The sequence below is a fragment of the Aquabacterium olei genome (genome assembly GCF_003100395.1).
GTDB classification, from domain to species: Bacteria; Pseudomonadota; Gammaproteobacteria; order Burkholderiales; family Burkholderiaceae_C; genus Aquabacterium; species Aquabacterium olei.
This window is the reverse complement of record NZ_CP029210.1, coordinates 2150783-2206400: the sequence shown is the minus strand read 5'-3', so window position 1 is coordinate 2206400 and position 55618 is coordinate 2150783. Positions and strand designations below refer to the sequence as shown.

The following is a 55618-nucleotide window of genomic DNA, read 5'->3' as shown; positions in this document are numbered from 1 at the left end:
GGGCGCACGGTGGATGTGGCTGTTTCGGTGGGACTGGCCGTGCTGTCCACCCCCGATGGCGCGGCCGAACCCGGGGGCGGCGCCCTGCATCTGGGGGCGGCCGATGCGCTGCTGCAGGCCTCGGCTGCACGACAGGCACCGGGGGGGCTGGAAACCGCCGTCCAGCATTACGAGCGGCTTGAGGCCGAACGCCGCCTGACGCGCGCCCTGCGCGAGGACATCGTGGCCGGCCGGCTGGAAGTGGTCTTTCAGCCCAAGGTGCGTCTGAACACCAGCGCGCCGGTGGGGCTCGAGGCCCTGTGCCGCTGGACGGGCCCGGATGGCAAGCCGGTGCCACCCAGCGTCTTCATTCCGCTGGCCGAGCGCCATGGGCTCATTGCCGAACTGGGTGACCGTGTGCTCGAGAGTGTGCTGCGCAGCCTGGCGCGCTGGAACGAGGGCCACCTGAACACCCTGCCGGTGGCCGTGAACTTCTCGGCTGCCCAGTTCAAGCGACCTGACGTGGTGGCTCGTGTGGAAGCGGCCCTGGCGCGGCACCGCGTGCCGGCGCACCTGGTCGAGCTGGAGCTGACGGAGTCCATCCTGCTGGAGGACTTCGATGCCGCCGTGACCACGCTGCAAGGGCTGCGCCACCTGGGGCTGACGCTGTCGATCGACGATTTCGGAACGGGCTACTCGTCGCTGGCCTACATGCGTCGACTGCCGGTGAGCTGCATCAAGATCGACCGCAGCTTCGTGGCCGACCTGTGCACCGACGACCGCACCCGCCATGTGGTGGCGACCGTGGTGAGCCTGGCTCATCGCTTCGGCATGCATTGCGTGGCGGAGGGCGTGGAGACCTTCGACCAGGTTCAGGTGCTGATGGAGCTGGGCTGCGATCAGGCGCAGGGCTACTTCTTCGCGAGGCCGCTGGACACCGAGGCGCTCGCGCCGATTCTGGCTGGCCGCACCCCCTGGGTCGAGGTCGTGATGGCGCCCTCACGGCCGATGGAATTCTGAGATGCACCCGACCCTGCTGATGCTGGTGTCCGATGCGGCGCGCCAGCACGACGTTGAGCAGTGCTGGCGCGCAGCCCAGCCGACAGGCCTGCTGGCCACGGCGTCCAGCCTTTCCGACGCTGCGTTGCTCGTGAACACGCTGCGCGTCGCCGTCATCGTGATGGACGGCGCATTTGCGGGCGCCTCGCCGGCGCTGCTCCGCCATTTTCGCCGCCAGTCGCCGCACTCGCGGATTCTGGTGTTTGGCGACGACGTCCACAGCGGCAATCCACCGGTCCGCGCCTGGGATGCGCTGCAGGACAGCCTGGAAGCCGTGCTGCCCATCGCACGCCACGGCTGACCCGAACTCACAGAACAAGGCAAGCCCATGCAAGCCCCTCGTGTTCCACTGGACGAAGAAGCCCGCCTGGCGGCGCTCGACTCGCTGAACATCCTCGATACCGACGCTGAAGAGGTTTTCGACCGCATCACGCGCCTGGCCAGCCGCCTGCTGGGCACACCCATGAGTGCGCTCTCGCTGGTCGACCGCGACCGCCAGTGGTTCAAGTCCCGTGTCGGGCTGGATGCCACCGAGACGCCTCGGGACTGGGCCTTCTGCGGCCATGCGATCCACGGGCAGCACGAGTTCGTGGTGCGCGACGCCTCCGCCGACCCGCGGTTCCACGACAACCCGCTGGTGACCGGTGCACCGCACATCCGCTTCTACGCCGGAGTGCCGGTGACCTCGTCGAGCGGGTTGGCGCTGGGATCACTGTGCGTGTTGGACACCGAACCCCGCGAGCTGACCGACGAGGACCGCGCCATGCTGCGCGACCTGGCCGCGCTGGTGAACCGGGAGCTCCACCTGCGCGAGACGCTCCACCATGCGCGACACAGCTCGCGTACGACACGGGCGGCGCTGGCCCGCACGGAGGCGCGTTTCCGGGGGGTGCTCGAGCAGGCCGCAGTGGGCATGGCCGTGGTGGCGCTGGACGGGCGCTGGCTGCAGGTCAACCAGGCCCTGGCCGACATTGTGGGCTACTCGGCATCGCAACTGCTGGAGATGACCTTTCAGGACATCACCGTGCCCGAAGACCTGGAGGCTGACCTGGCGCTGGCTGCTCGCGTCTGCAAGGGCGAACGGAGCACCTACTCGCTCGAGAAGCGCTACATGCACGCCGAGGGGCATGTGGTGTGGGTCCATCTGTCGGTGTCTGCGGCGTTGGACGACCAGGGGCGGCCCAGCCATTTCATCGCGGTCATCGAAGACATCCAGGCGCGCAAGGCCGCCGAACTCGCCCTGCAGGCGTTGCGACAGACGCTGGAAGACAAGGCGGCCGAGCGCACCCGCGCGCTGCACGCCCGTGAAAGTCAGATGCGCGCGGTGCTCGAGCATGCCAACGACGCCTACATCTGCATCGACGAACACGGTGTGATCTGCGAGTGGAACCGCAAGGCCGAGCAGTTGTTCGGGTGGCGCCGCGACGAGGCGCTGGGACTGCGCATCGACGAGACCATCGTGCCGCACGAACTCCGGTCTGCGCACCGGGGCAGCCCGGCGCACACCTCCCTGGGCACACCGGACAGCACCTGGGTCAACCGACGGGTCGAGCTCACGGCCCTGACGCGCGACGGCCGCACGCTGCCGGTCGAGGTCAGCCTGGGCGCGGTGCCGTGCGACGGGCGAACGCTGTACTGCGCCTTCCTGCACGACATCTCCGAGCGCAAGGCCATGCTGCGCACGCTGGAAGAGCAGGCGCGGCGAGATCCGCTCACCGGGCTGCCCAACCGACGCGAGCTGATCTCGGAGATGCCCAAGGCCATGGCCCGTGCCGACCGGTCCGAGCACCACATGGCGGTGATCTTTCTGGATCTCGATGGCTTCAAGCAGATCAACGACACGCTGGGTCACGAGGTGGGCGACCGGGTGCTGTGCACGTTTGCGAACCGCCTGCAGAGCAGCGTGCGCGACACCGACATGGTCGCTCGCCTGGCCGGCGACGAGTTCGTGGTGCTGTTCGAAGGCCTGTACACCCCGGTGATCGACGAAGAGCTGATCACCCTGCTGGACGAACGCCTGAGCGCCCCGCTGGAAATCGACGGGCACGACATCCCCGTGTCGGCCAGCATCGGGGTGCAGATCTACTCGCCCGGCGGCGCCAGCTCGGTCGAAGAGCTGCTGGACCGCGCAGACAAGGCCATGTACGAGGTCAAGCGCGCGGCCCGTGATGCGCTGCGCAAGCTCGCCGCGTGAGCCTGTGGTGCGTCGGGATCAGCTCAACAGGTGATCCACTGGCTCGACCACGGGCGGCAGGTCGCGCTCGCCAAGCAGTTCCAGCACCGAGGCCTCGATGCCCGATGACAGGGCGAGCAGGGGCAGGTCGTTGGGCTCCACGCCGAACGGGTCTTCGATCTCGTCGCTGAGGGCCTCGATGGCGAAGAAGGTGTAGGCCACGAAGGCGACCATCAACGGCGTCATGAAGCCGATGGCGTCCAGCAGGCCGAAGGGCAGCATCAGGCAGTACAGGTACACCGTGCGGTGCAGGATCACCGAGTAGGTGAAGGGCAGGGGGGTGAAGGCAATGCGCTCGCACCCGCCAAAGGCTTCGTTGAGGCCGCCCAGGCTGCGGTCCAGCTCCACCGCCTGCACGCTGTCGATGCGCCCTTGCGCCCGCAGGGCTGCCACGCGGGCCGCCAACCACGCCAGGATCTGCATGGGGGGCACGCGGCGGTCTGCGAGCATGGGCAGCACCTCGGGTGGCAGCAGCCGCTGCATTTCGGCCGTGGCGTCGGTGCGACGCAGGTGGTGGCGTGTGCCGTGCACGAAGGCGGCCACGGCGCGCGCCAGGGGCAGGGCGTCGGGCACGTTCGAGCTGATCAGTTGCCGCGTGAAGCCCCGGCTGTCGACCAGCAGCTTGCCCCACAGCTTGCGCGCCTCCCAGTAGCGGTCGTAGCTGGCGCTGTTGCGAAAGCCCAGAAAGATGGCCAGCGCCACGCCCACCAGCGAGAAGGGCACCGTGGTCAGCGTGACCTTCCAGTGCAGCAGTTCGCCGTGAAAGATCACGACGATGATCGAGATGGCGGTGACCACCATCAGCTGGGGCAGGATGCGCAGGATGATGGAGCCGCGCCAGACGAAAAGCATGCGCAGCCAGTTGGGGCGAGGGCGGACGATCAAGCGAAAACTCCGAGGGGACAGCAGGGGGATTGTCGCTCAGGCGTCCCTCGGGCCGGGGCCTATCATGTGCGCTTGTCCTGATCCCTTGCACCATGACCGTTGCCATCCCCAGCCCGTCGGGCGTCTCGCCGTTCTGGAGCGCGGGCGTTGCCGACCTCAGCCCTTACACCCCGGGCGAGCAGCCGCAGATCGCCGGCCTGATCAAGCTCAACACCAACGAGCACCCGTACGGGCCCTCGCCGGCCGTTCTTGAAGCCATTCGCCAGGCCACCGGCGATGCCCTGCGTCTCTACCCCGACCCGGATGCCACGGCGCTCAAGCAGGCGGTGGCCCGGCGGCATGGGCTGGATGCCGGCCAGGTGTTCGTGGGCAACGGATCGGACGAGGTGCTGGCCCACGTGTTCCGCGCGCTGTTGCGGCACGGCCGGCCGGTGCTCACGCCGGACATCGGCTACAGCTTCTACCCGGTGTACGCGCGGCTCTTCGACATCGCCTTGCAGCCCGTGCCGCTGCGGGCTGACTTCTCGGTGAACCCGGCAGATTACGGCGAGCCCAATGGCGGCATCGTGATCGCCAACCCCAACGCCCCCACCGGATGCGCACTGGAGCTGGCTGCGATCCGGGCCCTGCTCGAGGCCCACCCGACGTCGGTCGTGGTGGTCGACGAAGCCTACGTCGACTTCGGTGCCGAGTCGGCGGTGTCGCTCGTGCCGGTCTACCCGAACCTGCTGGTGGTGCAGACGCTGTCGAAGTCGCGCTCGCTGGCGGGGCTGCGCGTGGGCTTTGCCATCGGCCACCCGGCCTTGATCGAAGGGCTGGAGCGCATCAAAGGCTGTTTCAACTCTTACCCTCTCGACCGGCTGGCCCAGGCCGGTGCGGTGGCCGCACTGGAAGACGAGGCCTGGTTCGAGCAGACCCGGCGCCGCGTGATGGCGGCCCGCTCGGTGCTGAGCCAGGGGCTGGTGGACCTCGGGTTCGAGGTCTTGCCCTCGCAGGCGAACTTCGTCTTTGCGCGGCACCCCGGTCACGCGGGACCGGAACTGCTCGCTGCGCTGCGGCAGCGCCGCATTCTGGTGCGCCAGTTCGACAAGCCGCGCATTGCCGATTTCCTGCGCATCACGGTGGGCACGCCCGAGCAGGTGTCGGCCCTGCTTGATGCGTTGGCGGCCATTGTCGGCCGTGGATGACGTGCACCTGATCTGACCGGGCTCAAGGGCTGCCCGGCGGCGTCAAGCACGCTTCACCGGGTTCTGTTAACTTCGCGGGCCCGGATTCCACTGAGGAGAGCGCCCTTGTCCAGCCTGACGGACCGCCTGCACGACCTGACCGACGCCCAGCTGCGTGGCATGCGCCGTGGCGTCGAGAAAGAAGGCCTGCGTACCGACGCGCAGGGCAGGCTGGTGCACACGCCGCATCCGCAGGCGCTCGGCTCGGCGCTCACCCACCCGCACATCACCACGGATTTCAGCGAATCGCAGCTCGAGCTGGTGACCGGCGTGCATGACAGCGCGCAGGCCTGCGTCGACGAGCTCACCGAGGTGCATCGCTTCGTGCACCACGTGCTGCAACCCGCTGGCGAGCAGATGTGGTCGGCCAGCATGCCCGGCGAGCTGCCAGCCGACGCCGACATCCCCATCGGGCAGTACGGCAGCTCGAATGTGGGACGGGCCAAGACCGTGTACCGCCACGGTCTGGCGCACCGCTATGGCCCGCGCATGCAGACGATTTCCGGCATCCACTACAACTGGTCCTTTCCGGGGCTGGACAGTGACGCCTACTTCGGCCTGATCCGCAACTTCCGCCGCCATGCCTTCGTGCTGCTGACGCTGTTCGGCGCGTCGCCCGCCGTGCCCGCCCACTTTGTGGACGGGCTGGAGCACGGTTTGCAGCCACTGGGCCGCGACACGCTGGGCCTGCCGCACGCCACCTCGCTGCGCATGGGGCGGCTGGGCTACCAGAGCGACGCGCAGAGCGCGCTGTGCGTGAGCTACAACGGACTGGACGGCTATGCGGCCTCGCTGCACGACGCGCTGGTGAGGCCCTACCCGGCCTACGAAGCCATCGGCATCCAGGACGGGCAGGGCGGCTATCGCCAGCTCAGCACCTCGCTGCTGCAGATCGAGAACGAGTTCTACAGCGCCATTCGTCCGAAGCGGGTGATCTTTCCAGGCGAGCGGCCCTTGCACGCCTTGCGCGAGCGGGGCGTCGAGTACGTCGAAGTCCGCTGCATGGACTTGCAGCCCTTCCTGCCGGTGGGCATCGACGCCGACACCATGCGGATGCTCGACATGTTCCTGCTGCACTGCCTGCTGAGCGACAGCCCGCCCGACACGCCGCAGGAGATCGCTGCACTGGCACGCAACCAGCAGCTGACTGCATCGCGCGGCCGCGAGCCGGGCCTGTGCCTGACCCGGCGGGGCGAGCCGGTTGTGCTGTTGGATTGGGCGGCCGAGGTGCTGCGTGGCTGCGAGCCGATCGCCCGCCGCCTCGACGCCTTGAACGGCGGCGACGACCATGCCCGTGTGCTGGCGGGCGCGCTGGCCCAGCTGGCAGCGCCCGACACCCTGCCTTCCGCCCGCGTGCTGCAGGCCATGGCCGATGTGCCGGAGGGAGGCCATGTCGCGCTGGTGCAGGCGCTGTCTGCCCAGGCCCAGGCCGCCTTGCTGGCTCATCCCTTGAGCCAGAGCCGCCTGCGCGAGCTGTCTGCCGAAGCCGAGGCTTCGCACGCCGAACAGGCCCGGATCGAGGCCGCCGACTCCATGCCGTTCGAGGTCTATCGGCAGGCCTATCTGTCGCCCGATCGGCTGGGCCTGGGCGTGAAGCCCGGCCGCTGAAGCTGGCCGACCAGGCTCAATCGGTCAGCAGGCGGGGTTGGGCCACTGTGCCTGGATCTGCTCGATCCCGGCCAGCACCTCGGGCGAGAGCACCAGGTCGATGCTGGCGATGTTGGTCTGCAGTTGCGCCATCGTCGTCGCCCCGATGATGTTGGCGGTGACGAAAGCCCGGCTGTTGACGAAAGCCAGCGCAGCCTGGGCCGGGTCCAGCCCATGTTCGCGGAACAGCGCCACATACGCCGCGGTGGCCGCCGTGATGCCCGGCTCGTTGTAGCGCGAGAAGCGCTCGAACAACGTCAGGCGGGCGCCCTCGGGCCGGGCGCCGTTCAGGTACTTGCCGCTCAGCACGCCAAACGCCAGCGGCGAATAGGCCAGCAGCCCGCATTGCTCGCGCAGGGCGATCTCCGACAGCCCCAGTTCAAAATGCCGGTTGACCAGGCTGTAGGCGTTCTGGATGCTGGCCGCCCGCGGCAGGCCCTTGTAGTCGGCCAGGGTGAGGAAGCGGCTCAGGCCCCACGGTGCCTCGTTCGACACGCCGAAGTGCCGAATCTTGCCCGCCTGCACCAGGCCCTGCAGGGCGTCCAGCGTCTCTTCGATGGGCACGGTGTCTTCATCCGGCGCATGCACGTAACTGCGCTGGCCGAAGATCGGCGCCGTGCGGTCGGGCCAGTGCAGCTGGTACAGGTCGATGTGGTCCGTCTGCAGTCGCTGCAGGCTGGCGTTGACGGCCTCTTCCAGGTTGGCGCGGGTGAAGTTCAGGCGGCCACCGCGCACATGCGAAGGGCGGCCCGGCTGGCGTGAAGGGCCGGTGGCCTTGGTGGCCAGCACGATGTCCTCGCGCCGTCCGGTCTTTTTCAGCCAGGTGCCGATGTATTGCTCGGTGCGACCCTGGGTTTCGGCGCGGGGCGGCACCGGGTACATCTCGGCCGTGTCGATGAAGTTCACCCCGGCGTCGAGCGCGGCATCGAGCTGCGCGTGGGCGTCGGCTTCGGTGTTCTGTTCGCCCCAGGTCATGGTGCCCAGTGCGATGACGCTGACTTGGAGGCCGGTGCGGCCCAGCGGACGGTATTGCATGGTGGCTGTCGGTGCGTTGGCGGGGTCGCCCGCCAGGTTGCGGGCAACCGCAGAGTGTGACGCAAGCCTGCACACCGCGCCGCGCCGGCACGCAAAGCCCTGTGCGCACACCGGCCGGGCTCCGTGAAAGTACCGAGTTCGCCGGCGCGCAGCCGTCCTACATTGAAGCTGTCCTACGGTTTGCCTGGCGGGCGCCCGCTCACAAGGTGGTGTGCCCGTGAACGATCTTCCTGACCCGGGAGGCCCGAGATGAACGCACCGTTGCCGGCCGACGTGCGCCGCGCGCTATCCACCCTCACGCTGGACGACAAGTACACGCTCGAGCGCGGCCCCGCCTTCATGAGCGGCATTCAGGCGCTGGTGCGCCTGCCCCTGCTGCAGCACACGCGCGATGCCCAGGCCGGGCTGCGTACGGCCGGCTTCATCAGCGGCTACCGGGGCTCGCCCCTGGGTGGCTATGACCAGGCCCTCTGGCAGGCACGCGAGCATCTGAAGGCCCACCACATCGTCTTCCAGCCTGGCGTGAACGAGGAGCTGGCGGCCACGGCCGTGTGGGGATCCCAGCAGCTGCACCTGGGCCCCGGCCCGCACCACGTCGACGGCGTCTTCGGGATCTGGTACGGCAAGGGCCCCGGCGTGGACCGCAGCGTCGACGTCTTCAAGCACGCCAACATGGCGGGGACGGCGCCGCTGGGCGGGGTGGTGGCCGTGGCGGGCGACGACCATGTGGCCAAGAGTTCTTCGGTGGCGCACCAGAGCGACCACGTCTTCAAGGCCTGCGGCTTCCCCGTCTTTTTCCCCAGCAGCGTGCAGGAGATCCTGGACCTCGGGCTGCACGCCCTGGCCATGAGCCGCTACGCCGGCGTGTGGACGGCGCTCAAGACCATCCAGGAAGTGGTCGAATCGTCCACCACCGTGCAGGTCGACCCGGACCGCGTGCAGATCGCGCTGCCCGATGACTTTGCGATGCCCGAAGGGGGTGTCCACATCCGCTGGCCCGACACGCCCCTGGAGCAGGAAGCGCGGTTGATGGACCACAAGTGGTACGCGGCGCTGGCCTATGTGCGCGCCAACCGCCTGAACCACACGGTGATCGACAGCCCGAACGCCCGGCTGGGCCTGATTGCCAGCGGCAAGGCCTGGAACGACCTGCGTCAGGCGCTGTTCGACCTCGGGCTGGACGATGCCACCTGTGCGCGCATCGGGCTGCGCGTGCACAAGGTGGCCGTGGTGTGGCCGCTGGAGGCCAGCATCACCCGGGCCTTTGCCACGGGGCTGCAGGAGATCCTGGTGATCGAGGAAAAGCGCCAGGTCATCGAGTACCAGCTCAAGGAGCAGCTCTACAACTGGCGCGAAGACGTGCGGCCCAACGTGCTGGGCAAGTTCAGCGAGCCCGAGGGCGACTTCACCGGGGGCGAGTGGTCGGTGGCCAACCCGGCCTCGCGCTGGTTGCTGCGGGCCAAGGCCGACCTGAACCCGGCGCTCATTGCCCGGGCCGTGGCCCAGCGCATCGAGCGCCTGGGCCTGCTCGACGGGCACGACCCGGCGCTGCGCGCCCGCATGGCCGAGCGCCTGCGCGTGATCGATGCCAAGGAGCAGGCCCTGGCCGCCCAGGGCGCCTCGGCCGAACGCGCCCCGTGGTTCTGCAGCGGATGCCCGCACAACACCTCCACCCGTGTGCCGGAAGGCTCGCGTGCCATGGCGGGCATCGGCTGCCACTACATGGCGTTGTGGATGAACCGACAGACCAGCATGGTCACGCAGATGGGCGGCGAGGGCGTGGGCTGGGTGGGGCAGGCCCCGTTCACCGACGAGCCGCACGTGTTCGTCAACCTGGGTGATGGCACTTACTTCCACTCGGGGCTGCTGGCGATCCGGCAGTCGGTGGCGGCGCGGGTCAACGTCACGTACAAGATTCTGGTGAACGACGCGGTGGCGATGACGGGGGGCCAGCCGCTGGACGGCAACCTGAGTGTGGCCGCGATGACCCGCGAGCTGCAGGCCGAAGGTGTACGCCGCATCGTTGTGGTGAGCGACGCACCCGAGCGCCACGCCCGCACGCCGGACATGGCCCCCGGGGTCACCGTGCACCACCGTGACGAGCTGGAAGCCCTGCAGCGTAGCCTGCGCGACGAGCCCGGCTGCACCGCCATCGTCTACGAGCAGACCTGCGCCACCGAGAAGCGCCGCCGCCGCAAGCGCGGCAAGCTGCCTGCGCTGCAACGCCGGGTGGTGATCAACGAAGCCGTGTGCGAAGGCTGTGGCGACTGCGCGGTGCAGTCCAACTGCCTGAGCGTCGAGCCGGTGGAGACGCCGCTGGGCCGCAAGCGCCGCATCAACCAGAGCAGCTGCAACCAGGATTTTTCCTGTCTGAACGGGCTGTGCCCCAGCCTCGTCACGGTGGAGGGCGGGCGCTTGCGTGCGCCTTCTCCTCAGGCCGGCCTGCCGGATCTCGCGGCGCTGCCGCCGCTGCCCAAGCCCCAGGTGCCGGCCGCGCCACAGGCCTGGGGCATCGTGGTGGCGGGTATCGGTGGCACGGGCGTCATCACCATTGGGCAATTGCTCGGCATGGCGGCCCACATGGAGGGCAAGGGCGTCATCACCCAGGAGGCGGCCGGCCTGGCCCAGAAGGGCGGCGCCACCTGGAGCCATGTGCAGATTGCGGACGGCCCGGCCGGCATTCACACCACGCGGGTGGGCATGGCCGAGGCCGATCTGCTGATTGCCTGTGACCCCATCGTGGCCGCCCACGTGCAGACCCAGGCCGTGCTGTGCGAGGGGCGCACCCACGTGGCGCTCAACACGCACCACACTCCCACCGCAGCGCTGATGCAGGACGCGGGCTGGCAGTTCCCCGGCGCTGCCTGCGAAAGCCAGATCGAGGGGGCCGTGGGCCCGGGTCGCACCGTCAAGGTCGACGCGGTGCAACTCGCCGAGCGCATGCTGGGTGATGCCATCTACGCCAACCCGATGATGCTGGGCATGGCCTGGCAGCGCGGCTGGGTGCCGCTGCAGGGCGCCACGTTGCGGCGCGCCATCGAACTCAATGGCGTGCAGGTGGAGAAGAACCTGGCCGCCTTCGAATGGGGACGGCGGGTGGCGCACGACCCGGTGGGCGTGGCCCGCCTGTTGGCGCCCACACGCACGGTGCAGTGGGCAGCCGGTCGCCGGCCCGACAGCGAGCCGCTCGACACGGTGCTGAGCCGCCATGCCGCCTGGCTGCGCGAGTATCAGGACGAAGCCTATGCAGCACGCTACATCGCCCGCATCGAGCCGCTGCGGCAGGCCGAGGCCGCGCTGGGCAGCAACCGTGTGACCCGTGTGGCGGCGCGGCAGCTGGCCCGACTCATGGCCTACAAGGATGAGTACGAGGTGGCCCGGCTGCTGACTTCGCCGGCCTTCACGCGGCAGCTGGAAGCGCAGTTCGAAGGCGATTACCGCGTGGTCTGGCACCTGGCGCCGCCGGGGCTCGGACGGCTGGGTGGTGGGCGGATGGTGGCGGGCACGTGGCGGCCTGCCAAGCATGCGTTCGGTGCGGGCTGGCAGATGTTGATGGCGGGCTTGTCCCGGCTCAAGGGCCTGCGTCACCACTGGTATGACCCGTTCGGCTGGACGGCCGACCGCCGCGAAGACCGGGCGGTGCTGGCCCGCTACGAGCGGCTGGTCGACCAGTGCGCGGCCACGCTGACCCCGCAGACGCTGGATCAGGCCGTGAGCCTGTTGTCAGTGGCCGAGCGCATCAAGGGTTTCGGGGTGGTGCGCCATGCCCAGGTGCAATCGGCCATGACCGAGTGGGACCGGATGACGCAGCCCGCTGCAACGGACTGCGCGGTGGACAGCCGCGCCGCCAGCACATCGCGCTCCTGATCTGCGGCGGAGGGGACGGCAGATCGGCTAAGGTGCCGGGATGCACCCGCCTGCCCGATCCCTTCTCCCTTCCGACACCCGCCGCCTGCAAGGCCTGGCCTTCGCGCTGGCCGGGGCGGTGGCGTTCTCCGGAAAAGCCATCCTCGCCAAGCTCATGTACCGGACGGGCGCCGACGCCTTCGCGGTGATCGGCCTGCGCATGGCCATCGCGTTGCCGCTCTTCCTGATCATCGCGTGGTGGACGGGGCGTGCAGGGCAGGGCGCCGCCCCCCGCGTGCCCCTCAGCCGACGTGAGCGCTGGCAGATCGCGGGCCTGGGCTTCTGCGGCTACTACCTGGCCAGCACGTTCGACTTTCTCGGCCTGCAGTACATCAGCGCCGCGCTCGAGCGCGCCATCCTCTACCTCAACCCGGCCATCGTGCTGCTGCTGTCGGCGCTGTGGTTCCGTCAGCGGGTCAGCCTCGCCCAGGTGGTTGCCATGGCGCTTGCCTACGCAGGGGTGATGCTGGTGTGGGGACACGATCTGGATGTGGCCCACATGGCCGCGGCGTCGGCCGGTGGGGTGTCGCCCGGGCGTGCGGTCGCCATCGGCAGCGTGCTCGTGTTCCTCAGCGCCACGGCCTATGCGCTGTACCTGATCGGCAGTGGCCGGCTGGTCGCACGGGTCGGTTCCGCGCGCCTCATCGGCCTGGCGTCATCGATCGCCTGTGTGGTCACACTGGTGCAGTGGTCGGTGGTGTGGTTGGGCAGCGGCGGGACCATGGGCTCGCTGCAAGGCCTGCCGATCGAGGTCTACACCCTGTCACTGCTGAACGCCACCGCGTGCACCGTGTTGCCCATGTGGTTCGTGATGCGCGGGGTGGCGCTGCTGGGCGCGTCGACCGCGTCGCAGATCGGCATGGTGGGCCCGCTGTCGACCATCTGGATGGCGTCCATCTGGCTGGACGAGCCCATCTCGACACGGCTGCTGGCGGGGACGGCCGTGGTGGTCGTGGCTGTGCTGGTGCTGGGGCGACTGGGCGGCACGGCGCGCAAGGCCTGAGGGCTCGTTCAGCGTTCGGTCTGCCGGGCCAGAGCCGCCACCAGACAATCCACCTGCGCGGTGATGGCATCCGGCACGGCCACGCGGCCCGCCAGCATGGCCTCGATGTGGGCCGCGGTCACATCGGCGGCGTAGCCCTCGGGCAACTCGGGCAGGGCCGACAGCACGCCCTCCTGCGGCGAGCGGGACAGCGTTTCGTCACGCTCGCCCTGCAGGAACACGTCGAAGCGCGGCTGCCGGCGCGCATCGGCCACCGGTTCGCCTTCGGTGCCCCGCATCAGCAAGGCGTTGGCGCGAAGGCGCTGCAGGTAGCCCGTCAGCGAGTGCGCGTACTCCGGGTGCGTGTGATTGACCACCCGCATGGCCGGCCGGCCCGATGCCGCGAACGGATCCAGCAGCTTGGCCACGGTGTGGCCCGGGTTGCGCAGCCCGATGGTCCAGCGCACGGCCAGCAGCTTCGCAAGGGCAGGGCACAGCGTCTCGGTGTCGATGAAGGCGGGTCGCGCAGCCGCCCAGGCTGCCACCAGCGCGTCCTCGTCCTCCACCCTGGCCCACCTCAGCGTGCGCCAGACCTCGGCCGTGGTCACGCGTGTCGGGTCGGCCGTGGGGCCATGTACCAGCACGGCCACCCCCTGGCGCGCCAGCAGCGCGGCCAGCAACGGCGTGAAGTTCGGCAGCTTGCGCGCCCCGTTGTACGAGGGCAGCACCACCGTGCCCCGGCTGCCCGGCACGCGCGCCGAAGCCGCGGTCAGGGGCACGCATCGGCGCAGCGAGGCCTGCACGAAGCCGTCCAGCTCTTCGGGCGTTTCACCCTTGATGCGCATGGCGAGGCAGAAGGCGCCGATCTCCAGGTCGGTCACCTTGCCGTCCAGCACCTGGCTCAGCAGGTCGTCCGCCTGCTCGGCGCTCAGGGGACGGGCGCCGTCCTTGCCGCGGCCGATCACCTTGATGTAGGAGGCAATGCTCATGGGATCCGATCGTGAGGGGGCGGACCGATCCACCCGGGCCCGCATTATCGGGTGAGGGGATCGGGCCTGTTCAGCTCTGGGTCTCCGGCACCGGGTGGCGCTTCACCAGCTTGCGCAGTGCCGGGATGCACGAGCCACAGTTGGTGCCGCACTTCAGCTCGCCCTGCACCCGCGCCAGGCGTTCGTCGTCATTGCCCGGGCAGTGGCTCAGCGCCGTGGTGATGGCCGATTCGCTCACGTTGAAGCAGGTGCACACCTGCTTGCCTCGGGCCGCCATGGCCACCGGCGGTGTGGCGCCCGGCGCCAGCAGGAACCGGCCATACGCATCGGCCACCAGTCCGTCCTGCAGCAGCGGCCGCAGCCAGGCCTCCGAGCGGGTGTCGCCCGCCAGCAGGCAGCCGATCAGCCGCAGGCCGTCCGCCTCGCGGCGCAGGCGCATGGCGCGATGCTGCCCACCGTGGACGTCATCCAGTCGCATCACATCGTCACCGTCCAGTTTCAGCAGGGCGCGCAAGGCCGTCAGCATGGCCGCATCCACCGGCTGGGCGGCCGCAGCCCGGAACAGCACCCCCACCTCATGCGCTCCGTCCGCCCCCTCGCGCCCGAAGGGCACGCAGCTGCTGAACGCAAAGGCGCCCATCAGGGGCTTGAGCGCCTCGCGAACGGACAGCGCCTGCTCCGCGGGCAGCCAGGCGAGCCCCAGCAGCCGCCACGGCAGGGTGACGGGCGCCAAGTGCACGGCCGCGTGCTTCAGCTCGGGCTGGCGCGAGGTCGGGCACCCGGCGGGTTGGGTCAGGCTGTTCACGCCGGCCACCGGGTCGCCCGTTTCGGTCTGGCCGCCGAGGTACTCGGGGCCCCAGTGCATGGCGATGTAAGCCTGGCTCGGCGCCATCGCATCCGAAGCCTGGGCCGGGAGGACGAGGGCACCCCGCCGCGAGCGAACCTGAACCAGATCCCCCTCCGCCAGCCCCAGGCGCCGCATGTCGTCCGGGTGCAGTTCGACAGCCGGTTCGCTCACGTGGCCAAACAGGCGGCCGAGCGTGCCCGTGCGGCTCATGCCGTGCCACTGGTCGCGCAGCCGTCCGGTGTTCAGGCTGAAGGGGTAGTCGGCATCGCAGGGTTCGGCCACGGGCGCGTAGGCCACCGGGGCAAAGCGCGCGCGCCCGTTGGCCGTCGGGAACGCCCCGTCGGCATACAGCCGCGCGGTCCCTTGCGTCGCTCCGTCCGGCATCGGCCACTGCTGAGGGCCTCGTGTCTCCAGCAGGTGGTAACTCAGCCCGGTGATGTCCAGATCGCGACCCCGCGTAGAGGCCCGGTGCTCCATCCACACCGATTCGGGCGTGGTGTACGGAAAGAGAGTGCGCGTGCCGGGGCGGTAACGGGCGGTGCGCTCCGGCAGCCGTGCTTCCAGCCGGCGGCCGAAGTCCGTGAAGATGAACCAGTCGTGGCGCGCTTCCCCGGCCGGCGCAACGGCGGGCCGTACGCGGCTGATGCGGCGTTCACTGTTGGTCACCGTGCCGTCCTTTTCCCCCCAGGTGGTGGCCGGCAAGAGCAGGTCGGCGTGGGCGCAGGTGGCCGTGGTGGCAAAGGCTTCCTGCACCACCACGAAATCGACGCGTTCCAGCGCACGGCGCACCGTGGCCTGATCCGGCATCGACTGGGCCGGGTTCGTACAGGCAATCCACAGCGCCTTGATCTCGCCGCGTGCTGCGGCTTCGAACATGGCCACCGCCGTGAGGCCGGGCTGCTCCGGCACCGCATCCACCCCCCACAGCGCGGCCACCTCCTCGCGGTGGCTGGCGTTGGCCAGGTCGCGGTGAGCGCTCAGCAGGTTCGCCATGCCGCCCACTTCACGGCCACCCATGGCATTGGGCTGACCGGTCAGCGAGAAAGGCCCTGCGCCCGGCTTGCCGATCTGCCCGGTGGCCAGATGCAGGTTGATCAGGGCCGCGTTCTTGTCCGTTCCACGGGCGCTCTGGTTCAAGCCCTGGCAGTAGAGCGACAGCGTCGGCGTGTGACCGCCGAACCAGCGGGCCGCCTGCCGCAGATCGTCCAGCGGGATGCCGCACAGTGCCGCCGCTGCAGCGGGCGAGCACGCCTGTGCCGCCTCGCACAGCGCATCGAACCCGTCGGTGTGGGCGTCGATGAACGCCTTGTCGACCAGGCCTTCCTCCAGCAGCACGTTCAGCATGCCATGGAACAAGGCCACGTCCGTACCCGGCTGGATGGGCAGGAACAGGTCGGCCATCTCGGCGGTCTCGGTGCGGCGCGGGTCGGCCACGATCAGCTTCAACGCCGGGTTGGCCTTGCGCGCGTCTTCGATGCGCCGCAACAGAATGGGGTGCGCCCAGGCCGTGTTGGCCCCCACGATGAACAGTGTCTGTGCATGCTGGACGTCGTCATAGCAGGCGGGCGGCGCGTCCGCGCCCAGCGTGGCCTTGTAGCCGGCCACTGCGCTGCTCATGCACAGGCGCGAATTGGTGTCGAGGTTGTTGGTGCCGATCAGCCCCTTCACCAGCTTGTTGAGCACGTAGTAGTCCTCGGTCAGCAACTGGCCTGAGCCATAGAAGCCGACCGCCTGCGGGCCATGCTCGCGGATCACTTGCGCAAAGCGGTCTGCAGCCTGCTCCAGCGCCGCGTTCCAGCCGATGGGTTGCGGCACACCGCCGCGCTGCGCCCGTGCCATGGGCGTCAGCAGCCGCGCCTGACGGGTCACGTGATCGGCGGCAGTCAGATGCAGCGTGCTGCCCTTGGTGCACAGGCGGCCGGCGTTGGCCGGGTGCCGGGGGTCGCCCTGCACGTCGACGATGCGGCCCTGGCGGGTGGAGACGATCACCCCGCAGCCGGTGCCGCAGTAGGGGCAGGTGGTGCGGGTCAGGGTGTCGGGCTGGGCGGACAGGCTCATGGTGGATCGAGGGAAACCAGGTCTCAGCGGGCACCACCCTGCTTGGAGTGGCGTCGTGTCGGGGGCAATGCAGGCGAGGCCGCAGCGGGCGGCACGGGCCGGGGCGTTCAGGCAGCCAGGCGCTCGGGCGCGGCGGCCACGTCGTTCGGGGGCTCGCCCATGGCGTCGTCAGCCTGAGCAGGTTCGCCAAACATCAGCTGCCCGCGCAGGTGCGCCACCTTCGTGCCCTCGCGAATCAGCCGGAAGTACCAGCTGCCATCCGCGGTGTCGCCGTACAGGCACGCACCCACCAGCCGGTCGTTCTTGAGCACGAGCTTCTTGTAGACACCGCCGAACGGGTCGGTCAGCACGATTTCCTCCGTGCCGTCGCCGCCCATGAACTGCCCGGCCGAGAACAGGTCGATGCCCGTCACCTTGAGCTTGGTGGAGGTCTGCGAACCACCGTAGCGGCCAATGCCGAACTGCGCCAGATGCGTGGCACACACGCGCCCTTGCTCGAACAAGGGCGCCACCAGCCCGTATGCCACGCCCCGGTGCGAAGCACATTCGCCCACTGCATAGATGCGCGGGTCGGTCAGTGTCTGCATCGTGTCGCTCACCGAAATCCCGCCGCGTCCGTCGTGGTCGCACAGCAGGCCGATGCGTCGCGCCAGCTCCGTGTTCGGGCGGATGCCGGCCGCCATCACCACGAGATCTGCCTGCACTTCGGTGCCATCCTTGAAGCGCACGGCTTGCACGCCGCCGTCGTCGCCGCCCAGCAGCGCCTCGGTCTGCGCGCCGATGCGGAAGCGCAGGCCACGCGCCTCCAGCGAGCGCTGCAGCATCGTGGCCGCCACCTGGTCCAGTTGCCGCTCCATCAGCCACGGGGCAATGTGCACCACGGTGACCGTCATGCCGCGCAACATCAGGCCATTGGCGGCTTCCAGCCCCAGCAGGCCACCGCCGATCACCACGGCATGCCGATGTGTGCGGGCCGCCTCGATCATCCGGTTGGTGTCGGCGATGTCGCGGTAAGCGATCACGCCGTCCAGCTCCTTGCCGGGCACGGGCAGGATGAAGGGGCTCGAGCCGGTGGCCAGCAGAAGCCGGTCATACGGCGCTTCGGTGCCGTCGTCGGCCACCACCACCCTGCGCCGACGGTCGACCTCGACCACGCGGCGGTTCAGATGCAGGCGGATGCCGTGGTCGGCATACCAGCTCAGTGGGTTGAGGATGATTTCGTCGAGCGTCTGCTCGCCGGCCAGCACCGGCGACAGCAGGATGCGGTTGTAGTTGGGGTGGGGCTCTGCCCCGAACACCGTGATCTCGTACAGATCCGGCGCCACCTTCAGCAGTTCCTCAAGGGTTCGGACACCGGCCATGCCGTTGCCGACCATCACCAGTTTGAGCTTGGCCATGCGCGTGCTCCGTCAGCGGGATTTCAGAATCGTTATGCCCCGGGTGATGCAAGTACGGGGCCACCGGTTCTTGTCCGCCGTGCACCAGGCTGGTTCCTCTGCCAGCGGGTGGTGCGGCCGCGCGTGGAAGCGGCGCGCGCGCCAGCACCATCCGGGTGCTGCCTGTCCCGGCACAACGCCGACCCGCACAGCATCTCCAGGCCGCGCGATCGGAGACAATCACGCCTGTCAGAACAGGAGCATTGCATCCATGAGCATCAAGTCAGACCGCTGGATCCGCCGCATGGCTGAAGAGCACGGCATGATCGAGCCCTTCGAGCCAGGGCAGATCCGCCAGTCGGCCACGGGTCAGAAGATCGTCAGCTACGGCACGTCGAGCTACGGCTACGACATCCGCTGTGCGCCCGAGTTCAAGGTCTTCACCAACATCCACTCCACGGTGGTCGACCCGAAGAACTTCGATGAGAAAAGCTTCGTCGACATCAACAGCGACGTCTGCATCATCCCGCCCAACAGCTTCGCGCTGGCCCGCACGGTCGAATACTTCCGCATTCCGCGCAACGTGCTGACCATCTGCCTGGGCAAGAGCACCTATGCCCGCTGCGGCATCATTGTCAACGTCACGCCGTTCGAGCCCGAGTGGGAAGGCTACGTCACGCTCGAATTCAGCAACACCACGCCGCTGCCGGCCAAGATCTACGCGGGCGAGGGCTGTGCTCAGGTCCTCTTTTTCGAGAGCGACGAGGTCTGCGAGACAAGTTACCGTGACCGAGGTGGCAAGTACCAGGGGCAACGTGGGGTGACCCTGCCTAAGACCTGAACCGGCGGCGCCGATAAAGATGGGTGGATCCACCCGTCCGGGCGTTGAGTGTTCTTAACGGAACGTTACAATCTCGGGCCGACCTGGGCTGACACCGAGACGTACCAGGTCGCAACCGGGACTGCGTTGTTGACCGCGTCGGCAGACAAGAACAGGCAGTGGGTGGTCCCGGGTCCATGTGCCCGCACGGGAAGCGTCCGCGCTTCAGGGAGCCGGCGGTCGCGTGGTGACGTTCCTGCAGTACCACTCTTCCTGGGTCTTTCCCCCATGCGCCGACCGCTTCAGTCTCCTGCGTTGATCAACGCGTTCTACGACAGCCTGCGCCCTGAGCAGCGCGACACCGCCCAGGCCATGCACAAGGCCATCGTGTCGGCCGCCCCGCTGCTGCGTCCGGAAGTGAAGTGGGGCAACCTGTGCTTCATGAACGATGGCGACAACGTGATGGCCATCGTGCTCTACAAGATGCACGCCCACCTGCAGATCTTCAACGGCGTCCAACTCGTCAGCGAGTTCCCTGAACTGGATGGCGCCGGCAAGGGCATGCGCCACATCAAGATCCGCTACCGCCAGCCCGTGAACGACCAGCTGGTGCGCGAGTTGACGCTCGCCTGCCTGCAGGCCTGGGGCCGGTCGTCTCCGCGTTGGGGTTAATCGCGCGCGGCGGCAGGGCGGTGCGCCCATGCTTGCTACGATGTGATCAAGATGTCCGCCTTGCACCTCATGAACGCCGATCTGCACTGTCACTCCAATGTGTCCGACGGCACGCTGTCGCCTGAGGCGGTGGCCGAGCGCGCGCACCGCAACGGCGTCGAGCTCTGGTCCCTGACGGACCACGACGAGGTGGGGGGGCAGCACCGCGCACGTGATGCCGCTCACGCCCTGGGCATGGACTACCTGCCGGGCACCGAGATCTCGGTGACCTTTGCCGACAAGACGGTGCACATCGTCGGACTGGGCTTCGATCCCGACCATCCGACGCTGGTGGCCGGTCTGGCCGCCACACGGGGGGGGCGCGAACGCCGGGCCCGCGACATGGCAGACGACCTCGCCCGTGTCGGCATCCCGAACGCCTTCGAAGGGGCGCTCAAGTACGTCGGCAACCCCGATCTGATCAGCCGCACCCACTTTGCCCGCTACCTCGTCGAGATCGGCATCTGCGCCGACCCGCACGAGGTCTTCCGACGGTATCTGACGGAGGGCAAACCCGGCTTCGTGCCCCATCGGTGGGCAAAGCTGGGCGATGCCGTCCGCTGGATCGTGGAGGCCGGCGGTGCCGCCGTGGTGGCGCACCCCGCGCGCTATGACTTCACGCCCAACGAAGAGTACGCGCTCTTCGTCGAATTCAAGTCGCACGGCGGCATCGGTGTGGAGGTTGTCACCGGCAGCCACACGCCGGCGGAGTACCAGCGGTACGCCGAGGCCGCCCGCGAATTCGCCCTGCTCGCGTCGCGCGGCTCCGACTTCCACGACCCCACCGAAAGCCACACCGATCTGGGCACCTTGCCTGCGCTGCCCGGCTCCGTCACGCCGATCTGGGAAGCGCTCTCGCACCGTATCCTGCGCGCCTGACAGGGTGCCGCCGCCGCAAAGGCCCAAACGCGGTAGGCTATCGGGCTCATGGCCCAATACTTCGAAGTTCATCCGGAACACCCGCAAGCCCGTCTGCTCAAGCAGGCGGCCGACATCCTGCACAAGGGCGGTGTCGTCGCGCTGCCCACCGACTCCAGCTACGCGCTGGTCTGTCACCTGGATGACAAGTCCGCGGTCGACCAGCTGCGGCGCATCCGGGGCGTGGACGAGCGGCATCACCTGACGCTGCTGTGCCGCGACCTCTCCGAGCTGGCCAGCTATGCCCGGGTCGACAACACCCAGTATCGCCTGCTCAAACTCGGCACCCCTGGCCCCTACACCTTCATCCTGGAGGCCACCAAGGAAGTGCCCCGTCGGGTCTCGCACCCCTCCCGGCGCACCATCGGCCTGCGCGTGCCCGAGCACGCCACCACCCAGGCGCTGCTGGAAATCCTCGGTCAGCCGCTGCTTGCCACCACGCTGATCCTGCCGGATCACGAAGACGCGTTGAACGACGCGCAGGAGATTCGTGCGGCACTGGAAAAGCGGATTCAGGCAGTGGTGGATGCGGGGGCGTGTCCGTTGGCCCCCACCACCGTCATCGACCTCACCAGTGGCACACCCGAAGTGCTGCGCGAGGGCCGAGGCGATCTGGCCCGTCTGGGTCTGGCCTGACTGCCCGCGTCAGCGAGCGGCAGATGCCGTGGAGGCGGACGGTCGCGGTGTGGCGGAGAGGGTGCGCGCCAGCCGGCTGGCGTCGAAACCCAGTTGCCATTCCCCCCGCACATGCATCAGCGGGACGCCCGGCGCCCCTTTGGCCTCGAAGCGGGTCCGGCAGGTGGCCGATGTGTCGACATTGCACTCCTGCCACGGCACGGCGTGGCGATCCAGCCAGTAGCGCGCCTGGGCACAGTAAGGGCAGGTGAGGGTGGTGAACATCTCGATGTCCCCGACGGTGGCCTCGGCCTTGACCGTGCGCACGATGCCCCGTTCACGCCACCACGACCAGCCCTGCGACAGGGCAGTGACCGAAGCCATCACCACGATGAGGCTCACCCAGCCCCGGCGCCCCAGGCTGCCGTGGGTCGGTCCGGGGGACGGGGGCGGGGTGGCGGGCATCGGTGGCTGTGACGATCAGGCCTTGGGCGGCGCGGCCTTCTGCCCGAGTTTGCTTTCCTGGCCGTTGAGCAGCTTGCGGATGTTGGCCGCATGCCGCCAGATCAGCAGGGCGCTCATCAGGATGACGCCGGCCGTCATGGGGCCTTGACCCCAGCCCCACACCTGGATGGCCGGCGCCGAAACGGCGGCCACCAGCGCGGCCAGCGACGAATAGCGGAACACCGCCGCCACCACCACCCAGACGAGCAACACCAGACCACCCAGCGCCGGGGCGAACCCCAGCAGCACGCCGGCTGCCGTGGCCACGCCCTTGCCGCCCTCGAAGCGGAAGAACACCGGCCACAGGTGCCCGATGAACGCACCCAGGCCGACCACGGTGACGACGAGTTCGGACAGGCCGAGCTGGTAGGCGACCGCCACGGGAACATAGCCCTTCAGCGCGTCGAACAGCAGGGTCAGGATGGCGGCACCCTTGTTGCCCGAGCGCAGCACGTTGGTGGCGCCGGGGTTGCCCGAGCCATAGGTACGGGGATCGGCCAGCCCGAAGAGGCGGCTGACGATGACGGCAAAGGAGAGAGAGCCGATCAGGTAGGCGATGACTGCGCCCAGGGCGCAGAGCAGGCTGGGATCGAGGCTGGCGAGGTTCATTCCGGCACGAGACGTTGGCAACAGGGCGCCAGTGTAGTGGCTGGGGCCTGCGGGCTGACGCCCCGGCGCCCCGGCATCAGGGGGCGGCGGGGTTGTCCCGGCTCGCGCAGGCGTCCGGTGCACCGCACAATCGTGCGCAATACGTCACGTTTGCGGGCGTTGCCCCGTTCGGCCCATGATCACTTACGACAAGCCTCCGATCTGGCGACGCGCCTGGGTGCGCCTCCTTGCGGGTGCGCTGCTCGTCGCGCTGGTGGCAGGGCTCGTCCTGTCCGGGCGCCAGGGCACGCCTGCTGCACCGGCGCCGCCCACCCGCGAGGGGCTGGTGCCGCAGAGCATCACGCCCACGCCGCCGCCCGTTGCCCTGCTGTCCCCGCCCGCGGTCGACGCCGACGGGCGCCCCGCCGACTTCAGCCCGGCCGAGTGGGCCGCCCTGAAAGACGCCATGGCACAGTCCGCCCATCCCCAGGCCGAGTTGCAGCGCGTGGTGGCCTACCTGCGTTTTCAGCGCGGTTTCGAGCAGTGGCAGGCCATGCAGGACCAGCCGGACACGGCATTGCGGCGCCAGCTCGGCCAGCGCTTGCTGGAGCAGGTCCCCGAGCGGCTGCGCCAGGGTGAGTCCACCATGGGCGAAGCCCTGATGCTCAGCACGGCCTTGCTGGCCGATCTCGAGCCGGACGAGGCGCAGCGGCAGGTGCGTCTGGACGCCGCCCGGGCAGCGCTCGAAGCCGCCGCCCCCTTGCCCGACAAGGAACAGCAGGCGCGCGAGGCGGCCCTGCTGGCCGAATACAAGCGCCGCGAGGCCGCCATCGTCGCGGACTGGCAGGCGCGGCCCTCGACCGACCGCAGTCAGGCGCGGCTCGAGCAGGCGCTGGAAGCAGCACGCCGCGCGGTCTACGGTGGCCAGAACTGAGGCCCGCCTGACGGTCCGGCGGGCCGGCGGCCGATAGAATGGGCCGCACATGCCTGCTTCTCTCTTGTCTTCGCGCCGCCTTCCCTGGGTGATCGCCGCGGTGGTGGCGGTGGTGCTGCTGTGGTGGCACGCCGCGATCCTTGCGCCGTTCGTGCTCAGCCTGGTGCTGGCCTATGTGCTTCAGCCCGCCGTGTTGCGGCTGCAACACTGGCGCGTGCCCCGCGCTCTGGCGATCGGCCTGTGTCTGCTGGCCGTGCTGCTCGTGGCCGCCACGGTCTTCGTGCTGCTGGTCCCCATTGTGTCCAAGCTGACCCCGATGCTGCGTGAGCAACTGCCCGATCTGCTGGTGGGCGTGTGGGGGCGTGTCGTGCCGTGGCTGAGTCAGTTCGGGCTCAGCGTGCCGGCCACCGCCGAAGAATTGAAGACCTGGATGGTCGGCTTCATGCAGGACCACGTCTCGCAATGGGGCGGTGCCATCTGGAAGTCGGTGCTGGCCGGTGGCGGCGGCCTGATGTCGGTGGCGGGCATGGTGCTGCTGGTGCCCATGCTCGCGTTCTACTGGTTGCTGGACTGGGGTCGGCTGGGCCGCCAATGGGCCTCCCTGGTGCCACCGCGCTGGCGTGAGCCGGGCCACGCCGTGATGGCGGAATGCGACGAGCTGTTCGGCCAGTACCTGCGGGGGCAGCTCATCGTCATGGGCATCCTGGCGATCTATTACAGCATCGGGCTGTCGCTGTTCGGCTTCAGCCTGGCGCTGCCGATCGGCGTCTTCACCGGCCTCGCCGTCTGCATCCCTTATCTGGGGTTCGGCCTCGGCATGGTGCTGGCCGTGCTGGCCGGCCTGCTGCAGTTCGGCAACGGTGAGCAGGGTGTGCTGTGGCCCTTGCTGGGCGTGGGCGTGGTCTATGGCCTGGGCCAGGTCGTCGAGAGCTTCTTCCTCACGCCCCGCCTGGTGGGCGAGCGCATCGGCCTGCATCCGTTGGGTGTCATCTTCGCGTTGATGCTGTTCGGGCAATGGATGGGCTTCTGGGGCCTGCTGATCGCCTTGCCCGTGTCCGCCCTGGCGATGGTGCTGGGGCGTCGTGCCTTCGTGGCCTGGCAGGCATCGCGCCTGTACCAGGCCGATTGATCCGGATGGATCTGGTCTGCCTGCTGTCAACATGAGTCACCTGGACTCGCTGCTGAGTCGTTCTTCGGGTGTGCAGCCCATGCGCCAGATTCCGCTGGATCTGGGGCCCGCTGTCGTCCAGACCCTCGATGATTTCGTCGACGGCCCCAACGCCGACCTGCTGGCCTGGCTCCGCGCCTGGCCGGCCGTCAGCGGGCCGGTCTCGCCCGCCTACCTCTGGGGTCCCGCCGGCTCCGGCAAGACGCACCTGATGCGCGCCATGGTCGAGCACGCGCTCGGCAAGGGCTTCGGCGTCGTGTGGCTCAACGCGCAGACCTGCCAGATGTGGGATGCGGCCGACCCGATGTCGCCCACGCTCGCCCTGATCGACGAGTGCGACCAGCTCGACGCCGATCACCAGCACCTGGCCTTCAACCTCTTCATCGAGTCGGCCAGCCCCTCGAACCCGACCGAAGCCGGCCCGCTCTTCATCATGGCTGCGGGCAACGTGCCGCCGGTCGACCTGCCCGTGCGCGACGACCTGCGCACCCGCCTGGGCTGGGGCCTCATCTTCGCGCTGAGCCCGCTCGACGAAGCCGGCGTGCGCGACGCGCTGCAGCGCGAGGCCGCCCGCCGCGGCATGGCGCTGGGCGACGACATCGTCTCCTACCTGCTGACCCGCTACAGCCGCGATCTGGGCTTTCTCATGACGCTGCTGGACCGCCTCGACCGCTATGCGCTGGCCGAACACCGCCTGATCACCGTGCCCCTGCTCAAGCAGATGCTGGCCGTGGAGAACCCATGAACCTTGCCCTTTTCGACCTCGACCACACGCTGCTGCCGCTGGACTCCGACCACGAGTTCGGGGAGTTCCTCATCCGCCACGAGCTGGCCGATGGCGTGACCTACCGCGCCCGCAACAACACCTTCTACGAGCAGTACTGCAACGGCACGCTGGTGCTCGACGACTACATCGCCTTCACCACCAGCATCTGGCGCGAGCTCGATGCCGAGGCCCAGGCCGCCCTGCAGCAGACCTTCATGGAAGAGGTGATCCTGCCGGCCATCCACCCGCAGGCCGTCGAGCTGGTCGAGCGCCACCGCGCGCAGGGCGACCTGCTGGCCATCGTCACCGCCACCAACGAATTCGTCACCCGCCCGATTGCCGACGCGTTCAACGTCGACGACCTGCTGGCCGTGCGCCTGGAGCGCGATGCCGAGGGCCGCGTAACGGGCCGGATCGACGGTGTGCCTTCCTTCCGTGAAGGCAAGATCACACGTGTGGAACAATGGTTGTCCGAGAAGGGACGACAGCTGAGCGACTTTGGACGCGTCAGCTTCTACAGCGATTCCCCCAACGACCTGCCTTTGCTGGAGCGCGCCAACGACCCTGTGGCCACCAATCCCAGCCCCGCGCTGGAGACCGTGGCCCGTGAACGCGGCTGGCGCATCCTTCGACTGTTCGCATGATCAAGAGCCTGATAGACAAGATCCTGGGTAAGAAACCCCCGCGCCAGCGCACTGCCGCGCCGGCCGCGAAGACGGCGAAGGCCGCCAAGCCCCCGCGCATTCCGGTGGGCAAGCGCGTGGACGTGCCTGCAAGCGAGCACGGCATCGACCCCGACCTGGTCGACGAACGCGCCCGCCGGGTGGTCGAAACCCTGCAGGACGCGGGTTACGAGGCCTACATCGTCGGGGGCGCCGTGCGCGACCTCATCCTGGGCATGCGCCCCAAGGACTTCGACGTGGCCACCAACGCCACGCCCGAGCAGGTCAAGAGCCTGTTCCGCCGCGCCTTCATCATCGGCCGGCGCTTTCGCATCGTGCACGTGGTCTATGGCCGTGGCCGCGAACACGAGGTGATCGAGGTCTCGACCTTCCGCGCCTACATGGACGCCACCGCGGCCGAGCAGGTCGAGGGCAACGAGAAGACCTCCAAGAAGGAACTGGCCGACAAGTCCCTCGTGGTGGATGCCAGTGGCCGCGTGCTGCGCGACAACGTCTGGGGCCCGCAGGATCAGGACGCCGCCCGGCGCGACTTCACCATCAACGCCATGTACTACGACCCGCGCACCGGCGTGGTGGTCGACTACCACGGCGGCATCAAGGATGCGAAGAAGCGCGTGCTGCGCATGATCGGTGTCCCGGAAGTGCGCTACCGCGAAGACCCGGTGCGCATCGTCCGCGTGGTGCGTTTCGCCGCCAAGCTGGGCTTCGAGATCGAGCCGCGCACCCGCGAACCCATCCAGGCCATGGCCGACCTGCTGGCCAACGTGCCGCAGTCGCGCCTGTTCGACGAGATGATCAAGCTGCTGCAGACGGGCCACGCCACCGCGTCGCTCAACGAGCTGCGCAAGCAGGGCCTCGACCGTGGCGTGTTCCCCGTGCTCGACGCCGTGTTCGACGAAGCGCGCCGCCATCCGGGGCGCGACCATTTCGTGCAGCTGGCGCTCAACGACACCGACCGCCGCGTTGGCGAGGGCAAGCCGGTGGCGCCCAGCTTCCTGCTGGCCTGCCTGCTGTGGCACGACGTGCTCGAGCACTGGAAGCGCAACCAGGCGCAGGGCGAGCCGCCGTTCCCCGCACTGCAGTCGGCCACCGACGCCGTCTTCAACGCCCGCATCGGCGACATTTCCGGTCGCGGCAAGCTGGCCGCCGACATGCGCGAGATCTGGACCATGCAGCCGCGCTTCGAGCGCCGCGTGGGCAACGGGCCTCTGACGCTGGTCGAGCAGCCGCGCTTCCGCGCGGGTTTCGACTTCCTTCGCCTGCGCGCCCAGGCCGGCGAGCTGGACATGGAGCTGGCCACCTGGTGGGAAGACTTCTCGTTGGCCGATGACCACGAGCGCCGCCGCCTGCTCGACGAAGCGCGTCAGCAGGAAGTGCAGCGCCGCCAGACCCGCGCCAGCGCGCCGGACACGAGCGGGGAGGGCGGTGGCGAAGTGGGCGGCGATGCCCCGCGCAAGCGCCGTCGTCGCCGTCGCAAGCCGGCTGGCGAGCGCGCCCCGCAGGACGGAGCCGCCGATTGACGCACCCGGTTGCCCCGGACACCCAGGCCCTGAGTCGGGTGCCCCGGCACCTCGCGCTGGTGGGCATGGGCGGCAACCTGGGCGACATGCGCGCGCGGCTGGCCCGTGCGCTCGAGGATATGAATGGGTTGCCGGGCACCGCCGTGGTCCGCGTCTCGTCCTTGTACGAGACCGCGCCGGTGGACGCCACCGGCCCCGACTTCATCAACGCCGTGGCCGTGTTGTCATCGGCGCTGGGCCCGCAGGAACTGCTGGCCGCCTTGCTGGCGCTGGAAACCGCGCATGACCGCGAGCGCCCTTACCGCCATGCCCCCCGCACGCTCGACCTCGATCTGCTCTGGTATGGGGATGCGGCGCGCTGTACCTCCTCCCTGACGTTGCCGCACCCCCGCATGATGGCGCGCGCCTTCGTGCTGGAGCCGCTGGTGGAGGTGCTCGACGCGCTGGCGGCCGAGGGGGGGAGCGTGCCGGTCTTGCCGTTGCCGGACGTCGACGCCCGCAAGCAGTTGCGTGACGGCCAGGGTATCCGGCGCCTGTAAGCGAATTTTGAAAGGCGTGCCTGCGCAATATGGCATGTCAACCTTTTTCGGGGTAGAATCTCAGGCTTTGTTGGTGGGGCTTCGTGCGTGTTTGCAAAGAAGTCCGCCGGCAGGCGCTGTTTTCGACGTTGCTGTGCACACCGAGCAGGTCAGATCCGTTTCCATCCGCGGAAACCGGAAACGGACCAGACCCGGGTGGCTTGAACAAGGCGAACCCTTCACCGGGTTTTGTGTGGCGATCAGAAGGCAGGCGGCTGGCGGCCACGTTCAAGCCCCGTTGAATGCATTCACATTGAAAGCGAATCTGTAATGACGACCATCCGTGTCAAGGAAAACGAGCCGTTCGACGTTGCCCTGCGCCGCTTCAAGCGCACCATCGAAAAGCTGGGTCTGCTGACCGAACTGCGCGCCCGCGAGTTCTATGAAAAGCCGACCTCGGAGCGCAAGCGCAAGAAGGCCGCGGCCGTCAAGCGTCATTACAAGCGCGTGCGCAGCATGCAGCTGCCCAAGAAGCTGTACTGATCCGCTTCCTGGACACCTGTCGCACAATGCGCTGACATGGCGCACCGGGCGACAAGCAAGCCTGCATGGGGACGCCCAGGCAGGCTTTGTTGTTTCTGACCGTCATTTCCCTCTCTTCCGTACGCTGGATTCCCGACCATGAGCCTCCTCAAGCAACGCATCACCGACGACATGAAAGCCGCCATGCGCGCCAAGGAAGTCGATCGCCTCGGCACCATCCGCATGCTGTTGGCTGCGATGAAGCAGAAGGAAGTCGATGAGCGCGTGGAGCTGGACGACGCCATGGTGGTGTCCATCGTCGACAAGCTCATCAAGCAGCGCAAGGACGCCGCCCAGCAGTACGAGGCCGCCGCCCGCGCCGACCTGGCCGAAAAGGAAAAGGCCGAGATCACCGTGCTGGAGGCCTACCTGCCGCAGCGCCTGACCGCGGACGAGATTCACGCCGCCGTGAAGGCGATCGTGGTCGAGATGGGTGCTGCGGGCCCGGGCGACATGGGCAAGGTCATGGGCGTTGTGAAGCAGCGCCTGGCCGGTCAGGCCGACATGGGCCTGGTGTCGGCCGCCGTCAAGGCCGCACTGGCCGGCTGAAGCACACCGCCAAATCCACCACGCAAGGAACGATCATGAGCCAGTCCGTTTCGCTGAGCCCCATCGCCGAAGATGTCTACGCGGCGCCACAACTGACGCCCGAGGCCATGGCCGCGGCGGCCGAGGCGGGCTTCAAGGCCGTGCTCAACAACCGCCCCGATTTCGAAGGCGGCCCCGAGCAGCCCACCAGTGCCATGATCGAAGCCGCTGCGCGAGCAGCCGGGCTGGCCTACGCCCACCTGCCGGTGCAGGGGGGCTACCAGTCACCCGAAGAGATTGCGCAGTGCGCGGAGCTGCTGAAGACGCTGCCGCGCCCGTTGCTGATGTTCTGCCGCAGCGGGGCACGCTCGTCCCGCCTGTATCAGCAGGCCATCTCGCTCGGCGACTGAGCCGCCAGGCCGCCTGAGGCGGCCACCCCCGACCCCGGCGTCGATCGGGGCGACCTGATCCGGCCTTGCTGCGCCGGCAAGGAGGAGCCAAGCATGCATACCTACATCCGCCTGATGGACGGCCTGGCGCGCGCCCTCGGCGTGCTGGCTGCCTGGGCCTTGTTGCTCGCCTGTGCGATCAGTGCCGGCAACGCCACATTGCGCTATGCCTTCAGCATCGGCTCCAATGCCTGGCTGGAAGCGCAGTGGTACCTGTTCGCGCTGGCCGTGTTTGCAGGCGCGCCCATGCTGCTCAAGCTCAACGAGCATGTGCGCGTGGACGTGCTGTACGGCGGCCGCTCGCCCCGCACCAAGGCGTGGATCGACGTTCTCGGCCTGCTGCTGGTGCTGCTGCCGGTGTGCGTGGTCACTGCGTGGATGGCTTGGCCGTTTGCGGTCGAGGCCTACGTGCAGCGCGAACATTCGCCCAGTGCGGGTGGCTTGCTGCGCTGGCCGGTGAAGGTAGCCATCCCGGTCGGGTTCGCGCTGCTGGCGTTGCAGGGCCTGGCCGAGCTGTTCAAGCGGGTGGCCTACCTGCGCGGTGACGCCGACGCCGTTCGCGTGGACTACGAAAGGCCGCTGCAATGATCGCCATGCAGGACCTCGCCCCGATCATGTTCGGCTCCCTGGTGGTGGCCATGCTGGTGGGCTTCCCGGTGGCCTTCACGCTGGCCGGCTTGGGCCTGGGCTTTGGCGCCTTCGCCATCTCGCAGGGTTTCTTCCCTGAGGCCTTCCTGTCGAACCTGCCTCTGCGCCTGTTCGGCATCGTGTCGAACGAGTTGCTGCTGTCCATCCCGTTCTTCACCTTCATGGGTGCCTTGCTGGAGCGCTGCGGGCTGGCAGAAGACCTGCTCGACGGCACAGGCCAGTTGTTCGGTGGTCGCCCTGGTGGGCTCGGTGTGGCCGTGATCCTGGTGGGCGCCGTGCTCGGCGCCATCACGGGCACGGTGGCCGCCAGCGTGATCGCCATGGGGGTGATCTCGCTGCCCATCATGGTGCGCTATGGCTACGACATGCGCTACGCCACGGGCGTCATTGCCGCATCGGGCACGATCACGCAGCTGATTCCGCCCTCGCTGGTGCTCGTCGTGCTGGCCGACCAACTGGGTCGATCAGTGGGCGACATGTACCTGGGCGCCATCGGGCCCTCGTTGCTGCAGACGACGCTCTTCCTGCTGTTCACCCTGGCCGTGGCGGTGTTGCGGCCGCAGTGGGTGCCACCGCTGCCGGAAAGCGCGCGGACGCTGCGCGGATGGCCGCTGTGGCGCAAGGTGCTTTGGGGCATGGTGCCCTCGCTGGTGCTCATTTTCCTGGTGCTGGGCACGCTGTTCATGGGCCTGGCCACGCCGACCGAAGCGGGTGCGCTGGGCGCCTTCGGGGCCATGGCGCTGGCCGCACTGCACCGCCGGCTGAACACGACGCTGATCTGGCAGGCCATGGACTCGACCATGCGGGTCACCGTGATGGTGATCTTCATCCTGCTGGGTTCGAGCGTGTTCTCGCTGGTGTTCCAGGGGGTCGACGGCAACGTGTGGATCGAGCACATGCTGTCACACCTGCCAGGCGGCCCCATCGGCTTCCTGATCGCGGTGAACATCTTCGTGTTCTTCCTGGCGTTCTTCCTCGACTTCTTCGAGATCGCCTTCATCATCGTGCCGTTGCTCGCGCCGGTGGCCGAGAAGATGGGCATCGACCTGGTGTGGTTCGGTGTGATGCTGTGCATCAACATGCAGACGAGCTTCATGCACCCGCCTTTCGGTTTTGCGCTGTTCTACCTGCGCGGCGTGGCCGACCAGATCCACAAGAGTGGCGCCATCACACGGCCGATTGCTTCGCGCGACATCTACCTGGGCGCCATTCCCTGGGTGGTGATGCAGTTGATGCTGGTCGCGGTGGTGATCTTCTGGCCGCAGTCCGTCACCTACTGGCTGGACAAGGATGCCAAGGTGAACACCGATGACGTGAAGATCGAGATGCAGATCGAGGACACCGGCGAGGCGCCTGCAACGGAAGAGGGCGCCGAAGCGCCCCCGTCGTTCGATGTGCCGGCCGTCGATCAGGCTGCTTCAGCCGCGTCGGGCGAGGGCTCAGACCGCGTGGCCAGGTAAGCGCTCAGGACAGCCAGGCCGCATGCCACGCCCCACACCACGGGATGAGGCCCCAGCATCAGGGCCGTGAAGACCCCGCTGGCCGCGATGCCGGCCACGGCCGCCACCTTGCCCTTGCGGGTGATCTGGCGTTTCTCGATCCACAGCCGCAGGCCTCGACCGTAGCGCGGGTGGTTCAGCAGGCGCTCCCGCATGGCGGGATCGCCCTTGCCATAGGCCCACACACCGATCAGCAGAAAGATCGTGGTGGGCAGCAGAGGGATGAACGCATTGATCACCCCGACGGCCATGCTCAGCATGCCGACCGAGCGCCATGTGCGCTCCAGGGCGGGTTGGCTCCAGTCGGTCTGCCAGTGGCGTTCAGCGGTTCGGGTCGGTGCCTGGGCGTGGTTCATGGCCTGCGCTCCTCAATCTCACCAACAGTCTGCACGAAAAACGGCGCCGCCGGGGCCGACGCATCGCAAGACCGCGCTGACACCCCGCCTTGTGAAGGCTGGATCCGTGAATTGGCCGCGTTCCGGTCAGGCGGAGCAGGGGGCTCAGGGCTGCAGGTGCACCGCCAGCCACACCGTGCCGTTGACGGTGTGTTCGACCGTGTGAGGCACGCCGGCTGGCAGGAAGAGGTGGTCGCCTCGACGGAGCGTGTGCGGGGTGCCGGCCACGCTGAGCCGGGCCTCCCCTTCGAGCACCACCACCCACTCGTCCTGCGGCTGGGTGTAGGTGGTCGGTGTGATGACATCCGAGCTGACGATGCGCTCGATCACCAGGTTGCGCTGCGCCAGCAACACGTCGAAGCGCTCGCCCTCGGCAGGCGGTTGCGCGTCGTCGAACAGATTGCCGGGCAGCGTCATGCGCGGTGGCGTCAGAGTTTGGCCGCCTGCATGTAACGGTCGAACGTGGCTTCGGTGAAGCGGAACCACAGGTTCTGGTCTGCGCGGAATTTGCTGTAGTCGGCGTAGACCTTCTTCCAGGCCGGATTCTTGTTGTTCAGGTCGTTGCAGATGTCCATGGTGGCCTTGAAGGCGGCGTCCAGGACGGGCTTGGGCATCTGCACGAGCTTGGTCTTGGCGGCCACCAGTTGCTTGAGTGCCAACGGGTTGCGGGCGTCGTAGCGGGCCTGCATCTCGACGTGGGCGTGCGAGGCGGCCACTTCGACCATGGCCTTGTAGTCGGCGCTCAGGCTGTTGAAGGCCTTCTGGTTGATGAAGAAGTCGAGCTGCGGGCCGCCTTCCCACCAGCCAGGGAAGTGGTAATGCGGGGCCACCTTGTAGAAGCCGAGCTTCTGGTCATCGTAGGGGCCCACCCATTCGGCGGCGTCGATCGTGCCCTTTTCCAGCGCCTGGTAGATCTCGCCGCCAGGCAGGTTCTGCGGCACCACGCCCAGCTGCTCCATCACGCGCCCGGCAAAGCCGGCCACGCGCATCTTCAGGCCCTTCATGTCGGCCAGGCTGGTGATGGGCTTGCGGTACCAGCCACCCATCTGGGCGCCGGTGTTGCCGCCGGGGAAGTTGATGATGTTGTAGCGGGTGTAGAACTCGCGCATCAGCGTCAGGCCGTTGCCTTCGAACATCCAGGCGCTCATCTGGCGGGAGTTCAGGCCGAAGGGGATGGCGCAGCCGATGGCAAAGGTCTCGTCCTTGCCGACGAAGTAGTAGGGCGCCGTGTGCGCCATCTCGACCGTGCCGGCCTGGACGCCATCGACCACGCCGAACGGGGGCATCAGCTCACCGGCGGCATGCACCGAGATCTGGAACTTCCCGCCCGACATCTCGGACACCTTCTTCGCGAACACTTCGGAAGCGCCGTAGATGGTGTCGAGCGACTTGGGAAAACTGGAGGCCAGGCGCCAGCGCACATTGGCCTGCGCGTGGACGATGGCGGGGGCGGCACCAGCGGCCAGCACGCCGGCGAGGCCGGCACCGTGGATGAAGCGGCGGCGTTCCATGTGAGAAGGGCTCCTGTGAATCGTTTCTGAGGGACAACTCAGGCGATTCTAGGGAGCCCCGATGCATCGCCCGGCGGCCGCGGGGCGGTGTTTACCCGCACGCAGCATGCGGCCACTGGGGCGGACCTCAGTGGCCGGCGATCTTCATCTTCTCGATCAGCACCGAGCCGACGGTCTTGCTGCCGTAGGTATAGGCATCGGCCCCGATGGCCACGATCTGCTGGAACATCTCGCCGAGGTGGCCGGCAATGGTGATCTCGTGCACGGGGAACTGGATGACGCCGTTCTCGACCCAGTAGCCGGCTGCGCCGCGGGAGTAGTCGCCCGTCACGTAGTTCACGCCCTGGCCCATCAGCTCGGTCACGAACAGCCCGGTGCCCAGCTTCTTGAGCATGGCCTTGAGGTTGTCCTTGGGGGCAGTGAGTTTGCTCTGCATCACCAGGTTCTGCGAGCCGCCGGCGTGGCCGGTGGTCTTCATGCCCAGCTTGCGCGCCGAGTAGCTCGACAGGAAGTAGCTCTGGGTGACGCCGGCCTTGACCACGCGGCGCTTGCGCGTGAGCACGCCCTCGTCATCGAACGGGGCGCTGCCTTTGCCCTTGAGGATGTGCGGGTCTTCGATGATGTCGATGTGCTTGGGGAACACCGGTTTGCCCAGGCTGTCGAGCAGGAAGGTGGCCTTGCGGTAGAGCGCGCCACCGCTGGTGGCCTGCACGTAGGCGCCCAGCAGACCGGCGGCCAGCGTGCTTTCGAACAGCACCGGCACTTCGCAGGTGGCGATCTTGCGCGATTTCAGGCGTGACAGCGCACGCTCGGCCGCATAGCGGCCCACGGCTTCAGGCCGGGCCATGTCGCGCGCATCGCGCTCGGACGTGTACCAGAAGTCGCGCTGCATGTCGTTGCCGCGGCCGGCAATGGGCGACACCGACAGCGAATGGCGCGAGCTGGCATAACCGCCGCGGAAGCCGCGCGTGTTGCCGGCAAAGAAGTGAGACTGCTGCGCCGACACGCCTGCGCCTTCGGAGTTGGTGATGCGCTTGTCGACCACCAGGGCGGCGTCTTCGCATCGGCGGGCCAGTTCAGCGGCTCCCTCGGCGTCGATGGCCCAGGGGTGGAACAGGTCCAGATCCCGCTTGGCGGCGCGACCCAGGGCCAGGTCCTCGGCGTCGGGCAGGCCGGCGGCCGGGTCTTCGGCGGTGTAGCGGGCGATGTCGTAGGCGGCGCGCACGGTCTGCTCCAGCGCCTGCGGCGAGAAATCGGAGGTGCTGGCGTTGCCGCGGCGCTGGCCCACGTAAACCGTCACGCCGATGGTCTTGTCGCGGTTGCGCTCGACGTTCTCGAGCTTGCCCTTGCGCACCGACACCGACAGGCCCATGCCTTCGGAGACCTCGGCCGCGGCATCGGTGGCGCCCAGCTTCCCGGCGAGCCCCAGCGTGTCTTCAATCAGCTGCTGGAAGTGCTCGCGGCTGTAGGCGAAGCCGTTGGACTGCAAAGCGGGGGTCTTGCCGGAGGAGGACGTGCTGTTCTTGGCGGCCATGTTGTGGTCTGGTGAAGAGGGCCCCCGTATCATAGCGACCACATGAATCCGAAACATTTTGATCAAGACGACGGCGTGGACGGTGGCGACGACCCGTTCGGCGGCCGTCCGAGCAAGAGCGCGCTCAAGCGCATGAGCCACGACCTGCAGGCCCTGGGCAAGCAGCTGCTGGAAATGCCCGATGCCCGCCTGAACGACATCGCCATGCCCGAGCGGTTGCGCGACGCGCTGGCCAACTACAAATCCACGCGATCCTTCGAGGGCAAGCGGCGCCAGCTGCAGTTCATCGGCAAGGTGATGCGTGAGGTCGACGCGGAGCCGCTGCGCGAAGCCGTGGCCGAGTTCCAGCTGGGCCACGCCCGCAACGCGCTAGAACTGCATCAGGCCGAACGCTGGCGCACCGAGCTGCTGAGCGAAGACAAGGACGTGGTGACCCGGTGGGTGGCGGCGCATCCCGACACCGACGTGCAGCAACTGCGCGCCCTGGTGCGCAATGCACGCAAGGACCAGGCTGCGGCGCCCGAAAAGCGCAACGGCCGGGCCTACCGTGAGCTGTTCCAGTTCATCAAGCACGCGATGATGGCGGATGCTGGCGAGCCCCCGGCTCCCTCGATGTCGTCCGACGCGGGCGACGAATCGGACGACGCATGAGCAGCCCGCAGTCCGGTTTCGAGCCCGTGCGGATCGGGGTGGTGTCAGTCAGCGACCGCGCCAGCACAGGGGTCTACGAAGACAAGGGTCTGCCGGCCCTGCAGGACTGGCTGGGTCGTGCCGTGCGCAACCCGGTCACCTGGGTACCTCGCCTGATCGCCGACGAACGCGACCTGATCGCCCAGACGCTGCGCGAGCTGGTGGACGTCGAAGGCTGCCACCTGGTGCTGACGACTGGTGGCACCGGGCCCGCGCCGCGGGATGTGACGCCCGAGGCCACGCTGGATGTGGCCGACAAGGAAATGCCGGGCTTTGGGGAGCAGATGCGCCAGATCAGCCTGCGCTTCGTGCCGACGGCCATCCTGTCGCGGCAGACGGCGGTCATCCGCAAGCAGGCCCTGGTCCTCAACCTGCCCGGGCAGCCGAAGTCGATCGCCGAAACGCTGGAAGGCCTGCGGGACGCGGAAGGGCGCGCCGTGGTGCCCGGCATCTTCGCGGCGGTCCCGTACTGCATTGACCTCATCGGCGGCCCCTACATCGAGACCGATCCGGCGGTCTGCGATGCCTTTCGACCGAAGTCAGCGCGACGGCCCCTCCCCGGCACGTCAGCCTGACTGGGTGCGCCGCCCCCTCTGTCTGGGGGCGTACGGACGCACAGGCCCCCCGCACGGGGCCTTTCTTTCCCGGCTTGCTCCTCCACAGAATCGCTGTTGACGATCAAAAAGGGAGAGGGCATGGAGGAAAGCAGGGCGGTCTGGGCCCGTGACGGGCGCCAGTGGCCTGTGGTGACCGTCATGGTCGGCATGCTGCTCGTCTGGTGTGGCCTGCTGGCTTACCACGTGCGAGCCGACAACGGCTTCGTGCTGGGTGACTGGGTGCTGGATTATCGCCAGGGCTTCACGCGCCGGGGCGCCATGGGCGCGATGCTGTGGCCGCTGGCCCGATGGAGTCACGTGCCGGTGACGGTGTGGGCGGCGGCCGTGGCCACGCTTGCCTATGCCGTCATGCTGACGGCGCTGGCCGCTGTGCTGGCCCGTCGATGCAAGCCGGTGTGGTACCTGCTGTGGCTGGCGTCGCCGGCGGCGCTCGCCTTTCCTTACTTTTCGCTGGCGGAGGTGGCGCGCAAGGAGGTGCTGCACTTCGCCTTGCTGGCCGCCGTGGTGTGGTGCCTGCATCGGCGTATCTGGCATCCGTTCCTGGCCGTGCTGGCCATCGCGTCGGCGGGCCTGCTCGTGCTGTCGCACGAGATGCTGGTGTTCTACGCGCCGTACTTCTGCCTCGCGACCTTCGTGTCCTGGCAGACGCCCCGCGTGTGGCGCCTGACCGCGGCGGCCATGCTGCTGACGTCTCTGGGGGCGGCAGCTGCCCTGTGGCTCTGGGCTCGCCCTCTGGACGGGACCGGCTTCTGTGCCAGCCTGCTGGCCGCCGGACACTCGGCCAGCCTGTGCCAGGGCATCGTGCTGTGGCCCATTCAGGACATTGAAGGGGCCTTGCACAACACCTGGCTCACGGTCATCCACTACGACTACGTGCGTGTCTATCCAGCCAGCCTGGTGTGCGCGGCGCTGCCTGTGATCCTGTGGTGGCGTCGCTATCCGGGTGAGCATGTCGGTCGCGTGGCCTGGGGCAGCCTGGCCTGTGTGCTGTGGAGCCTGCCCCTCTTTGCACTGGCGCAGGACTGGGGGCGCTTCATTCAGGTTCACGTGGTGTCGCTGGCCCTGGTGCTGGCCCTGGCGCTGCGCCGCCTGCCATTGGCCGACGAGCCGCCCTCCATGGCCACGCTGTCGCAGCCGCGCTTCCCGTGGCAGCGATCAGGCTGGGGGGCACTGCTGCTTGTGCTGTGCCTGGCGTGGCCGCTGTTCTGGCACCTGCCCACCTGTTGTGAGGCCGACGTGGGTGCAGGCTGGGCTGGCAAGGCGGGCGGCTGGATCAGTCGACGTCTGGCGGGCTGATCACGGGCGGCGCGTCGTTGTCGGCTTTCGGCAGCCCGAGGCGGGCCAGTTCAAGCTGCACGGCCGCGATGATGCGGGCGCGTAGCCACTGGTTGGCGGGGTCGTCTTCCATGGCCGCGTGCCAGTAGAGGTGGGCGTCCAGCTGGGCCGGGCTCAGCGGGAAGTCGTGCAGCGTGTTGTCGAAGTGCTGGTTGGCCACGCGTGCGTACTGCTGCGGCATGGTCAGCAGCATGTCCGTCTGGCTCACCACGCGGCAGGCCGCGAAGTAGTGGCGGCAGCGCAGGCCGATGTGGCGGCGCAGACCCTGCCGGCTCAGCTCGAAATCTTCCAGGCCCAGCCCCTGCCGGCGTGCCGACACCAGCACGTGCGTGCCGGCCAGGTAGTCGTCCAGATGCAGGGCGCCGCCGCGCAGGGCGGGGTGCCCACGGCGGGCCACGACCACCAGCCGATCCAGCACCAGCCGGGTGTGGTTGACCTCGGGCGACACCGGCAGCGCGATGTCGACGGCGGCATCGACCCGGCCCTGGCGCAGCGCGTCGGCAATGTCGTGGCGCTCCACCTGGATGCTGTTGACCGTGACGCCGGGCGCGTGTTCGCGGATGTGGGCCATCAGACCGGGCAGGGTGAGCGCCTCCAGGATGTCGCGCATGCCCAGCGTGAAGCTGCGCTCGGCGGCGGCCGGCTCGAAACCCTGCTGCGGCCCCTTGATGCCCGCCTGCAGCGTGGCGAGCGCCTGCCGCACCGCCGGTGTCAACGTCCGCGCATACGGCGTGGCCAGCATGCGCCGCCCCTGGCGCGTGAACAGCGGGTCGCCCAGCGCGTCGCGCAGGCGGGCCAGTGCGTGGCTGACGGCGGGTTGGCTCAGGTGCAGGTCGCGCGCGGCGGCAGTCAGCGAGCCGGTCTGCACGATGGCATCGAACACCAGAAACAGGTTCAGATCAATCTTGCCGAGATTCACGATGCGAATGGATGTAGATTCAAAGAATGCACTTGATTCATTATCTGTGCGTTTCTACACTGCCGCGCCATCTACCGAAGGAGAGAGCCCCATGGAGAAGTCCTTGATCGACGATGCAGGCCAGGTGCGTGCCGGTGAAGAAGTCGACCTGCCGCGCGTGACCGCCTGGCTGCAGAGCCAGGGCCTGACGCTCGAGGGCGAGCCGGAGCTCAAGCAGTATCCCGGTGGGGCTTCCAACCTGACTTACCTGCTGCGATACCCGAACAAGGACCTGATCCTGCGTCGGCCGCCGTTCGGTCACATCGCCAAGTCGGCGCACGACGTGGTGCGCGAGGCCACCATCATGCGCAAGCTCAAGCCCGTCTACCCGACGGTGCCCGAGGTCTACGCCATCTGCGAAGACACCGAGGTGATCGGTGCCCCGTTCTACGTGATGGAGCGCTTGGTGGGCGTCATCCCGCGCCAGAACCTGCCGCCCGAGCTGGGTCTCACGCCCGAGCGCACCCGCCAGTTGTGCCTCAACGTGCTCGACACGCTGATCAACCTGCACAAGCTGGATCCGGCTGCGGCGGGCCTGGCCGACCTGGGCAAGGGCGAAGGCTATGTGGCCCGTCAGGTGGAGGGCTGGAGCAAGCGTTTCCGTGCCGCCCGCACCGACGACGTGGGCGATTTCGAAGCCGTGATGGCCTGGCTGGCCGAGAAGCAGCCGAAGCACGAGGTGGCCATCCGCCTGATCCACAACGACTTCCGCTTCGACAACGTGGTGCTTGACGAGAACGACCCGCTGAAGGTGATCGGCGTGCTGGACTGGGAAATGGCCACGCTGGGCGACCCGCTGATGGACCTGGGCAGCGCGCTGGCCTACTGGGTGCAGGCCGACGACGACATGTTCATGAAGGGCTCGCGTCGCCAGCCGACCAACGCGCCCGGCATGCTGACGCGCGACGAGGTCGTGCGCTACTACAGCGAGCAGACCGGCATCAGCGTCGACAACTTCGATTTCTACACGGTGTTCGGCCTGTTCCGCCTGGCCGGCATCGCCCAGCAGATCTACCAGCGCTTCAAGGCCGGCAACGCGCGCAACCCGACGTTCGCCACGTTCGGGCCGTTCGTGTGCTACCTCGAACAGCGCTGCCAGCAAATCATCGCAGCCTCGTCGCTGTGACGTTCCCAACTCAAGAGGATCACCTGATGAGCCAACCCGCCACCTTCGATCTCACCGGCAAGATCGCCCTCGTCACCGGCTCCAGCCGCGGCATTGGCGAGGCCATCGCCCGCTTGCTGGCCGCGCACGGCGCGCACGTCATCATCTCCAGCCGCAAGGCCGAACCCTGTGAAGCGGTCGCTGCGTCGATCCGCGAAGCAGGCGGCAAGGCCTCCGTGCTGGCGTGCCACGTCGGCGAACTCGATCAGATCGACGCCGTCTTTGCCGCCATCGAGCAGCAGTTCGGTCGCATCGACATCCTGATCAACAACGCCGCGGCCAACCCGTACTTCGGCCACATCACCGACACCGATGCGGGCGCCTTCCAGAAGACCGTGGACGTCAACATCCGTGGCTACTTCTTCATGTGCTCGAAGGGCGCCAAGCTGATGGCGAAGAACGGCGGCGGCGCCATCGTCAACATCGCCTCGGTCAACGGCGTGATCCCGGGCATGGCGCAGGGCATCTACTCGATCACCAAGGCCGCGGTGATCTCGATGACGCACGCCTTCGCCAAGGAATGCGCGCCGATGAAGGTGCGCGTGAATGCCATCCTGCCCGGTGCCACCGACACCAAGTTCGCCTCGGCGCTGACCAGCAACGAGATGATCCTCAAGTCGGTGCTGGCCCACGTGCCGATGAACCGCGTGGCCGACCCGTCGGAAATGGCCGGGGCGGCGCTGTACCTGGCTTCCGATGCGGCCAGCTACACGACCGGCGCCTGCCTGAATGTGGACGGCGGCTACCTGCTGGCGTGACGTGAGCGGGCACGGCCCTCATCGGCCGTGCGCCAAGAACAAAGCCCGCCATCAGGCGGGCTTTTTCGTTGGGAGCGCCCGCACGGGCCCGATCACTTGACCAGACGGTTCAGGCTGTCGGCGTCGAAGCACTCGGTGCGCTGCGCGTCGGTGGGCATGCAGTCGCGCGCGGATTCGCTCTGCGCGCACTGGGCCAGCTTTTCCACCGCCTGCCACAGCATCGTGATCTGGTGCCCCTGGCCGGCCGCGTTGTCGATCAGCCCGCGCAGCGCCTGCGACAGCGGGTCGTCGCCTTCCGTCACGCCATAGGCCGAGAAGCCCATGCGTGCGGCCACGGCCTCGCGCTCGGCCTGCTTCTCGTCCATCAGCGTCTGCCTGGCCACGATGATGCGCGCCGGGTTGCCCACGGCGGTGGCGCCCGGTGGCACCGGCTTGGTCACCACCGCGTTCGAACCCACGCGGGCGCCGTCACCCACCGTGAAGCCGCCCAGCACCTGCGCGTTGGCACCGACGATCACACCGCGGCCCAGGGTGGGGTGGCGCTTGGCCCCGCGCGACAGCGAGGTGCCGCCCAGCGTGACGCCCTGGTAGATGGTGCAGTCGTCACCCACCTCGGCGGTCTCGCCGATCACGACGCCCATGCCGTGGTCGATGAATACGCGGCGGCCCATCTTCGCGCCGGGGTGGATCTCGATGCCCGTGAGGAAGCGGCCCCAATGCGAGATCCAGCGACCCAGCCACTTGAAGCCGCGCGTCCAGCACCGGTGGGCCAGCCGATGCAGAGCCAGTGCATGCAGGCCGGGATAACAGGTCAGCACCTCCCAGGCGGAGCGGGCCGCGGGGTCGCGCTCCACGATGCAGGCGATGTCTTCTCTGAGTCGGGCAAACAGCATGAACAGGCTTATGCGTTTTCGAGTAGGGCAGGCGAGTGTAGCCGCGGGTCAAAAACCCGGCGTGAATCAGGTCCGGCGGTCGAGCATGGCCTTCGCAATGCCGCGCAGGATGTGGATTTCCTCCTGACGCAGTTGGGCGCGGTTGAGCAACTGGTTCAGTCGGGGCATCAGCTTCTTGGGCGCGGCCGGATCCAGAAAGCCGATGGCCGTCAGCGCCTGCTCCCAGTGGTCGAGCACGCCCTGAACGGCCTGCCCCGAGGCCAGCGCGGGCTCGGGTGTGCGCGGCGCCACGTCGAATCCACCCAGCGCCTGCCGCCATTCATAGGAAAGCAACTGCACGGCCTGTGAGAGGTTCAGCGAGCCGTAGTCCGGGTTGGTGGGGATGCTGAGCACCGCGTGGCATCGGTATACGTCTTCGTTGGCCATGCCGTAGCGCTCGCTGCCGAACACGAAGGCGACTTTGTGCGGCTCCGGTGCCTGCGCCAGCGCCGCCAGCCCCTCGCGCGGCGACAGCGTGGGCGGGCCGAAGTCCCGCGGCGTCATGGCCGTGGCCAGCGCATATGTCACGCCGTGCAGGGCCTCGGCCAGCGTGTCGACGATCCGGGCGCGCACCAGGATGTCGGCGGCGCCGCTGGCCATGGCCACCGTCTCTTCCTGAATCAGCACATCGTCAAAGCGCGGCCGCACCAGCACCAGTTCCGAGAAGCCCATCACCTTCATGGCGCGGGCCGTGGCGCCCACGTTGCCAGGATGGCTGGTGCCGATCAGCACGAAGCGGGTCGGATCAGCAGGGCGATGGGGCGGCGGGGCTGCGTTCATGGGGAAGAAAGGCCGCGGTGGCGGCGTCAACAAGGGAACACCCGAAAAGTGGTGCAAAAAAACCAGCGCTTGGCTAGAATGCGCGATTCTCGCTCGTTCTTTGATCACTGCTGCTGCCTGTCTGCGACGCGCTTGCGCCGTGGGTTCATGTGAACCCGCTGCCGGACGCCGTGCGTGGCCCGCGCCCGATGCCCGTCCGGACCTTGCTTGCCGGGGCGGTGGGTGCCCGCCGTGCCCCGCGTCCCCCGTCGCCCAACGTTGAAACGCTCATATCCATGTCTCAAGCCCTGCACCCCATGCTCAACATCGCCATCAAAGCTGCACGCGCAGCCGGGGCGATCATCAACCGGGCGTCGCTCGACATCGAGCGCCTGACCGTGACGGCCAAGTCGCACAACGACTTCGTCACCGAGGTGGACAAGGCAGCAGAAGACGCGATCATCGCGACCATCCTCGAGGCCTACCCGGGCCACGGCATCCTGGCTGAAGAGTCGGGCCGCGAGCATGGCGCCCGCCACAGCGATTACGTCTGGATCATCGATCCGCTCGACGGCACCACCAACTTCATCCACGGCTTCCCGGTCTACGCGGTCTCGATCGCGCTGTCCTTCCGCGGCCAGGTCCAGCAGGCTGTCGTGTACGACCCGGCCCGCAACGACCTGTTCTACGCGTCCAAGGGCAAGGGCGCTTACATGAACGACCGCCGCATCCGCGTCTCGAAGCGCACCCGCATGCTCGAGTGCCTGATCGGCACCGGCTTCCCCTTCCGCAAGGGCGACAACTTCCAGCGCTACCTCAAGATGTTCGAAGAGGTGATGGTCCAGTGCGCCGGCGTGCGTCGCCCGGGTGCTGCCGCGCTCGACCTGTGCTACGTGGCTGCCGGCTTCTACGACGGCTTCTTCGAGACCGGCCTGAGCCCCTGGGACATCGCCGCGGGTTCGCTGATGATCACCGAGGCCGGCGGCCTGGTGGGCAACTTCACCGGCGAGCCCGACTTCCTGTACCAGCGTGAAATCGTGGCCGGCAACCCGCGCATTTACGGCCAGCTGGTCAAGACCCTGGCGCCGTACACCCGCGTGATCACGGAAGATCCGAAGGCCGACGCCGCGCTGGACGCCGACGAAGGCGAGAGCGACCCTGAAGACGACGCCCTGATCCAGCAACTGCAGGCGGCCGAAGACGCCGCCCAGGCCGAGAAGGTGGCGCAGCAGCCGGCCGAGGCCGAGAAGCCCCAGCGCAAGCGCATCACCGCAGCCGCCAAGGCCCAGGAAGTGCGCGAGGCCGCCGAGCGCGAGCCGAAGCGACCTGGCCGCCCGGCCCGCCGCGACGACGCACCGTTCTGATGCGGGGCTGAGCGCACCCCCGCGCTCGGCCTGATTTCAACGCCCACCTGGCGACCCCGAGTCCTTGCAGCCGATGTCCGGAGCCCCCGTGCCGCCCACCGCGACCGACTTCAGCGCTCACACGCCGATGATGGCGCAGTATCTGCGCATCAAGGCCGAGCACCCCGACACCCTCGTGTTCTACCGCATGGGGGATTTCTACGAGCTCTTCTACGACGACGCCCGCAAGGCCAACCGGCTGATCGACATCACGCTGACGGTGCGGGGCCAGTCGGCCGGCGAGCCGGTGGTGATGGCCGGCGTGCCCGTGCACGCGGTCGAAACCTACCTGGCCAAGCTGATCCGCCTGGGCGAGTCGGTGGCGATTGCCGAGCAGGTGGGCGAGGTCGGTGCCACCAAGGGCCCGGTCGAGCGCAAGGTGGTGCGCGTGGTCACCCCCGGCACGCTGACCGACACCGAACTGCTGTCCGAGCGCTCGGACGCGCTGCTGCTGGCCGTGGTGATGGACAAGCGCGGCCGCCATGCCGAGCACGCGGTGCCCTGCGGGCTGGCCTGGCTGGGTCTGTCCAGCGGCAAGCTGGGCCTGACCGAATGCACCGAGCGCGAGCTGGCCGGCTGGCTGGCCCGTCTGCAGCCCGCCGAGATCCTGTTTGACCGCGAACGTGTCCCGCCCACAGTTCAGGCCATGCTGTCGCAAGGCGGTCGAGCCACCGCGCTCACGAGCCGCCCCACCTGGCAGTTCGATGCCGGCCTGGGCCTGCGCAAGCTGTGCGAGCAGCTTCAGGTCGGCCACCTGCAAAGCTGGGGCGCGCAGGAGATGCCGCTGGCGCACAGCGCCGCCGCCGCGCTCCTGAGCTTTGCCGAACACACGCAGGGCAGGGCGCTGTCGCACGTGGCCACGCTCGAAGTGCCGCACACCAGCGAGCTGCTCGACCTGCCGCCCGCCACCCTGCGCAACCTCGAACTGGTGCAGACGCTGCGTGGCGAAGACGCGCCCACGCTGCTGTCGCTGATCGACACCTGCCGCACCGGCATGGGCAGCCGCGCGCTGCGCCAGTGGCTCACGCAGCCGCTGCGCGACCGGGCCGTGGCCCGCGCCCGGCTCGATGCCATCGCCACGCTGCTGGTGCCCCCGCACCACGAACAGGGCCACGAAGCCCTGCGCGAGGCCCTGCGCCAGATGAGTGACGTCGAGCGCATCAACGCCCGCGTGGCGCTGCGCCAGGTGCGCCCGCGCGAGCTGGCCGGCCTGCGCGATACGCTGCTGGGCCTGCCTGCGCTGCGTGAGCGCGTGCCCGAAGGCGCACCCTTGCTGGCGCAACTTGCCACGGCGCTGCAGCCCGATCCGGCCATCGCCCAGCGGCTGCAGGCCATGCTGATGGAAACGCCCGCCGTGCTGTTGCGCGACGGTGGCGTGATCGCGACCGGCTTCGATGCCGACCTCGACGAGCTGCGGGCCATCTCGGAGAACTGCGACGCCTTCCTGCTCGAACTCGAGGCCCGCGAGCGCGCCCGCACCGGCATCTCCAACCTGCGCGTGCAGTTCAACAAGGTGCACGGCTTCTACATCGAGGTCACGCAAAGCCACGCCGACAAGGTGCCGCTCGACTACCAGCGCCGCCAGACGCTGAAGAACGCCGAGCGCTTCATCACGCCCGAACTCAAGGCCTTCGAAGACAAGGCCCTGTCGGCGCAGGAGCGTGCGCTGGCCCGCGAGAAGGCGCTGTACGACGCGCTGATCGACTTCCTGCAGCAGCACATCGCCGTGCTCGGGGCGCTGGCCCGGGCGCTGTCCACGCTGGATGCGCTGGCGGCCCTGGCCGAACGCGCACAGACGCTGGGCTGGTCCCGCCCCGAGTTCTGCACCCACCCCTGCATCGAGATCGAGAAGGGGCGCCACCCCGTGGTCGAGGCGCGCCTGATGGAGACGACCGGTACGGCCTTCATCCCGAATGACTGCCGCTTCGACGCCAACCGCCGCATGATGATCATCACCGGCCCGAACATGGGTGGTAAGTCGACCTTCATGCGCCAGGTGGCGCTGATCGTGCTGCTGGCCTCAATGGGGGCCTACGTGCCGGCCGCCGGGTGCCGACTGGGCCCGATCGACGCCATCCACACCCGCATCGGCGCGGCAGACGACCTGGCCAACGCCCAATCCACCTTCATGATGGAGATGACCGAGGCGGCCGCCATCGTGCACACCGCCACCGAGCATTCGCTCGTGCTGATGGACGAGATCGGCCGGGGCACCTCCACGTTCGACGGCCTGTCGCTGGCCGGCGCCATTGCCAGCCACCTGCACGACAGGAACAAGGCCTTCACCCTGTTCGCCACGCACTATTTCGAGTTGACCGCGCTGCCCGAAAAGCACCCGCGCGCGCTCAACGTGCACGTGGGTGTGGCCGAATCGGGCGACGACATCGTCTTCCTGCACGAACTGCAGCATGGCCCCGCCAGCCGCAGCTACGGCGTGCAGGTGGCGCGCCTGGCCGGCATGCCGCACACCCTGATCCGCCAGGCGCGCGCCACGCTCGAGTCGCTCGAGGCCCAGCAACGCCAGCACGAGCAGCAGATCGACCTGTTTGCTGCGGCCGATGCGGGCGGTTTTGACGCGGACGCGGTGGCCGCGCAGGGCGCGGCCCTGGCCAGCCCGGCTGGCGAAACCCTGAGCCCGGCGGAAGCGCAGGCCCTGACCTTGCTTGCCGGCATCGACCCCGATACCCTGACTCCTCGTGAGGCGCTGGACGCGCTCTACAAACTCAAAGCGGTGTTCTCATCATGACCTACTGTGTTGCCATGCGGCTCAACGCCGGTCTTGTGTTCCTGTCCGACTCGCGCACCAACGCAGGCATGGACCAGATCAGCACCTTCCGCAAGATGTCGGTCTACGAGAAGCCGGGCGACCGCGTGCTCGTGCTGATGACGGCCGGCAACCTGGCCATCACCCAGGCGGTGAAGCAGTTGTTGGGCAACGAGACCATCGAGGGCTCCGACGGCGAGCCGGTCACGATCTGGACGGCCAAGAGCCTGTTCGACGTGGCGCGCATCGTGGGCAGCGCCGTGCGCAAGGTCCACGCCCGGGACGCCGACGCGCTGAAGAAGCACGGCATCGACTTCAACTGCAACCTCACGATCGGCGGGCAGATCAAGGGCGAGACCATGCGCCTGTTCAATGTCTACGCGGCGGGCAACTTCGTCGAGGCAGGCATCGACGGCGTCTGCTACTTCCAGATCGGCGAATCCAAGTACGGCAAGCCGGTGATCGACCGCGTGGTCACGCCCAGCACGCCGCTGGAAGAGGCGGCCAAGTGCGCGCTGATCTCCATGGATTCGACGCTCAAGTCCAACCTGTCGGTGGGCCTGCCGCTCGACCTCATGGTCTACGAGGCCGACAGCCTGCAGGTCGACAAGCTGATCCACATCGACGAGTCGAATGCCTACTTCCGCATGATCCGCAGCAGCTGGGGCCAACGCCTGCGCCAGGTGTTCGACTCCATCCCGGATCCGACCTGGAATGGCGACCAGCCCGATCTGGCCGCCAACGTGGTGCCCCAGCACCAGGCGATGAACCCGCTGAGCAAGATCAACGCGCCCCAGGCGTGAGCATCACGCTGGCGTGGCGTTCCGGTCGGTGGCCGGCTCGCTGCTGGCCTGCCGGTCGAGCTCGGCAATGCAGGCAGCCATCTCTGCGTGGCAGCGGGCCATCAGGGCGGGCACGTCGTCCGCACCGAGCCCTTCCGTCGAGATGGGCGGCAAGGCCTTGAGGATCACGTCGCCGCTGTGCCAGCGGTTCAGGCGCATCTGCCGCACATAGTTGTTGCTGCAGATCGGAACGATGGGCACGCCGGCATTGATGGCCAGCTGGAAGGCGCCTTTCTTGAACGGCCCCAGCCCCCGCCCGTGGCTGCGCGTGCCTTCGGCAAAGATCCAGATCGAGATATCGCGCGCATGCAGCGTGTCGTTCAGTTGCGTCATGGCCTGGCGGGCGCGAACCGCATTGCCCCGCTGGATCAGCACATTGCCGGCCAGCCAGTACAGCTGACCGAACAGCGGCAGCCACTTCAGGCTCTGCTTGCCCAGACTCACGGTGCGGTGCGGCACCACCTGCCCGAAGACGAACAGGTCGTGGTTGGACAGATGGTTGGCCACGATGACCGCCGGCCGGGGCTGGTCTGCCACCACGCTCGGATCCAGACGCACGCGCAGCCCCAGGATGCGCAGGGCTGGCAGGGCGTACAACCGCGCGCACAGGGGCGTGTTCTCGGGGTTGAATGGACGCAGGATGCAGACGGTCAGGCCAGCGAGCGTGGCCACGACGAAGTGCACGCTCAGCAGCAGCATGCGCAGGGCAAACAGCACAGGGTCTCCAGGGCGCCAGGCGGGAAGGGCGCGTCGGGCGATTATCCGACGTCCGCAAGGGGGCTCCACCGTGGTGCACGCTGGCAGATGGCGGCTCCGTCCGCGCCCGGCCGGGCGCCGAACCACCTATAATGCCGCTTTACCACCGCAGCGTTCGCATACCGTGCGAGCGCTTTTGCGCACATGACCAAGTTTGTCTTCGTCACCGGCGGTGTGGTGTCCTCACTCGGTAAGGGCATCGCCGCTGCGTCTTTGGCTGCCATCCTCGAATCGCGCGGCCTCACCGTCACCCTCATCAAGCTCGATCCGTACATCAACGTCGACCCGGGCACCATGTCGCCCATGCAGCACGGTGAGGTCTTCGTCACCGACGACGGTGCCGAAACCGACCTCGACCTGGGCCACTACGAACGCTTCATCACCACGCGGATGAAGAAGGCCAACAACTTCACGACCGGTCAGATCTACAAGTCCGTGCTCGAGAAGGAGCGTCGTGGTGACTACCTGGGCAAGACCGTGCAGGTCATCCCCCACATCACCAACGAGATCCAGGAATTCGTGCGCCGTGGCGCCGGCGTCGGCACGCCGGAAGCGGTCGACGTCGCCATCGTGGAAATCGGCGGCACCGTGGGTGACATCGAGTCGCTGCCCTTCATGGAAGCGGCCCGCCAGATGAGCCTCAAGCAGGGCCCGGCCAGCACCGCCTTCGTGCACCTGACCTACGTCCCGTTCATCGCGGCCGCCGGCGAGCTCAAGACCAAGCCGACCCAGCACACCGTGCAGAAGCTGCGCGAAATTGGCATCCAGCCCGACGCACTGCTGTGCCGCGCCGACCGCGCCATCCCGACCGACGAGCGCGAGAAGATCTCGCTGTTCACGAACGTGCCCGAGTCCGGCGTGATCTCGGTGTGGGACGCCGACACCATCTACAAGGTGCCGCGCATGCTGCACGAGCAGCACCTGGACGACCTGATCTGCGCCAAGCTGCAGCTGCAGACGAAGCCGGCCGATCTGTCGCGCTGGGACAACCTGGTCAACGAGGTCGAGAACCCGAAGCAGACTGTCACCATCGCGATGTGTGGCAAGTACACCGAGCTGTCGGATTCGTACAAGTCGCTCAACGAGGCGCTGCGCCACGCCGGCATCCACAACCATGCCCGCGTCAACATCGAGTATGTCGATTCGGAAACGCTGACGCCCGAAACGGCCAGCACGCTGGAGCAGTACGACGCCATCCTGGTGCCGGGCGGCTTCGGCAAGCGCGGCGTCGAAGGCAAGATCATTGCGGCCCAGTACGCCCGCGAGCACGGCATTCCCTACCTGGGCATCTGCCTGGGCATGCAGGTGGCCACCATCGAGTACGCCCGCCACAAGGCCGGCCTGACCGATGCCAACTCCACCGAGTTCGAACCGAACACGCCGCACCCGGTGATCGCCCTGATCGACGAGTGGCTGGACGCCGACGGCACCGTGCAGAAGCGCGATGCCAACTCCGACCTCGGCGGCACGATGCGCCTGGGCGCCCAGAGCTCGGACGTGATGCCCGGCACGCTGGCCCACCAGATTTACGGCCCGGTCGTGACCGAGCGTCACCGCCACCGCTACGAAGCCAACGAGCGTTACCTCGACAAGCTGCGTGAAGCCGGTCTCGTGATCTCGGCCATCACCCAGCGCGAGAAGCTCACCGAAATGGTCGAGCTGCCGCAGTCGGTGCACCCGTGGTACGTGGGCGTGCAGTTCCACCCCGAGTTCAAATCGACGCCCTGGGACGGCCACCCGCTGTTCAAGAGCTACGTCAAGGCCGCGCTGGATCACCAGGCCCAACACGCCAACGAATCCAAGAAGGCCTGATCCGGGCCGAAGGACACCACCATGAAACTCTGCGGCTTTGACGTCGGCCTTCACCATCCGTTCTTTCTGATCGCCGGCCCCTGCGTGGTCGAGTCCGAGCAGCTGCAGATGGACACGGCAGGCCATCTGAAGGAAATCACTTCGGCGCTGGGCATCCCGTTCATCTTCAAGTCGAGCTACGACAAGGCCAACCGTTCTTCGGGCGCGTCGTTCCGTGGCCCGGGCATGGACAAGGGCCTGGAGATCCTGGCCAAGGTGCGCAGCACGCTGAACGTGCCCATCCTGACCGACGTGCACACCGAAGCCGAGATTCCCACGGTGGCGTCGGTGGTCGACGTGCTGCAGACGCCTGCCTTTTTGTGCCGCCAGACCGATTTCATCCGCGCCGTCGCCCAGTGCGGCAAGCCGGTGAACATCAAGAAGGGTCAGTTCCTGGCCCCTGGCGACATGAAGAACGTCATCGACAAGGCCCGTGCCGCCGCGCGCGAAAAAGGCCTGAACGACGACAACTTCATGGCCTGCGAACGTGGCGTCAGCTTCGGCTACAACAACCTGGTCTCGGACATGCGTTCGCTGGCCATCATGCGTGACACCGGCGCCCCGGTCGTGTTCGACGCCACCCACAGCGTGCAGCTGCCGGGCGGGCAGGGCACCAGCTCGGGCGGTCAGCGCGAGTTCGTGCCCGTGCTGTCGCGCGCGGCCGTGGCGGTCGGCATTGCCGGCCTGTTCATGGAAACGCACCCCGATCCATCCTGCGCCCTGAGCGACGGCCCGAACGCCGTGCCGCTCAAGCACATGAAGGCCCTGCTGGAGACCCTGGTCGAGCTCGACCGCATCACCAAGAAGAACGGCTTCCTCGAAGCCGACTTCTCGGCCTGATCGCCGCCGCTCGCCCAGGAAGGGCCCGCCCGGATGGGGGCCATCGCCGCCACGCCGGGCCACCCCAGGTCGGTTAACCTCACCGGGTTTGGCCGGGCCTGGTCATCACATCACCCACTCTTTCATTTTTCTTGAGGATACCCAGATGAGCGCCATCGTTGACATCATCGGCCGCGAGATCATCGACAGCCGAGGCAACCCCACCGTCGAATGCGACGTGCTGCTGGAAAGCGGCGTCATGGGCCGTGCCGCCGTGCCGTCGGGTGCATCGACCGGCTCGCGCGAGGCGATCGAGCTGCGTGATGGCGACAAGAGCCGCTACCTGGGCAAGGGCGTGCTGAAGGCCGTCGAGCACATCAACACCGAGATCTCGGAAGCCGTGCTGGGCCTGGATGCGTCCGAGCAGGCCTTCCTGGACAAGACCCTGATCGACCTCGACGGCACCGACAACAAGGGCCGCCTGGGCGCCAACGCCATGCTGGCCGTGTCGATGGCCGTGGCCCGCGCCGCTGCCGAAGAAGCCGGCCTGCCGCTGTACCGCTATTTCGGCGGCATGGGTGCCGTGCAGCTGCCCGTGCCGATGATGAACGTCATCAACGGTGGCGCCCACGCCAACAACAACCTCGACCTGCAGGAATTCATGATCCTGCCGGTGGGCGCCCCGACCTTCCGCGAAGCCCTGCGCTACGGTGCGGAGGTCTTCCACGCCCTCAAGAAGATCCTGCACGACAAGCACATCAGCACCGCCGTGGGCGACGAAGGTGGCTTCGCACCGTCTGTGGCCAGCCACGAGGAAGCCATCCAGCTGATCCTGCAGGCCATCGAAGCTGCGGGTTACGTGGCCGGCGAGCAGATCGCCCTGGGCCTGGACTGCGCTGCATCCGAGTTCTACAAGGACGGCAAGTACCACCTGGAAGGCGAAGGCCTGGTGCTGACCGCCGAGCAGTGGACCGACATGCTGGCCACCTGGTGCGACAAGTACCCGATCATCTCGATCGAAGACGGCATGCACGAAGGCGACTGGGCCGGCTGGGCTCACCTGACGGAACGTCTGGGCAAGAAGGTGCAGCTGGTGGGTGACGACCTGTTCGTCACCAACACCAAGATCCTGAAGGAAGGCATCGAGAAGGGCATCGCCAACTCCATCCTCATCAAGATCAACCAGATCGGCACCCTGACCGAGACGTTCGCCGCCATCGAGATGGCCAAGCGCGCCGGCTACACCGCCGTGATCTCGCACCGCTCGGGCGAAACCGAAGACAACACCATCGCCGACATCGCAGTGGGCCTGAACGCCGGCCAGATCAAGACCGGTTCGATGAGCCGTTCGGACCGCATGGCCAAGTACAACCAGCTGCTGCGCATCGAGGAAGACCTCGGCAACGTGGCCGTGTACCCGGGCCGCAGCGCGTTCTACAACCTGCGCTGATCGGTGGCCTTCCGGCGTGACGCGTCACGCCGGTGCGGCACAAGATGCAAGGGCTCCAGCACGGGGCCCTTTTTCTTGCGCTGGACACGATCTGTTAAGCTTTCACCATGCGTTTTGCAGCCGTCTTTCTTCTTGTCTGCCTGGCCGTCGTGCATGCCGAGCTGTGGTTCGGCAAGGGCGGTGTGCCGCGCGTGTCGGCCCTGCGTGCCGAGCTGCGCGTGCAGCAGAAGGCGAACGCCCAGGCCACGGCGCGCAATGAGCAGCTCGCGGCCGAAGTGCGCGATCTCCAGGAGGGCCTGGAGATGGTGGAAGAGAAGGCGCGAACCGAGCTGGGCATGGTCAAGCCTGACGAGATCTACGTGCAGCTGACCTCGCAACTGCCGCAGATCACCGAGCCACCGCCCGCGCCGGCCACGCCCTGATCCACCTCGCGCTCGTCGTTCATGACCGCCCCCTTGTCGTTGGCCGACAGCCTGGTCTGGCTCGACCCGTGGCTGGCTCCCTGGTTCACCGCCTGGGGTGTGCCAGCGAGTCGCCTGGAGGCCCTGGCCTTTGTGCTGTCCCTGGTCATGGTCGGCCTCAACCTGCGTGTGCACGTGGGCGCCTGGCCGCTGGCCATCGTCAGTTCGGCGCTGTACGGGCTGTTGTTTGCGCGCTCACGTCTGTATGGCGAGGCAAGCCTCCAGCTGGTGTTCATCGCCTTGTCGGCATGGGGTTGGTGGCGCTGGTGGCGTGATCCGGCGCAAGCCGATGCCGACGCCGGTGTGCGCAGCCTGACGGCGACGCAGCGGCGGCTGGCTGCCGCGGCAGGTCTGGCGCTGTGGCCCGTGATCGGTCTGGTGCTGCAACACGCCACCGATTCCGATGTCGCCTTTGCCGACGCGTTTCCGACGGCGTTGAGCCTGCTTGGCCAGTGGCTGCTGGCGCGCAAGCTGGTCGAGAACTGGCCTTGCTGGCTGGTGGTCAACGTCGCGAGCATGGCGCTGTTTGCCCACAAAGGGCTCTGGCTCACGGTGATCCTGTATGGGCTGTTCGCCATGCTGTCGGTATTCGGCTGGCGTGCCTGGCACCAACGCGTTCGGGAGGCCCGCGCATGAGCGGCCTGGTGATTGCCCTGGTGGGCGCGGAAAGCACAGGCAAGACCACGCTTGCGCGCGAGCTGGCACAGCGCTTGTGCGCATCCGGCCGCGATGCCGTCGTGGTGCCGGAGTACCTGCGCACATGGTGTGAGGCCGAGGGCCGCACGCCGGCGCCGCATGAGCAGCGCGTCATCGCCGAGAGGCAGACCGCGCACATCCGCGAGGCCGCTGCCCGCCATGCGCTTGTGCTGGCCGACACGACGGCCCTGATGACCGCGGTCTACAGCCACCACCTGTTCGATGACCAGAGTCTGTACGCTGTGGCCGACCAGGCCCACGCCGAGGTGGCCCTGACGCTGCTGACCGGGCTCGATCTGGCCTGGGTGGCCGATGGTCTGCAGCGCGACGGCGCCCACGTGCGCGAACCGGTCGACACCCTCGTGCGCCAGGCGCTGGCGCGCATGCAGGCGGCGTATGCCGTCGTCACAGGGCAGGGCGAAGCCCGCACTGCGCTGGCGCTCAGCCTCATCGAGCACGAGCTGGAACGGCCCCGCAGGCAGGCTGAGCAGTCACTGCGCCCTCGGTGGCGCTGGGTGTGTGCTGACTGCGACGACGGCGAGTGCGAGCAGCACTGGCTACCCCGGCCGGCGCCATGACCACCTCGGCGCCGTTGCCCATCCTGTGGCGCGACGAACACCTCGTGGCGCTGCACAAGCCACCCGGCTGGCTGGTGCACCGCACCGGCCTGGATGCAGACGAGTCCCGCGTGGTGCTGCAGGCCTTGCGCGACCAGATCGGGCGACACGTTTATCCCGTGCACCGGCTGGACAAGGGCACCTCGGGCGTGCTGTTGATGGCGCTGAACTCAGAGGTGGCAGGCCGGCTGGGTGGCGCCTGGCATGAAGGCGCCGTGCGCAAGCTGTATGTGGCCATGGTGCGCGGTTGGGCCTCCGAAGCCACCACGGTGGACCATCCACTCGTGCCCGACGAGTCTCCCGAGGGCACCCCGGCGCAGCCCGCACGCACGCACATCCGCCGCCTCGCCCGGCTCAGCCTCCCGATTCCGGTCGACCGCTATGACACCACGCGTGTCAGCCTGGTGCAGGCCGAGCCGGAAACCGGACGTCGCCACCAGATCCGTCGCCACCTCAAGCACCTGTCGTACCCGTTGATCGGCGATGCCACGCATGGCAAGGGGGCGCATAACCGCTGGTGGGCCGAACGTCTGGGTGTGCAGCGCCTGTGGCTGCACGCCGCGGAACTTGCTCTGAGCCACCCGATGACCGGGCAGCCGATGCGCTTTCATTCGCCCTGGCATCCGGATCATCCGGACGCGGCGGTGCTGAACCCCGATTGGGCTGCGTTGATCCGCAGCGAAGCCTGGCAGTGGGGCGACTGAGCCCTACGCAAGGCCTTACTGAAGGCTGCCCGAACTCGGCGGTGATTCGGCCCCGCCCGTGAACAGCGCGGCAGCATCCACCGGATCGAAGGTGTAGTGCATGCCGCAGAAGTCGCAGCCGATGTCGACCTGACCCTGCTCGGCCAGGATGCTCTCGACTTCATCGACACCCAGGCTGCGCAGCATGTTGGAGACCTTCTCGCGCGAGCAGGTGCATGCGAAGCGCGGGCCGGTGGGGCCGGCTTGTGGCTCGAAGCGGCGCAGGTCCTCTTCCCAGAACAGGCGACGCAGGATGGTGTCCACGTCCAGCGTCAGCAGCTCTTCCTGTTTCAGCGTGGCCGCCAGGTGTGCGATGCGGTTGAAGTGCTCGTTGAGGCCGATCTCGTCTTCGTTGCGCTGCGTGCCCGCCAGGTTCCCTTCACCCTCCACCGGCAGACGCTGGATGAGCAGGCCTGCGGCCACCTCGTCGTTGGCGGCCAGCACCAGGCGCGTGTCGAGCTGCTCGGACTGCAGCATGTAGTGCGCCAGCACGTCGCTCAGTTGGTGCAGCGGCTCGCCGGCGTCACCGTGCAGTGGCACGATGCCCTGGTAGGGCTGCTGACCGGGCAGACGGTCCTTCGGGTCGAGGGTGATGGCGCAGCGCCCGCCACCGGCGACGTTCACCATCACCTCCAGCGGCAGGTGGCCGTCGTCGGTGCCCGGCAGCTCGCCGATCACCTTGGCCGTGCTGCGGAACGACAGGTCGGGCTGCACTTCGGTCACGGCCAGCTTCACCGGGCCATCGCCGAACACCTGCAGCACCACCGCGCCGTTGAACTTGATGTTGGCCTGCAGCAGCACGCCCGCGGCGCTCATTTCGCCCAGCAGCTTGCGCACCGGGGCGTCCAGCGCTTCGCCTTCGCTGCGGCGGGCCAGGAGGGTCTGCCAG

At 68.0% G+C, this 55618-nt stretch carries 52 protein-coding genes and 1 pseudogene (2 of these 53 cut by a window edge); 37 read left to right on the top strand and 16 right to left on the bottom strand.

Annotation, left to right across the window (positions count from 1 at the left end; translation table 11 throughout):
- The 3 genes in view from DEH84_RS10005 to DEH84_RS09995 are tightly spaced (at most 27 nt apart) and all read left to right on the top strand, a layout consistent with a single transcriptional unit that may run on beyond the window.
- A protein-coding gene (locus DEH84_RS10005; RefSeq protein ID WP_109036731.1) for a putative bifunctional diguanylate cyclase/phosphodiesterase crosses the window boundary here: on the top strand, window positions 1-999 show its 3' portion. It extends 798 nt beyond the left edge of the window; 999 of the gene's 1797 nt are visible here — the last part of the coding sequence; the start codon falls outside the window, past its left edge; it ends in the stop codon at window positions 997-999.
- Window position 1000: 1 nt separating this feature from the next.
- Complete coding sequence (locus tag DEH84_RS10000; RefSeq protein WP_109036730.1) at window positions 1001-1339, top strand: hypothetical protein; 339 nt, start codon at window positions 1001-1003, stop codon at window positions 1337-1339.
- A gap of 27 nt (window positions 1340-1366) precedes the next feature.
- On the top strand, window positions 1367-3232 hold the full coding sequence (locus DEH84_RS09995) for a PAS domain S-box protein (RefSeq protein WP_109036729.1): 1866 nt from the start codon (window positions 1367-1369) through the stop codon (window positions 3230-3232).
- 18 nt (window positions 3233-3250) lie between these two features.
- On the opposite strand, the gene DEH84_RS09990 is transcribed toward DEH84_RS09995, so the two are convergent.
- Window positions 3251-4156 (bottom strand): bestrophin family protein, encoded by a 906-nt coding sequence (locus DEH84_RS09990; protein WP_109036728.1) that lies wholly within the window; start codon window positions 4154-4156, stop codon window positions 3251-3253.
- 92 nt (window positions 4157-4248) lie between these two features.
- On the opposite strand from DEH84_RS09990, the gene hisC reads away from it, so the two are divergent.
- Window positions 4249-5343, top strand: a complete 1095-nt coding sequence (hisC, locus tag DEH84_RS09985; RefSeq protein WP_109036727.1) for a histidinol-phosphate transaminase — start codon at window positions 4249-4251, stop codon at window positions 5341-5343.
- A gap of 105 nt (window positions 5344-5448) precedes the next feature.
- Window positions 5449-6990: a glutamate--cysteine ligase gene (gene gshA / locus DEH84_RS09980; RefSeq protein ID WP_425428949.1), complete on the top strand. Its 1542-nt coding sequence runs from the start codon at window positions 5449-5451 to the stop codon at window positions 6988-6990.
- 24 nt (window positions 6991-7014) lie between these two features.
- Here gshA and DEH84_RS09975 read toward each other — a convergent pair whose 3' ends face one another.
- Window positions 7015-8064 carry an NADP(H)-dependent aldo-keto reductase gene (locus DEH84_RS09975; protein ID WP_109036726.1) on the bottom strand — a complete coding sequence of 350 codons (1050 nt, stop codon included), beginning with the start codon at window positions 8062-8064 and terminating at the stop codon, window positions 7015-7017.
- A 249-nt stretch (window positions 8065-8313) separates the two neighbouring features.
- Here DEH84_RS09975 and DEH84_RS09970 point away from each other — a divergent pair, with 249 nt between their 5' ends.
- Both DEH84_RS09970 and DEH84_RS09965 read left to right on the top strand, forming a co-directional pair.
- Window positions 8314-11931, top strand: a complete 3618-nt coding sequence (locus DEH84_RS09970; protein ID WP_109036725.1) for an indolepyruvate ferredoxin oxidoreductase family protein — start codon at window positions 8314-8316, stop codon at window positions 11929-11931.
- 40 nt (window positions 11932-11971) lie between these two features.
- Window positions 11972-12973, top strand: a complete 1002-nt coding sequence (locus tag DEH84_RS09965) for a DMT family transporter (protein WP_109036724.1) — start codon at window positions 11972-11974, stop codon at window positions 12971-12973.
- An 8-nt stretch (window positions 12974-12981) separates the two neighbouring features.
- On the opposite strand, the gene ybiB is transcribed toward DEH84_RS09965, so the two are convergent.
- The 3 genes and pseudogenes from ybiB to DEH84_RS09950 all read right to left on the bottom strand — a co-directional run.
- Complete coding sequence (gene ybiB / locus DEH84_RS09960; protein WP_109036723.1) at window positions 12982-13941, bottom strand: DNA-binding protein YbiB; 960 nt, start codon at window positions 13939-13941, stop codon at window positions 12982-12984.
- 70 nt (window positions 13942-14011) lie between these two features.
- Window positions 14012-16846, bottom strand: a complete 2835-nt coding sequence (locus DEH84_RS09955) for a nitrate reductase (RefSeq protein WP_109036722.1) — start codon at window positions 16844-16846, stop codon at window positions 14012-14014.
- 122 nt (window positions 16847-16968) lie between these two features.
- A pseudogene (locus tag DEH84_RS09950) lies at window positions 16969-18243 on the bottom strand (NAD(P)/FAD-dependent oxidoreductase); the annotation flags it as partial.
- 250 nt (window positions 18244-18493) lie between these two features.
- On the opposite strand from DEH84_RS09950, the gene dcd reads away from it, so the two are divergent.
- The 4 genes from dcd to DEH84_RS09930 all read left to right on the top strand — a co-directional run bounded on the left by dcd (window position 18494) and on the right by DEH84_RS09930 (window position 21307).
- The gene (dcd, locus tag DEH84_RS09945) at window positions 18494-19063 is read left to right on the top strand and encodes a dCTP deaminase (protein WP_109036720.1); all 570 of its coding nucleotides are present in this window, start codon (window positions 18494-18496) and stop codon (window positions 19061-19063) included.
- 267 nt (window positions 19064-19330) lie between these two features.
- Window positions 19331-19714 carry an iron chaperone gene (locus tag DEH84_RS09940; RefSeq protein WP_109036719.1) on the top strand — a complete coding sequence of 128 codons (384 nt, stop codon included), beginning with the start codon at window positions 19331-19333 and terminating at the stop codon, window positions 19712-19714.
- Between the two features lie 51 nt (window positions 19715-19765).
- Complete coding sequence (locus DEH84_RS09935) at window positions 19766-20632, top strand: 3',5'-nucleoside bisphosphate phosphatase (RefSeq protein WP_109036718.1); 867 nt, start codon at window positions 19766-19768, stop codon at window positions 20630-20632.
- Between the two features lie 48 nt (window positions 20633-20680).
- A complete protein-coding gene (locus tag DEH84_RS09930; RefSeq protein WP_109036717.1) occupies window positions 20681-21307 on the top strand; it encodes an L-threonylcarbamoyladenylate synthase in 627 nt (208 codons plus the stop codon).
- Window positions 21308-21316: 9 nt separating this feature from the next.
- On the opposite strand, the gene DEH84_RS09925 is transcribed toward DEH84_RS09930, so the two are convergent.
- On the bottom strand, window positions 21317-21751 hold the full coding sequence (locus DEH84_RS09925; protein ID WP_109036716.1) for a glutaredoxin family protein: 435 nt from the start codon (window positions 21749-21751) through the stop codon (window positions 21317-21319).
- Between the two features lie 15 nt (window positions 21752-21766).
- Window positions 21767-22372, bottom strand: coding sequence for a glycerol-3-phosphate 1-O-acyltransferase PlsY (gene plsY / locus DEH84_RS09920; RefSeq protein ID WP_425429009.1), 606 nt, complete (start codon window positions 22370-22372; stop codon window positions 21767-21769).
- 202 nt (window positions 22373-22574) lie between these two features.
- On the opposite strand from plsY, the gene DEH84_RS09915 reads away from it, so the two are divergent.
- From DEH84_RS09915 to DEH84_RS09865, 11 genes are all read left to right on the top strand, one after another.
- Complete coding sequence (locus DEH84_RS09915) at window positions 22575-23312, top strand: hypothetical protein (RefSeq protein WP_109036714.1); 738 nt, start codon at window positions 22575-22577, stop codon at window positions 23310-23312.
- 49 nt (window positions 23313-23361) lie between these two features.
- A complete protein-coding gene (locus tag DEH84_RS09910; RefSeq protein ID WP_109036713.1) occupies window positions 23362-24441 on the top strand; it encodes an AI-2E family transporter in 1080 nt (359 codons plus the stop codon).
- A gap of 31 nt (window positions 24442-24472) precedes the next feature.
- A complete protein-coding gene (locus DEH84_RS09905) occupies window positions 24473-25225 on the top strand; it encodes an HdaA/DnaA family protein (protein ID WP_245932551.1) in 753 nt (250 codons plus the stop codon).
- Window positions 25222-25890, top strand: a complete 669-nt coding sequence (locus tag DEH84_RS09900; RefSeq protein ID WP_109036712.1) for a histidinol-phosphatase — start codon at window positions 25222-25224, stop codon at window positions 25888-25890. The genes DEH84_RS09905 and DEH84_RS09900 overlap by 4 nt, the downstream gene beginning before the upstream one ends.
- On the top strand, window positions 25887-27449 hold the full coding sequence (gene pcnB, locus DEH84_RS09895; protein ID WP_109036711.1) for a polynucleotide adenylyltransferase PcnB: 1563 nt from the start codon (window positions 25887-25889) through the stop codon (window positions 27447-27449). The genes DEH84_RS09900 and pcnB overlap by 4 nt, the downstream gene beginning before the upstream one ends.
- Window positions 27450-27514: 65 nt before the next feature.
- The gene (gene folK, locus DEH84_RS09890) at window positions 27515-27988 is read left to right on the top strand and encodes a 2-amino-4-hydroxy-6-hydroxymethyldihydropteridine diphosphokinase (protein WP_109038315.1); all 474 of its coding nucleotides are present in this window, start codon (window positions 27515-27517) and stop codon (window positions 27986-27988) included.
- A 309-nt stretch (window positions 27989-28297) separates the two neighbouring features.
- Window positions 28298-28510, top strand: a complete 213-nt coding sequence (rpsU, locus tag DEH84_RS09885) for a 30S ribosomal protein S21 (RefSeq protein WP_009551973.1) — start codon at window positions 28298-28300, stop codon at window positions 28508-28510.
- Window positions 28511-28648: 138 nt separating this feature from the next.
- Window positions 28649-29098, top strand: a complete 450-nt coding sequence (locus DEH84_RS09880) for a GatB/YqeY domain-containing protein (RefSeq protein ID WP_109036710.1) — start codon at window positions 28649-28651, stop codon at window positions 29096-29098.
- 35 nt (window positions 29099-29133) lie between these two features.
- On the top strand, window positions 29134-29487 hold the full coding sequence (locus DEH84_RS09875; RefSeq protein ID WP_109036709.1) for a TIGR01244 family sulfur transferase: 354 nt from the start codon (window positions 29134-29136) through the stop codon (window positions 29485-29487).
- A gap of 93 nt (window positions 29488-29580) precedes the next feature.
- Window positions 29581-30114, top strand: coding sequence for a TRAP transporter small permease subunit (locus tag DEH84_RS09870; RefSeq protein ID WP_109036708.1), 534 nt, complete (start codon window positions 29581-29583; stop codon window positions 30112-30114).
- Complete coding sequence (locus DEH84_RS09865) at window positions 30111-31634, top strand: TRAP transporter large permease (RefSeq protein WP_109036707.1); 1524 nt, start codon at window positions 30111-30113, stop codon at window positions 31632-31634. The genes DEH84_RS09870 and DEH84_RS09865 overlap by 4 nt, the downstream gene beginning before the upstream one ends.
- On the opposite strand, the gene DEH84_RS09860 is transcribed toward DEH84_RS09865, so the two are convergent.
- From DEH84_RS09860 to pmbA, 4 genes are all read right to left on the bottom strand, one after another.
- Window positions 31583-32029 (bottom strand): YbaN family protein, encoded by a 447-nt coding sequence (locus DEH84_RS09860; RefSeq protein ID WP_109036706.1) that lies wholly within the window; start codon window positions 32027-32029, stop codon window positions 31583-31585. The genes DEH84_RS09865 and DEH84_RS09860 overlap by 52 nt on opposite strands.
- Before the next feature lie 144 nt (window positions 32030-32173).
- Window positions 32174-32485, bottom strand: a complete 312-nt coding sequence (locus DEH84_RS09855; RefSeq protein ID WP_109036705.1) for a cupin domain-containing protein — start codon at window positions 32483-32485, stop codon at window positions 32174-32176.
- An 11-nt stretch (window positions 32486-32496) separates the two neighbouring features.
- The gene (locus tag DEH84_RS09850; protein WP_109036704.1) at window positions 32497-33579 is read right to left on the bottom strand and encodes a TRAP transporter substrate-binding protein; all 1083 of its coding nucleotides are present in this window, start codon (window positions 33577-33579) and stop codon (window positions 32497-32499) included.
- A gap of 127 nt (window positions 33580-33706) precedes the next feature.
- On the bottom strand, window positions 33707-35113 hold the full coding sequence (gene pmbA, locus DEH84_RS09845) for a metalloprotease PmbA (protein WP_109036703.1): 1407 nt from the start codon (window positions 35111-35113) through the stop codon (window positions 33707-33709).
- Between the two features lie 42 nt (window positions 35114-35155).
- Between pmbA and yjgA the strand changes: the two genes are divergently transcribed.
- The 3 genes from yjgA to DEH84_RS09830 all read left to right on the top strand — a co-directional run bounded on the left by yjgA (window position 35156) and on the right by DEH84_RS09830 (window position 37716).
- Complete coding sequence (yjgA, locus tag DEH84_RS09840) at window positions 35156-35764, top strand: ribosome biogenesis factor YjgA (protein ID WP_109036702.1); 609 nt, start codon at window positions 35156-35158, stop codon at window positions 35762-35764.
- Window positions 35761-36378 (top strand): molybdopterin adenylyltransferase, encoded by a 618-nt coding sequence (mog, locus tag DEH84_RS09835; RefSeq protein ID WP_109036701.1) that lies wholly within the window; start codon window positions 35761-35763, stop codon window positions 36376-36378. Before yjgA ends, mog begins: the two co-directional genes overlap by 4 nt.
- Window positions 36379-36498: 120 nt before the next feature.
- Complete coding sequence (locus DEH84_RS09830) at window positions 36499-37716, top strand: hypothetical protein (RefSeq protein WP_109036700.1); 1218 nt, start codon at window positions 36499-36501, stop codon at window positions 37714-37716.
- Here DEH84_RS09830 and DEH84_RS09825 read toward each other — a convergent pair.
- The gene (locus DEH84_RS09825) at window positions 37694-38674 is read right to left on the bottom strand and encodes a LysR family transcriptional regulator (protein ID WP_109036699.1); all 981 of its coding nucleotides are present in this window, start codon (window positions 38672-38674) and stop codon (window positions 37694-37696) included. The two genes, DEH84_RS09830 and DEH84_RS09825, sit on opposite strands and share 23 nt — an antisense overlap.
- Before the next feature lie 91 nt (window positions 38675-38765).
- On the opposite strand from DEH84_RS09825, the gene DEH84_RS09820 reads away from it, so the two are divergent.
- Both DEH84_RS09820 and DEH84_RS09815 read left to right on the top strand, forming a co-directional pair.
- Window positions 38766-39839 carry a phosphotransferase family protein gene (locus DEH84_RS09820; RefSeq protein WP_109036698.1) on the top strand — a complete coding sequence of 358 codons (1074 nt, stop codon included), beginning with the start codon at window positions 38766-38768 and terminating at the stop codon, window positions 39837-39839.
- A gap of 26 nt (window positions 39840-39865) precedes the next feature.
- Window positions 39866-40636, top strand: coding sequence for an SDR family oxidoreductase (locus tag DEH84_RS09815; protein WP_109036697.1), 771 nt, complete (start codon window positions 39866-39868; stop codon window positions 40634-40636).
- Window positions 40637-40728: 92 nt separating this feature from the next.
- On the opposite strand, the gene cysE is transcribed toward DEH84_RS09815, so the two are convergent.
- Window positions 40729-41526 (bottom strand): serine O-acetyltransferase, encoded by a 798-nt coding sequence (gene cysE / locus DEH84_RS09810; RefSeq protein ID WP_109038314.1) that lies wholly within the window; start codon window positions 41524-41526, stop codon window positions 40729-40731.
- A gap of 69 nt (window positions 41527-41595) precedes the next feature.
- Window positions 41596-42348 (bottom strand): RNA methyltransferase, encoded by a 753-nt coding sequence (locus tag DEH84_RS09805; RefSeq protein ID WP_109036696.1) that lies wholly within the window; start codon window positions 42346-42348, stop codon window positions 41596-41598.
- Between the two features lie 275 nt (window positions 42349-42623).
- Between DEH84_RS09805 and DEH84_RS09800 the strand changes: the two genes are divergently transcribed.
- From DEH84_RS09800 to DEH84_RS09790, 3 genes are all read left to right on the top strand, one after another.
- Window positions 42624-43691, top strand: coding sequence for an inositol monophosphatase family protein (locus DEH84_RS09800; protein ID WP_109036695.1), 1068 nt, complete (start codon window positions 42624-42626; stop codon window positions 43689-43691).
- 73 nt (window positions 43692-43764) lie between these two features.
- Window positions 43765-46476, top strand: coding sequence for a DNA mismatch repair protein MutS (gene mutS, locus DEH84_RS09795; protein WP_245932549.1), 2712 nt, complete (start codon window positions 43765-43767; stop codon window positions 46474-46476).
- Window positions 46473-47297: a proteasome-type protease gene (locus tag DEH84_RS09790; RefSeq protein ID WP_245932548.1), complete on the top strand. Its 825-nt coding sequence runs from the start codon at window positions 46473-46475 to the stop codon at window positions 47295-47297. The genes mutS and DEH84_RS09790 overlap by 4 nt, the downstream gene beginning before the upstream one ends.
- Window positions 47298-47300: 3 nt before the next feature.
- Here DEH84_RS09790 and DEH84_RS09785 read toward each other — a convergent pair whose 3' ends face one another.
- The gene (locus tag DEH84_RS09785; RefSeq protein ID WP_109036694.1) at window positions 47301-48053 is read right to left on the bottom strand and encodes a 1-acylglycerol-3-phosphate O-acyltransferase; all 753 of its coding nucleotides are present in this window, start codon (window positions 48051-48053) and stop codon (window positions 47301-47303) included.
- 183 nt (window positions 48054-48236) lie between these two features.
- On the opposite strand from DEH84_RS09785, the gene pyrG reads away from it, so the two are divergent.
- The 7 genes from pyrG (at window position 48237) to DEH84_RS09750 (ending at window position 54690) form a co-directional block, all read left to right on the top strand.
- Window positions 48237-49904 (top strand): CTP synthase, encoded by a 1668-nt coding sequence (gene pyrG / locus DEH84_RS09780; protein ID WP_109036693.1) that lies wholly within the window; start codon window positions 48237-48239, stop codon window positions 49902-49904.
- 21 nt (window positions 49905-49925) lie between these two features.
- On the top strand, window positions 49926-50783 hold the full coding sequence (gene kdsA / locus DEH84_RS09775; RefSeq protein ID WP_109036692.1) for a 3-deoxy-8-phosphooctulonate synthase: 858 nt from the start codon (window positions 49926-49928) through the stop codon (window positions 50781-50783).
- A gap of 145 nt (window positions 50784-50928) precedes the next feature.
- On the top strand, window positions 50929-52212 hold the full coding sequence (gene eno, locus DEH84_RS09770) for a phosphopyruvate hydratase (RefSeq protein WP_109036691.1): 1284 nt from the start codon (window positions 50929-50931) through the stop codon (window positions 52210-52212).
- 107 nt (window positions 52213-52319) lie between these two features.
- Entirely contained in the window at window positions 52320-52634 is a 315-nt protein-coding gene (gene ftsB / locus DEH84_RS09765) for a cell division protein FtsB (protein WP_109036690.1), read from the top strand.
- 21 nt (window positions 52635-52655) lie between these two features.
- Window positions 52656-53309, top strand: a complete 654-nt coding sequence (pnuC, locus tag DEH84_RS09760; protein WP_109036689.1) for a nicotinamide riboside transporter PnuC — start codon at window positions 52656-52658, stop codon at window positions 53307-53309.
- Window positions 53306-53947 carry an AAA family ATPase gene (locus DEH84_RS09755; protein WP_109036688.1) on the top strand — a complete coding sequence of 214 codons (642 nt, stop codon included), beginning with the start codon at window positions 53306-53308 and terminating at the stop codon, window positions 53945-53947. Before pnuC ends, DEH84_RS09755 begins: the two co-directional genes overlap by 4 nt.
- The gene (locus DEH84_RS09750; RefSeq protein WP_109036687.1) at window positions 53944-54690 is read left to right on the top strand and encodes a pseudouridine synthase; all 747 of its coding nucleotides are present in this window, start codon (window positions 53944-53946) and stop codon (window positions 54688-54690) included. Before DEH84_RS09755 ends, DEH84_RS09750 begins: the two co-directional genes overlap by 4 nt.
- Before the next feature lie 15 nt (window positions 54691-54705).
- Here DEH84_RS09750 and hslO read toward each other — a convergent pair whose 3' ends face one another.
- Window positions 54706-55618: the 3' portion of an Hsp33 family molecular chaperone HslO gene (gene hslO / locus DEH84_RS09745; RefSeq protein ID WP_109036686.1), read on the bottom strand. It continues 71 nt past the right edge of the window; 913 of the gene's 984 nt are visible here — the last part of the coding sequence; the start codon falls outside the window, past its right edge — the gene reads right to left on this strand; its stop codon occupies window positions 54706-54708.

Bases quoted from the DNA above. Each gene is read 5' to 3' on its own strand.
- mog (WP_109036701.1), top strand. From the start codon at position 35,761: ATGAGCAGCCCGCAGTCCGGTTTCGAGCCCGTGCGGATCGGGGTGGTG.
- folK (WP_109038315.1), top strand. From the start codon at position 27,515: ATGGGCGGCAACCTGGGCGACATGCGCGCGCGGCTGGCCCGTGCGCTC.
- rpsU (WP_009551973.1), top strand. From the start codon at position 28,298: ATGACGACCATCCGTGTCAAGGAAAACGAGCCGTTCGACGTTGCCCTG.
- DEH84_RS09965 (WP_109036724.1), top strand. From the start codon at position 11,972: ATGCACCCGCCTGCCCGATCCCTTCTCCCTTCCGACACCCGCCGCCTG.
- DEH84_RS09850 (WP_109036704.1), bottom strand. From the start codon at position 33,579: ATGGAACGCCGCCGCTTCATCCACGGTGCCGGCCTCGCCGGCGTGCTG.
- eno (WP_109036691.1), top strand. From the start codon at position 50,929: ATGAGCGCCATCGTTGACATCATCGGCCGCGAGATCATCGACAGCCGA.
- DEH84_RS09975 (WP_109036726.1), bottom strand. From the start codon at position 8,064: ATGCAATACCGTCCGCTGGGCCGCACCGGCCTCCAAGTCAGCGTCATC.
- DEH84_RS09805 (WP_109036696.1), bottom strand. From the start codon at position 42,348: ATGAACGCAGCCCCGCCGCCCCATCGCCCTGCTGATCCGACCCGCTTC.
- DEH84_RS09925 (WP_109036716.1), bottom strand. From the start codon at position 21,751: ATGCCCGCCACCCCGCCCCCGTCCCCCGGACCGACCCACGGCAGCCTG.
- DEH84_RS10000 (WP_109036730.1), top strand. From the start codon at position 1,001: ATGCACCCGACCCTGCTGATGCTGGTGTCCGATGCGGCGCGCCAGCAC.
- DEH84_RS09875 (WP_109036709.1), top strand. From the start codon at position 29,134: ATGAGCCAGTCCGTTTCGCTGAGCCCCATCGCCGAAGATGTCTACGCG.
- DEH84_RS09940 (WP_109036719.1), top strand. From the start codon at position 19,331: ATGCGCCGACCGCTTCAGTCTCCTGCGTTGATCAACGCGTTCTACGAC.
- mutS (WP_245932549.1), top strand. From the start codon at position 43,765: ATGTCCGGAGCCCCCGTGCCGCCCACCGCGACCGACTTCAGCGCTCAC.
- DEH84_RS09905 (WP_245932551.1), top strand. From the start codon at position 24,473: ATGAGTCACCTGGACTCGCTGCTGAGTCGTTCTTCGGGTGTGCAGCCC.
- DEH84_RS09820 (WP_109036698.1), top strand. From the start codon at position 38,766: ATGGAGAAGTCCTTGATCGACGATGCAGGCCAGGTGCGTGCCGGTGAA.
- DEH84_RS09800 (WP_109036695.1), top strand. From the start codon at position 42,624: ATGTCTCAAGCCCTGCACCCCATGCTCAACATCGCCATCAAAGCTGCA.
- yjgA (WP_109036702.1), top strand. From the start codon at position 35,156: ATGAATCCGAAACATTTTGATCAAGACGACGGCGTGGACGGTGGCGAC.
- DEH84_RS09790 (WP_245932548.1), top strand. From the start codon at position 46,473: ATGACCTACTGTGTTGCCATGCGGCTCAACGCCGGTCTTGTGTTCCTG.
- DEH84_RS09830 (WP_109036700.1), top strand. From the start codon at position 36,499: ATGGAGGAAAGCAGGGCGGTCTGGGCCCGTGACGGGCGCCAGTGGCCT.
- DEH84_RS09900 (WP_109036712.1), top strand. From the start codon at position 25,222: ATGAACCTTGCCCTTTTCGACCTCGACCACACGCTGCTGCCGCTGGAC.
- pcnB (WP_109036711.1), top strand. From the start codon at position 25,887: ATGATCAAGAGCCTGATAGACAAGATCCTGGGTAAGAAACCCCCGCGC.
- DEH84_RS09815 (WP_109036697.1), top strand. From the start codon at position 39,866: ATGAGCCAACCCGCCACCTTCGATCTCACCGGCAAGATCGCCCTCGTC.
- DEH84_RS09750 (WP_109036687.1), top strand. From the start codon at position 53,944: ATGACCACCTCGGCGCCGTTGCCCATCCTGTGGCGCGACGAACACCTC.
- DEH84_RS09995 (WP_109036729.1), top strand. From the start codon at position 1,367: ATGCAAGCCCCTCGTGTTCCACTGGACGAAGAAGCCCGCCTGGCGGCG.
- DEH84_RS09755 (WP_109036688.1), top strand. From the start codon at position 53,306: ATGAGCGGCCTGGTGATTGCCCTGGTGGGCGCGGAAAGCACAGGCAAG.
- DEH84_RS09880 (WP_109036710.1), top strand. From the start codon at position 28,649: ATGAGCCTCCTCAAGCAACGCATCACCGACGACATGAAAGCCGCCATG.
- DEH84_RS09935 (WP_109036718.1), top strand. From the start codon at position 19,766: ATGTCCGCCTTGCACCTCATGAACGCCGATCTGCACTGTCACTCCAAT.
- DEH84_RS09855 (WP_109036705.1), bottom strand. From the start codon at position 32,485: ATGACGCTGCCCGGCAATCTGTTCGACGACGCGCAACCGCCTGCCGAG.
- dcd (WP_109036720.1), top strand. From the start codon at position 18,494: ATGAGCATCAAGTCAGACCGCTGGATCCGCCGCATGGCTGAAGAGCAC.
- DEH84_RS09930 (WP_109036717.1), top strand. From the start codon at position 20,681: ATGGCCCAATACTTCGAAGTTCATCCGGAACACCCGCAAGCCCGTCTG.
- pmbA (WP_109036703.1), bottom strand. From the start codon at position 35,113: ATGGCCGCCAAGAACAGCACGTCCTCCTCCGGCAAGACCCCCGCTTTG.
- ftsB (WP_109036690.1), top strand. From the start codon at position 52,320: ATGCGTTTTGCAGCCGTCTTTCTTCTTGTCTGCCTGGCCGTCGTGCAT.
- pyrG (WP_109036693.1), top strand. From the start codon at position 48,237: ATGACCAAGTTTGTCTTCGTCACCGGCGGTGTGGTGTCCTCACTCGGT.
- DEH84_RS09970 (WP_109036725.1), top strand. From the start codon at position 8,314: ATGAACGCACCGTTGCCGGCCGACGTGCGCCGCGCGCTATCCACCCTC.
- DEH84_RS09955 (WP_109036722.1), bottom strand. From the start codon at position 16,846: ATGAGCCTGTCCGCCCAGCCCGACACCCTGACCCGCACCACCTGCCCC.
- hisC (WP_109036727.1), top strand. From the start codon at position 4,249: ATGACCGTTGCCATCCCCAGCCCGTCGGGCGTCTCGCCGTTCTGGAGC.
- DEH84_RS09915 (WP_109036714.1), top strand. From the start codon at position 22,575: ATGATCACTTACGACAAGCCTCCGATCTGGCGACGCGCCTGGGTGCGC.
- pnuC (WP_109036689.1), top strand. From the start codon at position 52,656: ATGACCGCCCCCTTGTCGTTGGCCGACAGCCTGGTCTGGCTCGACCCG.
- DEH84_RS09860 (WP_109036706.1), bottom strand. From the start codon at position 32,029: ATGAACCACGCCCAGGCACCGACCCGAACCGCTGAACGCCACTGGCAG.
- DEH84_RS09870 (WP_109036708.1), top strand. From the start codon at position 29,581: ATGCATACCTACATCCGCCTGATGGACGGCCTGGCGCGCGCCCTCGGC.
- DEH84_RS09865 (WP_109036707.1), top strand. From the start codon at position 30,111: ATGATCGCCATGCAGGACCTCGCCCCGATCATGTTCGGCTCCCTGGTG.
- DEH84_RS09910 (WP_109036713.1), top strand. From the start codon at position 23,362: ATGCCTGCTTCTCTCTTGTCTTCGCGCCGCCTTCCCTGGGTGATCGCC.
- kdsA (WP_109036692.1), top strand. From the start codon at position 49,926: ATGAAACTCTGCGGCTTTGACGTCGGCCTTCACCATCCGTTCTTTCTG.
- ybiB (WP_109036723.1), bottom strand. From the start codon at position 13,941: ATGAGCATTGCCTCCTACATCAAGGTGATCGGCCGCGGCAAGGACGGC.